Origin of the sequence: Tepidimonas charontis (assembly GCF_007556685.1) — a bacterium.
GTDB classification, from domain to species: domain Bacteria; phylum Pseudomonadota; class Gammaproteobacteria; order Burkholderiales; family Burkholderiaceae_C; genus Tepidimonas; species Tepidimonas charontis.
On the sequence record NZ_VJON01000006.1, the window covers coordinates 1 to 57032 of the forward strand.

The window sequence follows — 57032 nt, forward strand, 5'->3', positions numbered from 1 at the left end:
CGATCCTGCTCCAGCCACCCCCAGCGCCGTCGATGACAAGACGCTCAATGCGCGGGTGGATGACATCCTCAAAGCGCGCCAAGTCAAACAGCCATGGTGTCCCGGCCCTGAGCACCCCTGGCGTCGTCTCTTCAGCGCTCCGCCCTCATGGGCTGGCCCATGGGCCAGCCCATGAGGACATACCTTCGGCGTCAAACCGGACATTTCTAACTTGCTCAGAGGGCGGACATTTCTACTTTGCCTTGACACACCCGTCCTCTGCGCAGGGATCGTGTCCATACCCCCAGCGCAGGGCACACGCGGCGCCGTCTGGCTATCCCGGTGTCGTGGCGAGCGTCACGGACGGGGACGCGAACGCACACGCCGGCAGCAATCACCCGCAAAGCCCAGGTACGGCGCCGTGCACCCGGCGAAAACCCGCTTCTGCACGGGTAGACGGACACCTGCCCCCGGATCGCACGTGGCGGCGCGGCTCTCTAGAATCGGCGGTGGCCATGCGCACCCCAACGCCGCCCACCGCGAACCCGACAACCGATGCCGCGCCGCGCACCGCCAGCGCCGACGGCGTCGAGCCGCGCGTCAGCGGACCGCAGCGCGCGCTGCGCCGGCTCGGACTGGTGCGGCCAATCGATTTGGCCCTGCACCTGCCGCTGCGTTACGAAGACCTCACGCGCGTGCGACCGCTCGCACAGGCACGCGATGGCGACGAGGCGCTGATCGAAGGCGAAGTACTGGTGCGCGAAGTGCAGCAGCGGCCACGGCGCCAGCTGGTGGCCACACTGGCGGTGGCTGACGGCGGCCGCTGCACGCTGCGGTTTTTCACGTTTTATCCGTCGCACCTGCAGGCGCTCGCGCCGGGAGCGCGCGTGCGCGCCCATGGCGAGCTGCGCGGGAGCTGGGCCGGCTGGACCATGGTGCACCCGCGGCTGCTCAAGGCGGACGCCCCCCTGCCGGCCGGGTTGACGCCGGTGTACCCCAGTACGGCCGGCTTACCACAGGCCTATTTGCGCGCCGCCGTGGCACGCGCCTTGGCCCAAGCCGACCTGAGCGAGACCATCCCGCCGGCGGCCTTGGCCGAATTGCCCGGGACCGCCGCGCCGCCGTGGACCTTGCAGGCGGCGCTGGCGTTTTTGCATCAGCCCCCTGCGGGAACCGATCCGGCACAGCCCCAGGATCGCACCCATCCGGCCTGGGTGCGTTTGAAGGCCGAAGAGCTGCTGGCGCAACAGCTGGCGCAGGAGCAAGCCCGGCGCGCGCGCGGCACCCGCCGGGCGCCAGTGCTACACGCCGCCACCCATGGCTTGCCGGCGCGCCTGTGTGCGGCCTTGCCATTTGCCTTGACGGGCGCGCAGCAGCGCGCGGCCGCCGAAATCGCCGCCGACCTGGCCCGCCCAACGCCGATGCACCGCTTGTTGCAGGGGGACGTCGGCAGCGGCAAGACCGTGGTGGCGGCGCTGGCGGCAGCGCACGTCATCGACGCCGGTTGGCAGTGCGCACTGATGGCGCCGACCGAGATTTTGGCCGAGCAGCACTTTGGCAAGCTGGTGCAATGGCTGGAGCCGCTGCTGGCGCCACTGGGCCGGCGCGTGGTGTGGTTGACGGGCAGCCAGCGGCGGGCCGAGCGTGCAGCGGCGTTGCAGGCGATTGCCAGTGGAGCCGCCGCGCTGGTGGTGGGCACCCACGCCGTCATCCAGGAGGAGGTGGCGTTTGCGCGCCTTGGGCTGGCCATCGTCGACGAGCAACACCGCTTTGGGGTGGCACAGCGGCTGGCGCTGCGCCGCAAGGCCGGCGACGACACGGTGGAGCCGCACCTGTTGATGATGAGCGCCACCCCCATTCCCCGCACCCTGGCGATGACGCTGTACGCCGACCTGGACATCTCGACGCTGGATGAGTTGCCGCCCGGGCGCAGCCCCATCGTCACCAAGCTGATCAACGCCCAGCGCCGCGACGAGGTGATCGCACGCATTCGCACGCAAGTGATGCAGGGACGGCAGGTTTACTGGGTGTGCCCGTTGATCGAGGACAGCGAAGCGCTGGACCTGCGCGCCGCCACCGCCACCCATGCCGAGCTGCAGGCGGCCTTGGCCGATGCCTGCGATGCCCAGGGGCGGCCGGTGCGCGTCGGGCTGCTGCACGCGCGGCTGCCCGCAGCGGACAAGCAAGCCATCATGGCGGCGTTCGCACGCGGTGAGCTGGCGGTGCTGGTCAGCACCACCGTCATCGAGGTGGGGGTGGACGTGCCCAACGCCTCGCTGATGGTGATCGAGCACGCCGAGCGCTTCGGCCTGAGTCAGCTGCACCAGCTGCGCGGGCGCGTCGGACGCGGCTCGGTGGCCTCGGTATGCCTGCTGCTGTACAGCCCCGGTGACGGCGGACGCGTGAGCGAGAGCGCGCGCGCACGGCTGCGCGCGATGGTCGAGACCACCGACGGCTTTGAGATTGCGCGCCGCGACCTGGCGTTGCGCGGCCCCGGCGAGTTTTTGGGGGCGCGCCAGTCGGGCACACCGCTGCTGCGCTTTGCCGACCTGGCCAGCGATGAGGCCCTGATCGACTGGGCGCGGCGTTGGGCGCCGTGGATGTGGCTGCATCAACCGCAGCAGGCACAGCGGCATCTGCAGCGCTGGTTGGGTGGAAAATTGGACTATCTGAAAGCTTGAGCCGATAATGCACGGCGCGGAAAGCCTTGGTCCGTGCGGCTGCCCTCCGAGTCGGTCCCAACGGTTCGAGCCACGATCACCATGACCCTGACCGAACTGAAATACGTCGTCGCCGTGGCACGCGAGCGTCACTTCGGCCGTGCTGCCGAAGCCTGCTTCGTCTCGCAGCCGACGCTGTCGGTGGCGATCAAAAAGCTCGAAGAAGAGCTCGACGTCAAGATCTTCGAGCGCAGCGCCAGCGAAGTCACCGTCACCCCGCTGGGGCAGGAAATCGTGCGCCAGGCGCAGGTGGTGCTGGAGCAGGCCGCGGCGATCAAGGAAATCGCCAAGCGCGGCAAGGACCCGCTGGCCGCACCGCTGCGCTTGGGCCTGATCTACACCATCGCGCCCTACCTGCTGCCCGATCTGGTCAAGCAGGTGATCGAACGCGCGCGCCAGATGCCGTTGATTTTGCAGGAGAACTTCACCGCTCGGCTGCTGGAGCAGCTGCGCGTGGGCGAACTCGACGCCGCCATCCTGGCCGAGCCCTTCCCCGATACCAATCTGGCGGTGGCGCCGCTGTACGACGAACCCTTCGTTGCCGTGGTGCCCGCGGATCACCCCTTGGCGACGCGTGAAGCCGTCAGCATCGACGAGCTCAAGCGCGAGACCATGCTGCTGCTCGGCGCTGGGCACTGTTTTCGCGATCACGTGCTGCAGGTGTGCCCGGAGTTTGCGCGCCTGTCGGACAATGCCGAGGGCATTCAAAAAAGCTTCGAGGGCTCGTCGCTGGAAACCATCAAGCACATGGTGGCCGCCGGCATGGGGGTGACACTGGTGCCGCGGCTGTCGGTGCCACGCGGCGCACTCGACCCCGCCACCCGCGAGGCCACGGCGGCCAGCCTGGGGGGCGACGCCCACCACCTGCGCTATCTGCCCATCGCGGGCGAGCCGCCGTCGCGGCGCGTGGTGCTGGTGTGGCGGCGCAGCTTCACCCGCTACGAAGCGATTGCCGCCCTGCGCAATGCCGTCTACACCTGCGAGCTGCCGGGCTGCCAGCGCCTGACCTGACCCCCTTGGTACCGATGACCACATGACCGGACCCACCATGGCCTCCCCGCTGCCTGCGGCGCCGCCGCCGCAGCCCTCGCCCTGGCGCGAGCGGCTGCGTCTGTACCTGGACCTGATCCGCTGGGACCGCCCGGCCGGCTGGCTGCTGCTGCTGTGGCCCACACTGTCGGCCCTGTGGCTGGCCGCTGGGGGCTGGCCCGGCTGGCATCTGCTGGCGGTGTTCGTGCTCGGCACCATCCTGATGCGCAGCGCCGGCTGCTGCGTCAACGACGTGGCCGACCGCGAATTCGACCGCCATGTCGAGCGCACCGCGCAACGCCCGGTCACCTGTGGGCGTATCGCGCCGCGCGAGGCGTTGGCGGTGGGTGCGGCGCTGGCGCTGCTGGCCTTTGTCTTGGTCTTGACGACGCGGCGCGAGGCGGTGCTGTGGTCGTTTGCGGCGCTGGCGGTGGCGGTGTTCTACCCCTACACCAAGCGTTTTTTCGCCATGCCGCAGGCGGTGCTGGGGGTGGCGTTCAGCTTCGGCATTCCGATGGCGTTCGCGGCGGTGCGCGGCGACGTGCCCCCTCTGGCCTGGGGGCTGCTGCTGGCCAACGCCTTCTGGGTGCTGGCCTACGACACCGAATACGCGATGGTGGACCGCAACGACGACCTGCGCATCGGCATACGCACCTCGGCCATCACGCTGGGAAGGTGGGACGTAGCGGCGGTGCTGGCCTTCTATGGGTTGCACCTGCTGCTGTGGACCGGGTTGCTGTGGCCGCACGCGGGTGGCCCTTGGTTCGCCGCCGGGGTGTTGGGCGCCGCGGCACAGGTGCCGTGGCACGCGCGCCTGATTCGCGAGCGCTCACGCGCCGGCTGTTTTCGCGCCTTTCGGCTCAACCACTGGCTGGGCGCCAGCTTGTTTGCGGGCTTGGCGCTGCAGCTGACGCTGGGATGACCGCCCGCCGCGATACGCAGCGGCGCGGCTGGGGTGAAGGGCGCTCGCGGCGCAATCGCGAGCGGCACGGCGACGCCGTCACGGCAGACCTGGCCAGACCAACCGGCGCGGTCGGGCCGGCGGAGCCCCCCACCGACGGCGGCGTGCCGCGGGCTGGCTCAAGCCGATGAACCGGCTTCGGCGCCGAACGCCTCCCCGAGCTCTCGGGCCCGTTGATGGGCGGCCTGCAGCGCAGCGATGAAAGCCTCGCGCACGCCGCGTTCGTGCAGCACGGCCAGCGCCGCCGCCGTCGTGCCGCCTTTGGAGGTGACGCGCTCGCGCAGCACCTCGGGCGGCTCGGCGCTGCGCTCGGCCAGGTGCGCGGCGCCATCGAAGGTGGCGATGGCCAGCTGCAGGGCCACCGCCGGCGGCAGGCCCAGCGCGGCGCCCGCATCCCGCATCGCCTCCAACACGTAAAACACATAGGCCGGCCCGGAACCCGAGACGGCGGTGACGGCATCCAAGGCCGCTTCGTCGTCCACCCACACCCAACGCCCGGTGCCGGCGATGAGCGCCTGGGCACGCGCCCGATCGTCGGCACTGACGCTGGGTAGCGCGTACAGCGCCGTCATACCGCGGCCCACCAGCGCGGGGGTGTTGGGCATGGTGCGCACGATGCGCTCGGTACCCAACCACGCCCGCATGGCGGCACAGCGGATACCGGCTGCCACACTCAGCTGCAGGGCACCGCCGACGAAGGGCGCAGCGGCCAGCGCCGCCTCGCGAAACGTCTGCGGCTTGACCGCCCACACCACCAACGCCGCCTCGGCCAGCGTGGGGTCGGGTGCTGCCAGCGTGCGCACGCCCCACTGCTGCTGCAGGCGCTCGCGCACCGCCGGCTGCGGATCGAGCACACACACGTCGGCGGCACGCCCGCCGGCGGTCAACAGCGCCTCCAACAGCGCGCTGGCCATGTTGCCGCCACCCACGAAGGCCATGCGCACACCGGCGAGCAGGTGCGGCGCGATGGCCTGGGGCGATGGGGATACGGTGGGGCGCGCGGTCGGTTCCATGGCGTTATTGTGCGTCATCGCCGGGCTGTGCTGCCCCGCCGGCTACCTCCGCATGAAGCGCTATCGGGCTATCGGGTGTAGAGTGCGGCTTCGAGATACCACAATCGGCAGCCCGCACCCCATGCACACCGTCACGCTCCAGTCCGTCCTGACGTGCCCGTACTGTGGGCACGCGCAGTCGCAGACCATGCCCACCGACGCCTGCCAGTTCTTCTACGAGTGCCCGGCCTGTCACGCCCTGTTGCGGCCGAAGGCGGGTGACTGCTGCGTATTCTGTTCCTACGGCTCGATGCCGTGCCCGCCCGTGCAGCAGGGCCGGGCCGCGTAAATGCCGGGCGGCTGTTGTGGCTGAGCGCGCCGCGTATCCAACGGCGCGCGCCTGCGCGTCACTGGCGCGATGGCGGCTCTCCACTGTCGGCCCAGCAGACGCGGTCGCGCCCGGAACCCTTGGCGCGGTAAAGGGCTGCGTCGGCGCGTGCCAGACACGCTTGCCACGACTCCGCGGGTACGTGTGTTGCCACCCCCGCGGAAAAGGTCACGGGCGTCTGGCCCACGCGCACCTGCGCACGCACCGCCTGGCGCAAACGCTGCAGCACCGCGGTGGCCACCTCCGCATCGGCCGGTGACAGCCACAACACGAATTCCTCGCCGCCGAAGCGGTACACCCGATCGGTCTTGCGGACGGTGGCCTGCATCACCGCAGCCACGTCGCGCAACACCGCGTCACCGGCGTCGTGCCCGTGCTGGTCATTGATCGCTTTGAAGTAATCGAGATCGATCACCGCCAGCGTGCCGGCGCTTCGCGTGCCGGCAAAGCCCTGGGCAAACTCGACTTCGAGCAAACGCCGATTGCCCACACCCGTGAGTGGATCGAGCAGACTGAGCGTTTGCCAGCGACCAATGCGCCGCTGCGCCTGCTGCGACACCAGAAAACCGTACACGCCGGTGAGGACATTCGTGATGACGAAAAACGGCAGGCCCTCGGTGCCGCCCAGCTCCTGCCACGATAGCGCGGCCGCGCCCACCACTGCGGCCGCACCCAGCGTCGCCGCTGCCCACGGCGGGACCAGAAAAAACATCATCAGCACCCCCGGATAGGCCCAAAACAAGGCGGCGAACTGCGCCGCCACCCCAATGGCCCAGATGCCACCGACGATGCACACGGCCATGATCCAGCCCGGCACGCGGGTTTGGCGCGTGCGCCAGGCGTAGATGGCGGAGCCGCCCAGCAATACGGTGAGCACGGCATCGTTGGCCATGGCCAGCCAATTGCCTTGCAGCGCACGCCAGACGGCAAACGGCGCCAGCCACAGGGCGGCGACGACACCGCCCAGGGTGATGACCGCCAGCGTATAGTCTTCACGCAGCGTATCCCACCAGGGAAGATGGTGCGCATCGGCGGGGTCAATGGAACGGGGTGACAGCACGGACCTGGGTCTCCTGATCTGCGGTCTGCCTGCGCGGGCCGGGGGCATGGCCGGCGCAGCAGCTTCTCTCTGTTCTTGCTGTGTGCATTGTGCGTCAAAGCCCGGCCGTTGGCGCACGATCGTTCGCGCCCGCCGCACCGGCCCACGGTTTGGCACAATCGCCCCCATCATGTCGTCGCTCGACCCGGTCATCCTGTTTTTTCTGCTCGGTCTGGTGGCCGGCCTGTTGCGCTCGGAATTGAAATTACCCGGCGCGTTGTACGACTCGCTGTCGATTTTTCTGTTGCTGGCCATCGGCCTGAAGGGCGGGCAGGGGCTGGCCACGCAGCCGCTGGCACCGCTGTTGCCACAGGTGGCCGCGGCGGTGGCACTGGGGGTAGTGCAGACCTTACTGGCCTTCGGGGCCCTGCGTTGGTTGTTTGGCTTCGACCGGCCCGACGCCGCCGCCACCGCCGCGCACTATGGCTCGGTCAGCGTGGCCACCTACGCCGTGGCCACCGCGTGGCTGGCGGCACGCGCCATCGACGTCGAACCGCAGATGGCGGTGTTGCTGGCGGTGATGGAGGTGCCCGCTATTTTGGTGGGCATCATGCTGGCGCGTGGCATCGACCGGCGCACCGATTGGGCCGCCCTGAGCCACGAGGCGTTCCTGGGCAAGGGCGTGACGCTGTTGCTGGGCGGCATGGCCATCGGCTGGGCGGCCGGACCCGACGGGCTACAGCCCATCAGCCCACTGTTCGTCGATTTGTTCAAGGGTGTGCTGGCGTTGTTTCTGCTGGAAATGGGCCTGATCGTCAGCCGCCAAGTCGGTGAGCTGCGCCGGCGTGGGCTGGCCTTGGTGGTTTTTGGCGTGGCCATGCCGCTGCTGTCCGCACCGCTGGGCGCGGCCACCGGCGTCGCGCTGGGCTTGTCGGTGGGCGGCACCACGGTGTTGGCGACCTTGGCCGCGTCGGCGTCCTACATCGCGGTGCCGGCGGCCATGCGCATCGCCGTGCCGCAAGCCAACCCGGCGCTGTCGCTGGCCGGCGCGCTGGGCGTGACGTTTCCGTTCAATCTGCTCGTGGGCATCCCCCTGTACCACCGGCTGGCAGTGGCGCTGGTGGGCAGCTGACGCCGTGCTGATCCCGGCTGCCCTGGTTTTGCCCGAACAGTCCACCCCTCGACCCTGTCGGTGCTAGCATGAGAATCGTCTCTTGCCCACCATGAATCCGTTCTGCGTGGACCCCAACGACATCCACCCAGTGACGATCCCATCGACGCCCATGACCACTGCCGTGACCACCGAAAAACGCACCCTGCTGACCGTGTTTACCGAAGCGGCCCTGGAGCCGTTGCTGGTGGCCGACATGAACCGCTTGGGCATCCGCGGCTACACCTTTTCGGATGCGCGCGGCAAGGGCAGCCGCGGCGTGCGCGACGCCACCTGGGATGAGTCACGCAACCTGCGCCTGGAAATCATCTGCGCGCGCGCCCAGGCCGAGGCTTTTTTACAGCATTTGCAAACGCGCTACTACGCGCACTACGCGATGGTGGCGTTTCTGTCCGAGGTCGAAGTGCTGCGCCCGGACAAATTTTGACGACGACAGCGGCCGGGTCCCGGACCCACTGGGCCGACCCGCGCTCGCATCGCGGCGCCCGCACGGCCATGCGGTCTCGGCCGCCTCGCGGGTTGAGCATCGGTCGGGCCTCCAGCGTGAAGATCCGCGCGCTTAGCCGACGCCGTTTGGGCGTGGTCAGCAACCGGGTCAAAATGGCCAAAACCACGGGATCAGCACGCTCGCCAGCGCGCACACCAGCAGATTCAGCGGCACACCCAGCCGAGCGAAATCGCTGAAGCGGTAGTTACCGGCACCGTAGACCAGGGTATTGGTCTGATAACCGATGGGCGTGGCAAAACTGGCGCTGGCGGCAAACATCACCCCGACCACGAAGGGTCGGGCGTCCACGCCCAAGGCATGCGCCACCTCGATGGCCACCGGCGTCAACAGCGCCGCCACCGCGTTGTTGCTCAAAAATTCGGTGGCCACCGAAGTCGCCAACACGACCAGCCCCAACACCAGCCAGGGCGATGCACCATGGGCCCAGCCAACCAGTGCGTGCGCTGCCAACCCGGCCAGGCCCGATGCGCGCATGGCCTCGCTCAGGGCCAACATGGCGTAGATCAGTATCAACAGCGGCCACTCGACGGCTTTATAGGCTTCATCGGGCTTGAGGCACCCCGTCAGTACCACGGTGACGGCACCGATCAGCGCCGAACCCTCGATTGGCATCACATCCAAAGCCGCCAAACCGATCACGGCCACCAAGGTACCCAGCGCCAGCGCCGCCTTCTCACGCCGCTGCCCACCCGCTTTGACGTCGGTGATCGCCAACAGATCGCCGTTGTCGCAAAAACGCTGAAGCTGGCGCGGCGTGCCCTCGACCAGCAGCACATCGCCTACCTGCAACTGAAAGTCATCGCCAATGTCGGCGATCGAGGCATTCTTGCGGTGCACCGCGATCAGGTGGATGCCGTAGCGGGCAGCCAAGTCGAGGTCGCGGATCGGGCGCTGCACGTACCGCGAGGTCTGCCCCACCAGCGCCTCGACGATCACCACGTCCGGCCGGCGTAGCGTTTCCAGATCGGTGAGACCGCTGGCGGCGGCCGGCGCCGCGGACAGCCCCACGCCATCGCGCTGGTGCAGTGCCACCACGGTCGTGCTGCGTGAGTGCACCACCAGTCGGTCGCCGGCCTGCAGACGAACCTCCGGGTCCGGCGCGCTCCACTCATCGTCGCCGCGGTATAGCTTGAGCACGCGCACATCGCCGTTGCTCAGGTGTGCTTCGCTCAGCGAGCGCCCCACCAGGCGCGACCCCTCGGGCACGAACAGCTCGGTCATGAACAGCCGCTCGGAACCGACGCCGAACTGTTGGGCCAGCGTCTCGCGCGCCGGCAGCCAAGCGCGCGCGCCCCAATAGACGAAAGCCGCGCCCGCCAGCGCGATGATGGCACCGGGCACGGTGATCTCGAACAAGCCAAACGGAGCCAACCCATGTTGGCGCGCCACCCCATCGACCAAGAGGTTGGTCGACGTACCCATCAGGGTGACCATACCGCCCAGGATGGTGGCATACGACAGCGGTATGAGCAGGCGCGACGGCACCACGGCAGCACGTGCTGCCAGCGTCGTCACCACCGGGATCATCACCATCACCAGCGGCGTGTTGTTCATGAACGGCGACACCAGCAAACACAGCAGCAGTAGGCCGCCCAGTAGCCGCCTTTCACTGTGTGCCGCCCACATCGACAGATAGTCGCCGATGCGGTCCACGGCACCGGTTCTGCTCAGTGCAGCGGTGATAACGAAAAGGCAGGCGATGGTGAACGGCGCGCTGTTGCTCAACACACCAAGCATCTGTGCCGGAGTCAACACCCCCAATATCAGCAGCAGGGCGACTGCAGCCAGTGCTGCCACGTCCGGCTTGAGCCGTTCGTGGACGAACGCCCCGAACAGCCCGACCAGAACCACCCCGACAACCCACGCATGCAATGAAATCGGCACCATGGGTCGGACGATAGCGCCGACTCGTCAAAACACCAACGAATAAAAAGTGATCTGCTTATTCCCTGCAGATCCAAAGACGCTCAGCGCCCCATGGCGACGATTGCGAACCCCTTCCATGTCGTGTGCCCCGCCCCCCGCAGCCGGGGACAACACCCACCATCCTATGCGCCGGCGTGCAAGCGATCGTGCAGCGCCACGAAGGCCTGGGTCAGCTTGTGCCGCGGCTCCAAGTGAATCATCGGGCGCGCTCGCTGGTGCGATTCGCGTACCTTCACCGACGCCGGCAGATAGGGCTCCAGCACCGGCAGGCCTTCGTCGCGCAACTCTTGCACCAGCCGCTGCGGCAACTGGGCGCGCACCTGGTACTGGTTGACGACGATGCCGCGCAACGCCAGCGCCGGGTTGTGATCGGCGCGGATTTCCTGCACGTGTGCCAGCAAGCCGTACAGGGCCTGGCGCGAAAAATCGTCGCAATCGAACGGGATGAGGCAACCGCTGGCACCCATCAGCGCCGAGCGGGTGTAGAAATTGAGCGCCGGCGGCGTATCGATGTAGATGCGCGAGTACTCTGGCGCCAGCTGCGCCAGCGCTTCGCGCAATTTGTATATCTTGTGGCGCGACTCCAGCTTGGGCAACAGCTCGTCGAGCGCGGGGCTGGCGGCCATCAGATCCAGTCCCGCAAAGGGCGTGCGCACCACGAACGCCGTGGGTGGCTGCGGGTGGAAGGTGAAGCTGAGCGTCTGCTCGAAAAACTGGGCCACGGTGGGCTGCGCGTCGCCCACAGGTGCTCCCAACAGATAGCGGGTGGCGTTGCCCTGCGAATCGAGATCGATCAGCAGCGTGCGCTGCCCTTGCGCCGCGCTGATGGCGGCCAGATTGCAGGCAATGGTGGACTTGCCCACCCCGCCTTTTTGGTTGAAGACGACCAGCGCCATCGGCTCGCTCCTGCTGCAGTGCAGCACATGATACCTTCTGCGACAATGTACTTTCTGCGACAATGGCGTGCGCGCCGCCCGACCCACCGCAGGCACACGCGGCGGTGCCTTGCGCTTGGGCGCGTGATCGTTTTTGCATCCTTGGCACGGGCCCGTCCGGCCCTCAAGCACCATGACTGCCTCCTCTTCGCACCCCAGCGCCCCTGCACCGGCGCAAACCAGGCGCAGCTACACCGTCGATGATTTCGACTTCGCGCTGCCGCCCGAGCTGATTGCGCAACACCCCGCGCCCGAGCGCAGCGCCTCGCGCCTGCTCGACGGGCGCCAGTGCCCCCCCACCGACCGTGTCTTTCGTGAACTGCCCAACCTGCTGCAAGCCGGCGACCTGCTGGTGTTCAACGACACCCAGGTCATCAAGGCGCGCTTGTTCGGCGTCAAACCCAGCGGCGGCCGGCTGGAGCTGCTGGTGGAGCGCGTGCTGGCCGACGGCGAGGTGGTGGCGCACATGAAGGTGAGCAAAAAGCCCGCTGCCGGCACCGTGCTGCACATGGCCCTCGACGACGGAGGCCAGCCCGCCTTCACCGCCACCCTGCTGGGCCGTTGGCCCGACGCCGACGGCCCACTGTTTCGCCTGCGCTTCTCCGACGACCCCTACGCGCTGATGGCGCGCCATGGACACGTGCCCCTGCCGCCCTATATCGCGCACGCCGACACCGCCGAGGACGAACGGCGCTACCAGACGGTGTTTGCCAAGCACCCGGGGGCGGTGGCGGCACCGACGGCCGCGCTGCACTTCGACGAAGGGATACTGGCGGCGCTGCAGGCGCGTGGCGTGCACCGCGCCAGCGTGACGCTGCACGTAGGCGCGGGCACCTTCCAGCCTGTCAAGGTGCGCGATCTGCACGCGCACCGCATGCACAGCGAGTGGTACCGCATACCACCCGAGACCTTGGCCGCCGTGGAGCGCACGCGCCGCAGCGGCGGACGCATCGTTGCGGTTGGCACCACCACCGTGCGCACACTGGAGAGCTGGGCCACGAGCGGCCGCACCGAAGGCGACACCACGCTCTTCATCACCCCGGGCTTTGCCTTTCGGGTGGTGGACCTGCTCATCACCAACTTTCACCTGCCGCGCAGCACCCTGCTGATGCTGGTCAGCGCCTTTGCGGGGTACGATCACATCCGCGCGCTGTACCAGCACGCCATCGCGCAACGCTACCGCTTCTTCAGCTACGGTGACGCGATGTTGTTGCAACGCGCCGCGCGGTAGTTGGTCGAGGCGCGGCGCCGGTTTTTCTCGTACGTGCTCCCCGGCCGCTTGGCCAAGCGTATCCACCTTCCACGGAGACCACCCATGCCCACCGTGAACCCGGAAACTCCCAGCCGCGACGACGTCGTCTTCGACACCGAAGACCTGCTGCTGAGCCTGTGCCAGTCGGTGGCGCGCGTGCTCAACGCCGCCAGCGGCAGCGGCATCACTTACTCCGGCATGGTGCAGCGCATCCACAAAACCTGCCTCAAGCCCGACATTGGCTGCTTCGTGCTGTTCGACGGCGGTTTTTCCGGGCTGGTGATCCTGAACTTTTCCGGATCGGCGGCGATGGAGCTGTACCGCGGTGCCATGCACCAGATGGGGCTGCCGGAACAGGAGCTGGCCACCGCCTACACCTCCGACGAAGTGGCCAATATGATGGGCGAACTGCTCAACCAGGCCCTGGGCGACTTCACCAGCAAGATCCGGCGCGAGCTGCAGACCCACATCTCGCACAGCCAGCCGAAGATGGTGGTGCTCAACCGGCAGGTGGTGCTCAGCGTCGATGCCCACCTGGACCAGCCCGAGGCGCGCCGCGTCACCTTCTACACCGCGCGCAACCACATCTTCTACCTGGAACTGGCCATCGACCGCACCGAATTCGTGCGCCTGCTGGACTTCGAGCCGCAAGCCGCGCCCGACCCCGACGCGCTGATGGCGCAGGCACGCTCGGCGGCCCCAACCCCGGCCGCGCCAGCCCCCGCGCCGGGCAGCAGCGGCGACGACGACACCGCCGAGCTGCTGCGCTCGCTGGGCATGTGAGCCGCACGGCGGCGGTAGATATGATAGGGCAGCGCAATCGACTCCCAGCACCGGAGGCCAGGAACATGGCACTGTCCTGGAACGAGATCAAAAATCGGGCGCTGGCGTTTTCCAAGCAGTGGGCGAACGCCGCGCGCGAAGACGCCGAGGCCAAACCGTTCTGGCTGGATTTCTTCACAATCTTCGGCATCACCGACAAGCGCGTCGCCAGCTTCGAGCACGCCGTCAGACGGCTTCCGCATGCCCACGGGCGCACAGACGGTTTCGTGGACTTGTTTTGGCCCGGCGTCCTGCTGGTGGAGCACAAGTCTCGTGGCAAAGACCTCGACCGCGCCATGGACCAGGCGATGGGCTACCTAGCCGGCATTGCCGAGCGCGACTTACCCGAACTGGTGGTGGTGTGCGACTTTGCATGCTTTCGCGTGCGCCACCTGGCCAGCGGTGAAACGCGCGAATTTGCGCTGGCCGACCTGCACAAACACATCCGGCTTTTCGGCTTGCTGGCGGGTTATAAAACGCAGACCATCACCCCGCAAGACCCCGTCAATATCAAAGCCGCCGAGCGCATGGGGCGGCTGCACGACACACTCAAGGCCAGCGGCTACGTCGGGCACCCGCTCGAGGTCATGCTGGTGCGGCTGCTATTTTGCCTGTTTGCCGACGACACCGGCATTTTTCAGCCTGCGCAAGCGCTGCGCACCTTCATCGAAGAGCGCACGGCCCCTGACGGCGCCGATCTCGGGCCATGGCTGGCACGGCTGTTTGAAGTGCTCAACACGCCCGAGCACCAGCGCTCCCCGCATCTCGACGCCCAATTGGCCGCCTTTCCCTACATCAACGGGCGACTGTTCGAGGAGCGCCTGCCCATCGCCGACTTCGACACCGCCATGCGCGAAGCGCTTCTGGACGCCTGCGCGCTGGACTGGTCGGCCATCAGCCCTGCCATTTTCGGCAGCCTGTTTCAAAGCATCATGGACGAGCAGGCGCGCCGCAATCTGGGCGCGCACTACACCTCGGAAGAAAACATCCTCAAGCTCATCCGGCCGCTGTTTTTGGACGCCCTGTGGGCGGAATTCCGCAAGGTCAAGGGCCACCGCAACCGCCTGTTCGAATTCCACAAGAAACTGCGACAGCTCACGTTTCTGGACCCGGCCTGCGGCTGCGGCAATTTTCTCGTCATCAGCTACCGGGAGCTGCGTCAACTGGAGCTGGAGGTGCTGCGCGCCAGCTACCAAGATGGGCAGCAGATGCTGGATGTGCACCAGCTCATCCGCGTTGACGTGGACCAGTTCTACGGAATCGAGATCGAAGAATTCCCGGCCCAGATTGCGCAAGTAGCGTTGTGGCTGGTGGACCACCAGATGAACCTGCGCGTCAGCGAGGAGTTCGGTCAGTACTTCGCACGCATCCCGCTCAAGAGCGCGCCGCATATCGTGCACGGCAACGCACTGCGGCTGGACTGGAACGACGTGCTGCCTGCCCAACGTTGCAGCTACGTGCTGGGCAACCCGCCCTTCGTGGGCGCCAAGTATATGAGCGCTGCGCACCGCGACGACACCCGCGCCGTGTTCGCGGGCATCGACAACGCTGGGCTGCTGGACCTGGTAGCGGCCTGGTATGTGAAGGCCACCCGCTACCTGCAAACCGCAGTCGGCGGCCACGCACCCGTGCGCCAGGCCACCGCAGTACCCGCTGGCGTGGCATCACGCCCGCCCGCAGACCTCGACGGCACGGTCGGCCTCGCGCCTGCCCCGCCCCGTGCCGCCTTCGTCTCCACCAACAGCATCACACAAGGCGAGCAGGTCGGCGTGCTGTGGGGCTGGCTGCTGGCGCAGGGCGTGCACATCCACTTCGCCCACCGCACCTTTGCCTGGAGCAACGAGGCCAGGGGGAAGGCCGCCGTGCATTGTGTCATCGTCGGCTTTGGGCTGGACGACTGCGCCGACAAAACCCTCTTCGAATACGCCGAGCCGCGCGGCGAGCCGCTGGCCCTGCCCGCGCGCCACATCAACCCCTATCTGGTGGATGGACCGGACGTGCTGCTGCCCCGGCGCAGCCAGCCGCTGTGCGCGGTGCCGCCCATCGGCATCGGCAACAAGCCCATCGACGGCGGCCACTACCTATTCACCCGAGCTGAGCGCGACGCATTCATCGCCCAAGAGCCCGGCAGCGCCAAATGGTTTCGGCGCTGGTTGGGGTCAGACGAATTTCTCAACGGGGGCGAGCGTTGGGTGTTGTGGCTAGGCGACTGCCCGCCCAGCGAATTGCGCGCCATGCCGCGTGTGATGCAGCGCGTGCAGGCAGTACGCGCCTTCCGCCTGGCCAGCAGCAGCGCGCCCACTCGCAAACTGGCCGACACGCCCACGCGCTTTCATGTCGAAAACATTCCGGATCAGCCGTATCTGATCATTCCGAAAACGTCATCCGAAAAGCGGGCTTACATACCGATGGGATTCGAACAGCCGGACGTTTTATGCGGTGACGCGGTCTTCGTTTGTGTGGGTGCCACCCTGTACCACTTCGGCGTGCTGTCCAGCGCCATGCACAACGCCTGGGTGCGTGCAGTCTGCGGGCGACTCAAGAGCGATTTTCGCTACTCCGCCGCCATCGTGTACAACAATTTCCCCTGGCCCGACCTGCCGGCGGAGGCCGCACCGGGTAGCGCGGCGCACCGGGCGCGCGCGGCCATCGAAGGCGCCGCCCAAGCCGTCTTGGAGGCACGCGCCCGGTTTCAACAGGGCGATCGGCCCGCCACGCTGGCAGACTTGTATGACCCGCTGAGTATGCCACCTGTGCTGCGCAAGGCCCACCAAGGGCTGGATGCCGCAGTGGATGCCGCCTATACGCTTGGGGGTGCACCCAAAGCATGGCGCACGGAAGCCGAGCGCGTGGCCTATCTGTTCACCCGCTACCGGCAGCTCACCCAGCCGCTGCCCGCCACCGTGCCCCGGCCCGCCGCTCGGCGACGCCGGTCGGCCAGTGCGTAGGCCACCGGCCCTGGGGATCGGGGCCTGGATGATCGCCCGCGGCTCGCCGTCGCCGACGACGCAAGAAACCCCCACCGAGCCGGTGCAGGGCGCAACCCCGCGCCCGCGAACGATCGGCCTGACCGCGCCCGTAGAATCGCGCGATGCTGCAGTTCCAGATTCTGGCCACCGACCCCGACTCACACGCACGCCGCGCGCGGCTGACGCTGAACCACGGCGTGGTCGAGACCCCGATCTTCATGCCCGTGGGCACCTACGGCACCGTCAAGGGCGTGATGCCGCGCAACCTGCACGAGATGGGCGCACAGATCATCCTGGGCAATACCTTTCATTTGTGGTTGCGCCCGGGGCTGGAGGTGATTCGCGCCTTCGGCGGTCTGCACGGCTTCGAGCAGTGGCCCAAACCGATCCTCACCGATTCCGGCGGCTTCCAAGTCTGGAGCCTGGGCGCGATGCGCAAAATCAGCGAAGAGGGGGTGCACTTCGCCTCGCCCGTCAACGGTGACAAACTCTTCATGTCGCCCGAGGTCAGCATCCAGATCCAGACCGTGCTCAACAGCGACATCGTGATGCAGCTGGACGAGTGCACGCCGTACTGGCAAGGCGACAAGGCCAGCGGCCACGTCACCACCGAAGCCGAGGCGCGCGCCAGCATGGAGCTGAGCCTGCGCTGGGCGCGCCGCTGCCAGGCCGAGTTCGAGCGTCTGGGCAACCGCAATGCCCTGTTCGGCATCGTACAGGGCGGCATGTACGAACACCTGCGGCAAGAGTCGCTGGAGGCGCTGGCGGCGCTGGACCTGCCTGGCTATGCCATCGGCGGCGTCAGCGTGGGCGAGCCCAAGGAGGACATGCGCCGCATCATGGCGCACACCCCGCACCGGCTGCCCGCGCACAAGCCGCGCTACCTGATGGGCGTGGGCACGCCCGAGGACTTGGTCGAAGGCGTGGCCTGCGGCGTGGACATGTTCGATTGCGTGATGCCCACGCGCAATGCGCGCAACGGCACCTACTTCACGCGCACCGGCGACCTGAAAATCCGCAACGCCCGCTATAAAACCGACCCGCTGCCGATCGACCCGAGCTGCACCTGCTACGCCTGCGCCGGCGCCGAGGGCGTGAGCTGGGAAGACGGCGGGCGCGGCGGTTTTTCGCGCGCCTACCTGCACCACCTGGATCGCTGCGGCGAAATGCTGGGGCCGATGCTGGCCACCATCCACAACCTGCACTTTTACCTGCATCTGATGCAGGAAGTGCGTGCGGCGCTGGAGACCGGCCGCTTCAGCGCGTTTCGCCAGCGCTTTGCCAGCGAGCGGGCGCGCGGCGTCTGAGACGGCCCGCCGCAGCGCGCCCCAACGCAGGCCCCGAGGGCGCGGGCAGCGGCGCCCCCAGCGGCGGGATCAATCGGCGACGAACACGGTCAGCACCCCGGTGTAGCCGTACACGCGGTGGTGGGCGATTTCGCCCGCAGCGAAAAAGCCCACCAGCGGCACCTCGCCCAGCGCCTGGCGGATGATCTGCAGCTCGGCACTGGGCGCGCCGAAGTGGCCGCCGCCGCGGCCGTTGCAGCTGACGTACACCGCCCCGGCCACGCGCGCGCTCGCCTCCACCGGCGCCCGCAGGGCCTCCTCGTCTGCGCCCAAGGCGTCGCGAATCTCGGCGCAGATGCGCACCAGATCGGCACGCGCGGCCTGCACGTGGCGCTCGCACAGGGTCAGGAGCGTACCCGGCGCCACGTGGTCGGCCACCAAAAAGGCGCGCTGCGCGGGGTCCAGGCCAACGATATGGCGCACCAAGACGTCGTCACCCAGGCGCAGCGGTACGCGGCCCGGGCGTGGCGTCGCAGCGGCGGCGGGCGGCGCCTGCAAACCCACCAACACCTGGCGCAGACGGGCGACGATGGCCGGCAGATCGTGGCTCGGCAACGCCAGATCGTGCAGCAGCACGTCCAGCGCCGGCTCACCGTCGAGCGCCAGCACGAGCGGGCCGTCGGCGGCGGTGACACGGCGCGCGCTGCCCACCGGGCGCACCCCTTGCGTGACGCGCGAGACGATGCCAACGTCCGGGCCGAACGCCACGCCGCTGAGCCCACCCTGAAACAAGCCTTCGGCAGCGCAGCGGCCCTGGCCCGCCACCGCCCCGCGGCTGGAACGCGCCACCTGCAGCGAGCCGGCGCGGCTGGCCACCAGGCCGCCGAACAGATAGTGGCCCAGGGTGCGCTCGGCCAATTCGCGCACCAGCTCGTCCAGGTCCGGAATGGCAGGGTCGGCATGCACCAGCGCGGTTTGCGCCTCGAAACCGTCCGCGCTCTGGGTGGCGCTCAACGGCGCCACGCCGTTGAAAACGCGAAAGCGCTCGGGCGCCACATCGCACAGCATCACCGTCAGCGCTGGCTCGTCCCAATATTCGACCCCGCTGGCGCAGATGCCCACCCCCACCGCCCCCACCCAGTCGGTCACCTGCGGCAGCTCCGCGCCCAAGTGGTCCAGTATTGCCTGGGCGTGCTCGGCGTAGTGATCGGTCAGGTACACCAACCCCAGCGGCGGCACGGTATCCGCATCGGTGGCCTGCGCGCGCAGCTGCGCCAGCACCAGGGCCGCTGCCATCGGCCAGTGCGGGTGGGTGGCGTGGGCACTGAGGAAACGTTTCACGGCGTGGGCTTGCGGTGGCGTGCAGCGCCGCCGCCGGGCGATGGGGAGATCGGTGGTGCGGGGCGCGCGCCGCGCGGCGCAGCGCCCTTTGGCGCCTGCGGGCTCTGCTGGGCCAACGGGCCCGCGCCGCTGCCTGTCGCCGCCACTCGCGCTGCCGGGGCAGCACGCGATGCGCGCGGACGTGCCGCGCCTTGGGCGGCGCCGGCTGCCTCGGTCGAGGGCGCTGCTGGCGCCGGCGACGCCGCACTGGGCGCGGCCGCCGTCACGCCGTGGGCGGCGGCGCGCGCCGCCTGCACCGTCATATCCTGCAGCGCCTGCGCGGCAATGGTCTGAAATTGCTGTGTCAGCGCGCGCCAGAAGCGCACCGGATCGATCTCGCTCGCGCCCGCCCCTGCGACGGGCGCCGAGCCCGACTGGTCGCCTTCGGACGACGTGGTATCGCGGTCGGACGGGGGGGCGGCATCGTCGGGCGACGCCGCCGTACTGGCCGCTGCCCCATCATCCGCCGTATCCGCCAAACCCTGCGCCCAGCGCTGCGCCACGCGCCCCAGGCTGACGTTCATCCCCTGCAGTGTCGCCAGGGTGAGTTTTTGCACCTCCAGCGCCTGCATCGTCGCTTGCACGGCGCGCGCGTTCTGTTCCAGCCAAAAGTGCACGGCCTTCAAGTCCCGAATACGGCGCTCCAGCTCCTCGACGTCGAACACCGGCGCCACCCACTGCGCCGCCGCCGGGGCGGCCGTCCCCGCGCCCAGCCCCTGCAAAAACGCAAAACCTGGCACATAGCGTGCGTAAGGGGCCCATGCGGCCTGCCAAAGGTTCGGATCGGGAGATGTCATGACGCCATCCTTCTTCCGGGCGCGCCCCCGCGCCCACGCCCTTAGCATGCCACAAGCGCGCCGCCGCGCCCACCCGGTGCCATCGGGGGCATGCGCTTGATCGAGGTCAAACCGGCGCCGATCGTGCGCCGCGGCACGTTGGCAAAGCCGCGCTTTGGCCTGACAATCGGCCTCGATTGACCGTCACGGATCCACCATGAGCGACGCCATTTCCGATACTTTCGCCCAACAACTGCAACAGATGCGCAGCGAGCTGCTGGCGCGCATCCGTGCCCAGCGCGGCGGGCGCCTGGGCCGCGCTGAGGTCGCCGAAGACCCCCATACCCTGCAAAGCGGCGACTTGAATCAGGCCTACGGCGAGCGGGACTTGGAGCAGGCGCTCAGCGAGCGCGAGACGGCCGAGCTGCGCGCCATCGACGAGGCGCTGGCGCGCATCGCCGCCGGCACCTTCGGTTTGTGCGTGGATTGCGGGGCCGAGATTCCCGCGGCACGGCTGCACGCCGCCCCCACCACCTTGCGCTGCCTGGCCTGCCAAGCGCGCTATGAGCGCGAGCACCCGTCGGCCACGCCGTCGCTGTAGGGCTGTGCCGGCCCCAGGGTGTCGACGCGGTCGCTGATGATGCCCTCCACCCCCCACGCGCGCAGGTTCGCAGCGCGCGCCGCGTCATTGACGGTGTAGGTCAGGCGGCGCCAGCCGCGCGCCTGGCATTGGCCCACGAGCGCTGGCGTCCACAGCGTGTGTTCGAGCACCACCGCCGCGCATTGCAGTTGCTGCGCCACCTCCCAGCAACCCGGCCACAGACGATCCAACAACAAACCGCGCGGCAGATGCGGGCACGTGCGTTGCGCTGCCTGCAGGGCCTGGGGTTGAAACGAAGTCAGCAGGGGCCAGGACGGCCCGCCGGGCCGGCCTGCCCCATGCGCGCGCCACAGCGCATCCACCGCGCGCGCCACCCCTTCGCCGGTTGGCTCTTCGCTGCCCGGGGTGGGCTTGATTTCCAGGTTCAGCCAGGCCCCGCGCGGCAGCGCCCACTGCGCCAGTCGCTCCAGGCTCAGCAGCGACTCACCGGCATACGCCGGGCTGTGCCAGCGGCCGGCATCCAGTGCCTTTAACTCGGCCCAGGTGAGGTCAGCCGCGCGTCCGCGCCCATTGGTGGTGCGTTCCAGCGTGGCGTCATGCAGCAAAAACGGCACCCCATCGGCCGCGAGCTTGACGTCGCATTCAAAGGCGCGCCAACCGTAGCGCCACCCTAATTCGAACGCCGCCAAGGTGTTTTCGGGCGCCAGTTGGCCGGCGCCGCGGTGCGCGATCCAGGTCGGCAGGTCGTCCAGAGTCGAAGTCATGGTCGCGCTCCTCAGTCACCCATGCGCCGACCGCTTTCGGGATCGAAACTGTGCACGCGGTCGGACAGCGGGCGCACGTGCAGCGTGGCGCCCAGCCCCGGGTGGCAGTCATCGCTTTCGGCCACCCGCACGGTGATCGGCTGCCCGTGGGTGCGACCGTGTATCAGCCGCTCGGCGCCGAGCAGCTCCACCGCTTCCACCGTGACCGGCCAACCATCGCCGTCGGGCACCACACGCAGATGCTCGGGGCGGACGCCCAGCACCACACCAGTGCGCGCCCCGGGTACCTCACGCAGCAGGTTCATCGCTGGCGAGCCGATGAAGGTGGCGACGAAGGTCGTGGCCGGGCGATGGTAGACCTCCTCGGGGGTGCCGAACTGCTCCATGCGGCCGGCATTCATCACCAGCACGCGCTGCGCCAGTGTCATCGCCTCGACCTGATCGTGGGTGACGAACAGACTCGTGATACCGAGCTCTCGGTGCAGCTTTTGGATTTCCAGCCGGGTATGCACACGCAGTTTGGCGTCGAGATTGGACAGCGGCTCGTCGAACAAAAACACCTGGGGCTGGCGCACGATGGCACGGCCCATGGCCACGCGCTGACGCTGACCACCCGAGAGTTGCCGTGGCTTGCGCTGCAACAGCGTGCTCAGCTCCAGGATCCGCGCGGCATGCTCGACACGGCGCCGGATTTCCTCCCTCGGCACACCACGCAGTTTCAGTCCATAGGCCATGTTGTCGTATACCGTCATGTGCGGGTACAGCGCGTAGTTCTGAAACACCATGGCGATGTCACGCGCCGCGGGCTCCAGGTCGTTGACGACGCGGTCGCCGATGCGAATGGTGCCGGCACTGATGGCCTCCAAACCCGCCACCATGCGCAGCAAGGTGCTTTTGCCACAGCCCGAGGGGCCGACGATGACGACGAATTCGCCGTCATCGATATTGGCGCTCAGGCCGTGGATGGCGGTGACGTGTTGGCGACCGTGTTCGTAACGTTTGACGACATCGTCGAAATGGAGAGAAGCCATGATGGTGTTTATTTTTCGCTGTCCACCAGCCCTTTGACGAACCACCGCTGCATTGCCAGCACGACGATGGCCGGCGGCAGCATGGCCAACATGGCGGTGGCCATGACGATGTTCCACTCGGTGTAGGCTTCGCCGGCGATCAGCCGCTTGATGCCCAGCACGATTGGGTACATCGATTCGTCGGTGGTGATCAGCAGCGGCCACAGGTATTGGTTCCAGCCGTAGATGAACTGAATGACGAACAAGGCGGCGATACTGGTACGCGACATCGGCAGCAGCACGTCCCAGAAAAAACGCAGCGGGCCCGCGCCATCGACACGCGCAGCCTCCACCAGCTCATCGGGCACGGTCAAGAAAAATTGACGGAACAAAAAGGTTGCCGTCGCCGACGCGATCAACGGCACCGTCAGGCCGGCATAGGTGTTGAGCAGACCCAAGCTGGCAATCACTTCGTAGGTGGGGCCGATGCGCACCTCCACCGGCAGCATCAATGTCACGAAAATGGTCCAAAACACCCACTGGCGCAGTGGAAACCGAAAATACACGATGGCAAACGCCGACAACAGCGAGATGACGATCTTGCCTATGGCAATCGTCAACGCCATCACCAGGCTGACGCCCAGCATGGGCAGACCCGGCGCGAACCGGCTGCCAGTCGATGTTTGGCCGCCCAACAGCGCCAGACGGTAATTATCCCAGGCGTGGCCGCCGGGCAACAGCGACAGCGGTGCGCTGCTGGCGATATCTTGCGCGCTTTGCGTGGACGCCACGAAGGTCAAATAGACCGGAAAGGCGACCACGGCGACGCCAAGGATCAAAATGGCATGCGCCAAGGCATCGAGCCAAGGACGTCGCTCCACCATCGTTGTACGCCTCGTTCAGTATTGCACCCTGCGCTCGACGTAGCGAAACTGCACCACCGTCAGCGCGATGACGATCACCATCAAAATCACCGACTGAGCCGCCGAGCCGCCCATATCCAGCGCCTTGAAGCCGTCGTAGTACACCTTGTAGACGAGAATCGCCGTGTCCTTGCCCGGCCCGCCCTGGGTCGTGGCGTCGATGATGGCAAAGGTGTCGAAGAACGCGTAGACGACGTTGATGACGAGCAGGAAAAACGTGGTCGGCGACAGCAACGGAAAGACGATGGTCCAGAAACGCCGCCAGGGACTGGCCCCGTCGATGGTGGCCGCCTCGATGAGCGAGCGCGGAATGGCCTGCAAGCCCGCCAGGAAGAATAAAAAGTTGTAGGAAATCTGCTTCCACACGGCAGCCAACACCACCAGTGCGAGCGCGTGCCTCCCATCGAGCCGGTGGTTCCAGTCGATCCCGACGTACTGCAACGCCCACGCCACCACCCCCACGGGCGACGCAAACATGAACATCCACAGCACCCCGGCGACGGCCGGCGCCACTGCATAGGGCCAAATCAACAATGTCTTGTACCAGCGCGCACCACGCACCACACGGTCGGCCATCACCGCCAACAGCAGTGATACCGACAGACCCACCGCGGCCACCAGCAACGAAAACACCGCCGTCACGCGAAAGGACTGCAGATAGGACTCGTCATCGAACAGGCGGCGAAAATGCTGGGCACCAACGAAGTGCAGGTCGCCGCCGAAGACGTCTTGCTCCATGACGCTTTGCAACAGGGCCTGCGCTGCGGGCCAAAAAAAGAAAACACCCACGATGCCCAGCTGCGGTGCCACCAGCACCCAGGGCAGCCAGCGCGAGGTGAAGCGAACGCGTTTTTCCATCAGCGGTGAAAGGATGGGTGCCGGAGGCAGACAGCGACCAGCCGAGCAGGACGCCGCCCGGTGTGCAGCGACGTCAGGACCTCACCCGCCGTCGCCCCGAGCCGCACGCACCCCCCGTTTACAAGCGCCCTTGATGGGCGCGTTGGAAGCGCTCGAGCTGCTCATTGCCGCGCCGCACGGCGTCATTCAAACCTTGCTTGGCGCTCTTGCGGCCCGCCCACACTTGCTCCAGCTCTTCATCCACAATGGTGCGGATCTGCACGAAATTGCCCAGGCGAATGCCACGCGACTTGTCGGTGGTTTTACGGATCATCTGCTCGACCGACACGTCGGTGCCCGGGTTTTCCTTGTAAAAACCGGATTTTTCCGTCAACTCGTAGGCCGCCTTGGTCACCGGCAGATAGCCCGTGCGCTGGTGGCTGCGCGCGGCCACATCGGGCTTGGACAGGTAGGCGAAGAACTGTGCGACGCCCTTGTAGTCGGCGTCTTTTTTACCCGCCATCACCCACAGACTGGCACCGCCGATGATGCTGTTTTGCGGTGCGCCGGGCACATCGGCGTAGTAGGGCAACGTGGCAATGCCGAAGTCGAACTTGGCGTTGCGCTTGACGTTGCCGTACAGGGCCGAACTGCCGGTGAGCATGGCGCACTCGCCCGAAACATAGGCGGCGTCGGCCGCATTGCCGCGCCCCTTGTAGACGAACAGCCCCTGCTCGGCCATGTTGGCCAGGTTTTCGATGTGACGCACATGCAGCGGCGAGTTGAAGGTCAGCCGCGCGTCCAAGCCACCGAAGCCGTTGTTGCGGCTGGCGAACTCCACGTTGTGCCAAGCCGAAAAGTTTTCCAGCTGCGTCCAGCCTTGCCAGCTGGTGGTAAACGGGCACTTGTGACCAGCGGACTTGAGCTTGGCGGCGACCAAGGTCACGTCGGACCAGGTTTTGGGCGGCTTGTTCGGATCGAGCCCCGCCGCTTTGAACGCATCCTTGTTGTAATGCAGTACCGCCGTCGAGCTGTTGAACGGAAAGCTCAACATCTGCCCGTTGGGCGCGGTGTAGTAGCCCTTGACGGCATCGACGTAGGCATTGGGGTCGAAGGCCACGCCGGCTTTTTTCATCACGTCGGCCACCGGCACGATGGCGTTGCGGCTGGCCATCATGGTGGCAGTGCCAACCTCGAACACCTGCAGGATGTGCGGCGCATTGCCGGCGCGGAAAGCCGCAATCGCCGCCGTCATCGATTCGTCGTAACTGCCCTTGAAGACGGGCACCACCTTGTAGTCTTTCTGGCTGGCGTTGAATTCGTTGGCCAAGTCGTTGACCCACTCCCCCAGGGCCCCGCCCATGGAGTGCCACCAAACGATCTCGGTTTGTGCCTGCGCACTCATTGCACCGGTGGCAAGCAAGGCGGTGGCAAGCAGGCGTTTCAGGGTAGGCTTCATTTCGACTCCTTCACGGGTGACGGAACGGTTTGTGTGCACGGCTGGTAGTGGCGAACGCGAACGAATGCACACAGTCACGATCGAACCACTTGTTACATTGTCCGAATCATTCGTGACAGTGTAGTGACAAAATGCCCAACTGCCTATCGGCCCCTAGGGTTTGTCCGGGGTGCCACACCCCAAGCCCATGTGGCGCTGCAGCCACGCTGCCACCCGCTGCTGCTCGGCCGCGCCCAGCGCCAGCCCCAGTTTGCTACGCCGCCACAGCACGTCGTCAGCACTACACGCCCACTCGCACTCGACCCAGTGTCGTAACTCGGCCTCGAAGAGCCCAGGCGCGATGGGCTCGCCCAGATCGGCCAGCCGGCGCGCCGGCTCCAGCCACGACAGCATGCGCGTGCCGTATGCCCGCGGCCAACGGCGGGCGCATGACTCGGGCAGCCACGGCCAGCGCTGGCCCACATAGGCCTCGAAGCGTTGCATTGCTTGCACGGGGTCGGCACACGACCCCACCACCGCCTCCAGATCGCCCCCGGGCAAGGGGCAACGAGCGGTCCAATCCGCCGCCGATAGAGGCAACACCGCGCGCAGGCATCGCGCCGCCTCTTGCGCCAAGGTACGGTACGTGGTGATCTTGCCGCCCCACACCGTCAACACAGGGGCCCCGCCCGCGGTGTCGAGGTCCAGCAGATAGTCGCGCGTGACCGCTGATGGGTCGTTGCTGGCGTCTTCCAGCAACGGCCGCACGCCGCTGTAGTGCCACACCACGTCGCTGCGCCGCAACGGCCGCCGAAAATAACGTGCGGCCTCGCGACACAGATAGTCGATTTCGTCGGCATCGATCCGCGCCGTGGCCGGATCGCCGCGGTGCTCGACATCGGTGGTGCCGATCAGCGTATATCGATCGAGATAGGGTATCGCAAACACCACCCGCCGGTCGCTGGCCTGCAGCAAATAGGCATCGTCGTGCCGGAACAGGCGCGGCACCACGATGTGGCTGCCGCGCACCAGACGCAGGTGGCGACGTGGGGACAGTCCACACTGTTGCTGCAACACCGACTCCGCCCACGGACCGGTGGCATTGACCACTACCCGGGCGCGCAGGGTCCATGAGGGTGCGCCCAGGGGTTGCAAGGTCGCGCTCCATCCATCGGCGGCGCGCCGCAGCGCGGCGCACCGGGTGCGCGTGTACACCTGCGCACCGCGCGCGGCCGCATCCACCGCATTGAGCACGACCAGGCGTGCATCGTCCACCCAGGCGTCCGCGTAGTGGAAGGCCCGGCGCCAGTGGGGCTGCAGCGGTGCGCCGGCCGGATGGCGGCGCAGGTCGATCGTCCCCGAGGCCGGCAACCAATCCCGCCGTGCCAGATGATCGTACAGCCACAGCCCGGCCCGCATCATCCACGCCGGGCGCATGCTCGGGTCGTGCGGGATGACGAAGCGCATCGGCCGGATCAGGTGCGGCGCCAGGCGCAGCAGCACTTCGCGCTCTGCCAGCGCCTTGCGCACCAGGGCGAACTCGCCGTACTCCAAATAGCGCAGGCCGCCATGGATGAGCTTGGTGGAAGCCGACGATGTGTGGGCGGCCAGGTCATGCTGCTCGCACAAGACGACGCGCAAGCCCCGACCGGCCAAGTCGCGCGCGATACCACAGCCGTTGATGCCGCCACCGATGATCAAGACATCGGCGGCGGCCCCGGTAGACGAGGAGGATCGGGTTTCGAGCATTGGGCGCCCCTTGGCGCTGCGCTGTGAGGCAGTCGCTGCGCATCTGTGTACAGCGCCATTTTATTCGTATTTGTTCGTTTTCGTTCGCTTGGATGAACTCTTGATCGCTATCGCGTGCGGTACCGCGCGGGGACGCCGGCGCGCCGCCCACGGTATTTCCCCTGCTCGCCCCCGAGGGCCGTTCGCTTCGTCGCGCCACTGCGGCACAATGGGGCGCATGGTCTCCAACCCCGCCCCGACGCGCACACGGCGCACGCTCAACCCAAGGCAGAGCGAACTGCTGGCCGCCGTTCGTGCTGCCGGCGCGCTCAGCATCGAGGCATTGGCGCAGCGCTTCGGCGTGACCCTGCAAACCGTACGCCGCGACGTGCGCCAGCTGGAGGCGATGGGGCTGCTGGCGCGCTTTCACGGCGGCGCGCGCACCCCGGTGTCCACGGTGGAAAATCTCGGCTACTCGCAGCGGCAATCGCTCAACGCAGCGGCCAAGGCGCTCATCGCACGCGCGGTGGCGCGCGATATTCCCGCCGATTGCTCGCTGATCTTGAATATCGGCACCACCACCGAAGCGGTGGCACGGGCACTGCTGCACCACCGGGGCCTGCGCGTCATCACCAACAATCTGAATGTGGCCGCCATCCTGTCGGACAATCCGGAGTGTGAAGTCATTGTCACCGGCGGCGTGGTGCGCGCGCGTGACCGCGGCATCGTCGGCGAGGCGACGATCGATTTTTTGCGCCAGTTCCGGGTCGACATCGCGGTGATCGGCATCTCGGGCATCGAGAGCGACGGCACCCTGCGCGACTACGATGTGCGGGAGGTGCGCGCCGCGCGCACCATCATCGAGCACGCGCGCCAGGTGTGGTTGTGCGCCGATCACAGCAAATTCGGTCGCCCAGCGATGGTGGAGGTGGGCCACATCGGAGACGTCACGCGCGTCTACACCGACCGGCCGCCGCCGGCGCCGTTCGACCGCCTGTTGCGGGAAGCCGACGTGGCCTGCGTGGTGGCATCGGCGGCGACGCCGGCCCCCGCCCCCTGAACCCGGGTCGGGCCCGCTCATCGGCTGGCCGGATGGTGGGATCGCCGCATCTTCACGTGGACGGCCAGTCGACGTCGATGCTGCCAAACGGCATCTCGCCATCGGGCAGGCGGGCCTCGATGTACACCCGGCTGCCGGGCATCAGCCACGGGGTGCTGGGCGCGCCCAGCGTTGCACACTCGGCGGCACGGCGTTGAGCCAGGGTAGCAAAGCCGCGCGGCCACTGCGTTGGAGCGCCCTCGATGCGCGGCATCGACCACGCGCCCAGCGCCACCCAAACGCCGGCGCGCACGCCGCGTGCCAGCGCTGCTTGCGCGATCGACGGCCCCAGCCCGAGCACCGGCTCGGCGGCATCGATCAGCCCGAGCTTGCGACCGTCGCAGGTCGTACTCAGGGTCGCGTGCAGGCGCCCGTTTTGCCATGCCGGCCCCAACGCATCGGGCGTGAGCGCGCACGGCGCCAGCGTGATGCCCCACGGCCGCTCGGGTGCATCACCCGCTGCGCCGCTGCCCCAGCGCCACAAGGCGGCCAACGCCAGCAGGCGCACACCCTCCAGCGCGTTCGCCGCCTCGGCCTGGGCGCCGATGTCGCCACAGATCGCCACGATCGCCGGCACCACGTCGGCTACGCCGGGCATCGGCGGCAGCGCCCGCTGCGGTCCCCACAGGGCGTCGCTGGGCCAGGGCACGACGGTATCTGCTGCCACGGCCACCCAGCCGCCATACGCGCGCGGCAAGGGCGCTGCGCACTGCGCGGGATCGAAGGCAAACGCGTGCCGGGCATGGCCATGATCGAGCTGCGCGGCCAAATCACGCAGCTGCGGGCCGATGAAGTTCCAGTCGTCGAGTGCGTGCTGCAACGTCTCGGCGATGCCGGTGGCGTAGTGGGCGCGCGTGCCATCGCGCGATACGACCACCAGCTGTCCGTCGCGGCTGCCGTCTCGGTAGGTGGCAAGTTTCATGGTGGACTCGTGAAAGCGGAGCGCCTCGACCAGCGCCAGCGCAGAACCAACCTTGGCCGGGGCACACAGCCCCGATTGTGCGACGCAAACGCAGAGCATCGGCACACGCAGCACCGAGCTCCGTTAGCATTGGTGCCCATGAACCGGTGGTCTTTGGGTGGGTGGCAGACGCTGACGTGGCTGGTGGTGGCTGCCGTACACGCCGCTGCCGTGGCCTGGCTGTGGCCGGGCCGCGAGCCCGCCAGGGCCCGGGCGCCTGCCTCCGTGTTCGACGCCCAGCTCGTCGCTGGCTCAACCGCCCCCCCAGCCCCCGTGCGCGCCGTATCAACAACAACGAGGGGCCAGCGCGCGCCAAAGAACGCTGCCCCCTCGGCACCGGCGGTCACGCCCCCGGCCGCCGACGTCACCCCCGAGGCGGCGCATGCCACCGCGCTGGAGGATCTGCCGGATGATTGGCCGGATGCGGCCCCGGGCGGCACCACGCCCGCCGCCGCGCCGGCGGTGCCGCTGGGCACTCTGGACAGCGCTGCCGCCCCCCTGGTGCAGACCTCCGACGCGCCCGATGGACTGGCCACCGCCGAACCACCCGCAGCGCCCGCCCGCCCCGACGACGCGTTGGCGACCGCCAGCGCCGCAGCCCCCTTCGCTCCGACCGACTACGCTGCTGCCGCGCCGCGGGCCGGCGCGCCGGGCGGCGCGGCGCCTTCACCAGCGCCCATTTGGCACGCGCCGCCACCGGGCCGCTGGGAGTATGAGGTCACCGGCGACACCCGTGGGCTGCGCTACCACGCCAGCGGCACCCTGCTGTGGCAGCCCGGCGCGGGCCACTATCGCGCCGAGCTGGCGCTGAGCGCCTTTTTGGTGGGCAGTCGCACGCAGATCAGCACCGGCGCGATCGAACCCGACGGCTTGCGCCCGCAGCGCTACGAGGAGCGCGCGCGGCGCACGCGCTGGTTGGCGTTCGAGTGGAGCGGCGACGGTGCGCGCGCCGACGCATTGGCCGATGGCGGACAGCGGCAGCGCGATCTGCCCGCCGGTACCCAAGACCGGTTGAGTGTGTTCGTCCAGATCGGCGGAGCGCTGCCCACCCTCGGCCTGCAAGCGGGACAAACGCTGCGCTGGCCGGTCAGCGGCTACTCGCGCTGGGAGCATTGGACGTTTGCAGTGCAGCCCCCCGGCGTACTGACGATTGACGGGGTCGACGTCGCGGCGTGGCACTTGGTGCGCGTGCGGGAACGCGCCGACGACGTCGGGATCGAACTGTGGTACCCGATGGAGGGACCCGCGTTGCCGTTGCGCATCGTGCTGACCCAGGGCAACGGCGACCGCGTGGACCAGCGCCTGCGGCGCCTTCCGGTTTCGGCGCCCCCCTCTTGACAATGGGCGGCGCGCCCTAATATGCAGAAACCGAAGGGGCCGTGGGCGCATCGGTGTGCGATGCACACACCCCTGACAGGGACTCGTTTTTTGAAGGACAGTCAAGGCCATGCACATGCTCTACAACTCCGACAGTTTCGCGGTGGTCCACCTGGTGGCCAACGCCCAGGAGCTGGCGAGCGCGGCCGAGGGCGACCATCCGCGACCGGTCATGCCGCGCCACGGCTTCGAGATCGTGGACAAGCGCTCCGGCAAGGAGGTCTATCTCGACGGCTCTTGGGCTGAGTTGTTCCAGCAGCAAATCGAAGCCTGGCAGCACAACACGCCCACCCAGGAAGAGGTCGAAGAAACGCTGGAGCGCTATGCCTCGCTGGCGCAAACGCCGGTGGTGGTTCACTGACGCTGCCCGCCCAGTCGGCGCGGACCAGGCGGGGGGCCAGCAGCGTGTGGACGTTCAGTCGAACGGCCGCGGCCGCAGCGTCTTCTCGTTGGACGGCGGCAGGATTGGCAGGCGGAACACCGGCTGCTCACCGGTCAGCGTCTTCAGGAAAGCGACGATCTGCGCGTTTTCCTGCTCGGTGAACTTGCGGCCGAGCTGCAGCCGGCCCATGATGTCCACCGCCTCGGCCAGCGTCCAGGCCGCGCCGTCGTGGAAGTACGGGTAGGTCAGCTCGACGTTGCGCAGCGTCGGCACCTTGTAGCTGAAGCGGTCGGCATCCTTGCCGGTGACGGCGGCGCGGCCGTCGCCGGCGCCCTTGTACGGCTCGACGATGCCCATTTTCTGGAACGAGTTGCCGCCCAGGTTCGGGCCGTTGTGGCAGGCCACGCAGCCGCTCTCGTTGAACAGCTTGTAGCCGGCCAGCTCGTCCTTGGTCAGCGCATCCTTCTTGCCCAGCAGGTACTGATCGAAGCGCGAGTTGGGCGTCACCAGCGTCTTCTCGAACTCGGCGATGGCGTCGGTCACCATGTCGATGTCGATCTTGTCCTTGCCGTAGATCAGCTTGAACTCGCGCGCGTACGCCGGGATCGACTGCAGCACGTCCACCGCCAGCGTGTGCTGGAACGCCATCTCGCCGGGGTTGGCGATCGGCCCGCCGGCCTGCTCCTTCAGATCAGCGGCGCGACCGTCCCAGAACTGCGCCAGGTTCAGCGCCGAGTTCAGCACCGTCGGCGCGTTGATCGGCCCTTTTTGCCACTTGTGCCCGATGGAGGTGCTCAGGTTGTCCGAGCCGCCCATGCTCAGGTTGTGGCACGAGTTGCACGAGATGAAGCCCGACTGAGACAGGCGCGGGTCGAAGAACAGCTTCTTGCCCAGCTCGACCTTGCCGAGGTCGACCGACTTGGGCGGCTGGATCGGGGCGTAGAGTTGGTCGAATGAACGCTCTTGCGCCACCACGGCCAGCGCGGCGGCGGCCACCGCGCCGGCCACCAGGGTCACGCGGGCGAGACGACGTTTGCGGGAGTTCATGATGAGCCCTTTCTTGGTCTTCGGATTGCCAGCCGGTGCCCATCCGGCAATGGCAAAGACCATTCTGGGCTCATGGTTTTCGGGTGCGATTGACCTCGATCAAAAAGTCGCCCGAACTTGATAGGACTCGACAATCGCAATCATTGCTCGCACCTACCGAGCACACCCGCGTTCGCAGCGCTCACTCCTCCAGCAGGCTGCGCAGCATCCACGCCGTCTGCTCGTGCACCGACAGGCGCTGCGTCAGCAGGTCGGCGGTCGGCTCGTCGTGCGCCTCGTCCACCAGCGGGAACAGGCCGCGCGCGGTGCGCGCCACCGCCTCGTGGCCCAGCGCCAGGATGCGCACCATCTCCATCGCCTTCGGCGGCTCGGCGGGCGCATCCGGCAGCGAGCTCAGGCGCGCGTACTGCGCGTACGAGGCCGGCGCCACGTGGCCGAGCGCGCGGATGCGCTCGGCGATCGGGTCGATGGCGTTCCACAGCTCGGTGTACTGCTGCATGAACATGTCGTGCAGACTGTTGAACATCGGCCCGGTGACGTTCCAGTGGAAGTTGTGCGTCGTCAGGTACAGCGTGAAGGTGTCGGCCAGCAGCCGCTCCAGCCCCTGCGCGATGGCGGCGCGCTGGGCCGGCGCGATGCCGATGTCCACCGGGGTGGCGGCGCGGCTGGCGGTCTTGGTGGCGTTTTTCTTGGCCATGGTCGTCAAGCTCCTCGAGAGGGTTGGGGGTACGAAACGGGGTTCATGCCCCATCTTAGCGGCTAGTGGCGCCGCGCCGATAATGGGCGCATGACAACCGATCCGCTACGGCGACACTGGCTGCGCTACGGGGCCGCCGCCACGCTGGCGGCGCTGGCCCGGTGGGCGGGTGCGGCCGCCAGCACGGCGGCGGGCGACGACGCGCGCGCCGTGGTGGCCGACGAGCCGGCGCGGCTGGCCTGGGTGCGCGCGCGGCTGGCGGCGCTGCCGGGCACGGCCGACTGGCTGCTGCTGGGCGAGCAGCACGACGCCGACGCCCACCAGTGGCTGGAGGCCGCCGCGGTGCAGGCGCTGGCGCGCGAGGGGCGTCTGGCCGCGCTGGTGCTGGAGATGGCCGAGCGCGGCCGCGACACCGCGGCGCTGGCCCCCGACGCCGACGAGGCCGCGGTGCGCGCGGCGCTGGCCTGGCACGACGCCGGCTGGCCGTGGCGGCGCTACGGCCCGGTGGTGATGGCCGCGGTGCGCGCCGGCGTGCCGGTGGCGGGCGGCAACCTGCCGCGGCGCCAGCACGGCGAGGTGATGCGCGACGCCGCCTGGGACGATACGCTGCCGGATGCGCAGCAGCGCGCCGCGCTGCACCGCGCGCTGGACGAAGGCCACTGCGGCCTGCTGCCGGCGGCGCAGCTGCCGGCGATGGTGCGCATCCAGCTGGCGCGCGACGACGCGATGGCCGCCACGCTGCTGGAGCGGCGCAGCCCGGACCGCACGGTGCTGCTGGTGACCGGCGCGCAGCACGCGCGGCGCGACCGCGGCGTGCCGCACCACCTGGCGCGCCGCGCCGGCACGGACGCCGCGCGCTCCTGCCTCAGCATCGAGCTGCGCGCCACCGACGCCGCGCGCGCCGAGCCGGACCCGGCGTTCGACGCGCTGTGGCTGACGCCGGCGGTGGCAGCCGTCGATCACTGCGCCGGGCTGCGCGGCCGCGGCTGACGGCACCCCTGCCGGCCCCGCGCGCCGTCAGGCCCACGCCACGAGCGGCTCCGGCTCCGCGGGCCCGGCGGCCTGCAGCGCCTGCGCGACGACGCGCAGCACCTCGGCGCCGTAGGCGGCGCGCTTCTTCTCGCCCAGGCCCGGGATGCCCTCCAGATCGCCGTCGCAGGCCGGCAGGCGCTGCGCCAGCGCCACGAGCGTGGCGTCGTGGAAGATCACGTAGGCCGGCAGGTCGTGCGCGCGCGCCACCTCGGCGCGCCAGCGCTTCAGCGCCGCCAGCACCTCGCGTTCGCGCAGCGGCAGCCGGGCCTCCGTGGCCAGCGCGCGCGCCTGCCGCGGCGCCCGCTCGGCGCGGCGGCCCTCGGTGGCCACGCGCAGGTGCAGCGGCTGCTCGCCGCGCAGGATCGGCCGCGCCGCCGGCGTCAGGTGCAGCGTGTGGAACTCCCCGGCCACCTGCACCGCGCCACGCGCCACCAGCTGGCGCAGCACGCGCCGCCAGGTCGCCTCGTCGAGTTCGCGCCCGATGGCCCAGGTGGACAGCCGCTCGTGGCCGTGCGCGCGCACCTTGTCGGTGGCCTGGCCGCGCAGCACGTCGATCACGTGCCCGGCGCCGAACGCCGCGCCGCTTTGCTGCAGGCGGTAGATGCACGACAGGAGCTTGCGCGCCGCCTCGGTGGCGTCCCAGGTCTGCGGCGGCTGCAGGCAGTTGTCGCAGTTGCCGCACGGCGCGCTGGCTTCACCAAAATAGGCCAGCCATTGCTGGCGGCGACAGTTGGTGGACTCGGCCAGCGCCAACAGCGCGTCGAGCTTGCCGCGCAATATGCGCTTGAACGCTTCGCCCGCCGGGCTTTCGTCGATGAGCCGGCGCTGCTGCACCACATCCTGCAGCCCGTAAGCCATCCAGGCATTGGCCGGCTCGCCATCACGCCCGGCGCGCCCGGTCTCCTGGACGTAGGCCTCGATATTTTTCGGCAGGTCCAGGTGCGCAACGAAGCGCACATCCGGCTTGTCGATGCCCATGCCAAAGGCCACCGTGGCCACCATGATCAGGCCCTCCTCACGCAGGAAGCGGTCCTGATGGCGCCGGCGCGTGGCGGCATCGAGCCCGGCGTGGTAGGGCAGCGCGCGCCAGCCGGCGGCGGCCAGCCGCGCGGCCACCTCCTCCACCTTGCGGCGCGACTGGCAATAGACGATGCCGCTGTCATGAGCACCCGGGCCGCCGTGCTCGCGCTGCAAAAAGCGCTGCAGCTGGCGCAGGCTGTCGCGCTTTTCAACGATGGTGTAGCGGATGTTGGGGCGGTCGAAGCTGGCCACGAAGGTGCGCGCCTGCTGCAGCCGCAGGTGCTCGGCGATGTCGGCGCGCGTGAGCGCATCGGCCGTGGCGGTGAGGGCGATACGTGGCACACCGGCAAAGCGCTCGGGCAGGATAGCGAGCTCGCGGTATTCGGGGCGAAAGTCGTGTCCCCACTGGCTGACACAGTGTGCCTCGTCGATGGCCAGCAGCGCCAGTCGCCCGGCGGCGTGCAGGGCCTGCAGACGGGCCAGAAAGCGCGGCGTGACGATACGCTCGGGCGCGGCGTACAGCAGGGTCAGCTCGCCGCGCATCAGGCGTTGCTCCACCGCCGCGGCCTCCTCGGTGCTCAAGCTGGAGTCGAGGGTGGCGGCCGGCACGCCCGCTTCGCGCAGCGCGCCCACTTGATCGTGCATCAGCGCAATGAGCGGCGAGACCACCAGCGTGGTGCCGTAGCCAGCGCGCTGGCGCACGATGGCCGGGATTTGATAGCACAGCGACTTGCCGCCGCCGGTGGGCATCAACACCAGCGCATCGCCACCGGCGGCCACGTGTGTGACGACGTCGCGCTGCAGGCCACGGAACTGCGCATAGCCAAAGACATCGCGCAGCACGGCCTGACACGCCGCGGCGGTGGCGTCGATCGCATCCCCGCTGCCGCCGGTACCCGTGCGGTGTGTGCGATCCGTCATGACGGCGGCAGGCGGGGGCAATGCACTGGCGTCGATCGCTTCATCGCCCAAGACGGCCGCCTTCCTCATCGCCGACACCGCCGCACTGGCACACGCATCGACGGCCCTTTCCTTGCCTGCCGGCGGACGCGCCGCTCACATCTGCTCCCACGGCAGCCCCTCGAAGCGCCAGCCGTTGCGGCTGGAGCGGTGGAAGTGCTCGTCCAGCTCGCCCTCAAAGCCGTGCACCACGTGCGCCACGTCGGTAAAGCCGGCCGCCTCCAGCGCCGCGCCGGCGTCCAGCGTGCGCTTGCCGCTGCGGCAGATCAGCAGCACCGGGCGGTCCAGCCGGCCGGCCTCCTGCAGCACCTTGCGCGCGAAGCCCTCTGGGTCCGGCGTCAGGTCCGGGTACTCGTACCACGGGATATTGATCACCCCGGGCGGCCGGCCGACATAGAGAGATTCGATCTCCATGCGCACGTCGATGAACAGGGGCGCGCGTTCGGGCGGATCGCCGGCGCGCTCCTGCAACCAAGCCCAGGCGTCACGGGGCAATAGGTGTTTCATGGGATGGCGATGGTAGCGCAGCGCGGGCCCCCCACGTGGCTCAGGCTTGGCGCAGCAGGCGCGCGGCTTCGCGGGCAAAGTAGGTCAGCACGCCGTCGGCGCCAGCGCGTTTGAAAGCCAGCAGGCTCTCCATCATCACGGCATCGTGGTCGAGCCAGCCGTTGGCGGCCGCCGCCTTCAGCATCGCGTATTCGCCGCTGACCTGGTAGGCAAAGGTGGGCACCTTGAACGCCTCTTTGACACGGCGCACCACGTCCAGATAAGGCATGCCCGGCTTGACCATCACCATATCGGCGCCTTCGGCCAAGTCCAAGGCCACCTCACGCAGGGCCTCGTCGGTATTGGCGGGGTCCATCTGATACACCTTTTTGTCGGCCTTGCCCAGGTTGGCGGCGCTGCCCACCGCGTCACGAAACGGCCCGTAGAACGCACTGGCGTACTTGGCGCTGTAGGCCATGATGCGGGTGTGCACGTAGCCGCGCGCTTCCAGCGCCTGGCGGATGGCGCCGATACGCCCGTCCATCATGTCGCTGGGCGCGACGATGTCCACGCCGGCGGCCGCCTGCACCAGTGCCTGCTTGACCAGCACCTCGACGGTGGCGTCGTTGACGATGTAGCCGGTTTCATCCAGCAAGCCATCTTGTCCGTGGCTGGTGTAGGGGTCCAGCGCCACGTCGGTCATGATGCCCAGATTGGGCACGCGCGCCTTGAGCTGCGCCGCCACGCGCGGGATCAATCCATCGGGATTCCACGCCTCGCGGCCGTCGGGGGTCTTCAGCGCCGGGTCGATGACCGGAAACAGCGCCATCACCGGGATCCCCAGCGCCACGCATTCCTCGGCCACCGGCAGCAGCTGGTCCAGGCTCAGCCGCTCCACGCCGGGCATCGAGGCCACCGGCTCGCGCCGACCCTGGCCATCGAGCACGAACACCGGGTAGATCAGGTCGTGCACCGTCAGGTGGTGCTCGCGCACCAGGTTACGGGTGAAGACGTCGCGGCGCAGGCGGCGCGGCCGCGACAGGGGATAGGGGGCGGGATGGGTGGATACGGAAGTGGGTGCGTTCATGACCGTTATTGTGACGGGTTGGCGCGTGGGCTGGCACTGCTGCGTCGCCGGCCCCCGGTGGCGCCGGAGACGGCGGATTGAGAGCCGTTGCTCAGCTGGCAGCCGGATCGTCACCAGCGGCACAGCGCGCGCACACGCAGGCGCGACCACGCGCGGGCGCCGGAACACGCGCCAACACGGCGGGCGCAAAGCGCACCTGCGTGCACCAGCACGGCGGCTGCCCGGCTCCCGTGCGGCGCTGCCGCTCCAGGGCGCAGTCGTTGGGGCCACCGCACAGGGGGCAGAGGGCCGGATCGACGGCTCCCATGGCTTCCAATCCCGGCAACGGCTGGGCGGTGCTCATGCCGTCTGCCCCCCTCACACCGACATGACGTCGCGCAAAAAGCGCTCCATCGCCGTCACCAGCGCAATGGGCGTCTCGTCCATCGGGTAGTGCCCGGCGTTGGTCATCACTTCCAGCCGGGCGTTGGGGTAGTGCTGCAGCCAGGTGGCGCGACAGGTGGCCTCGCCCAGCGCGGGGTCGTGCTCCCCAGCCACCACCAGCACCGGCACCGTTTGCCCCTGGATACGCTCGACGAAGGCGGTCTTGGCCCACGCGTTCAGATACGCGGCGAAAGCCTCGACGTCCGAGTGCGCCAGCGACGATCGCACCATCGCATCCAGCCAGGTGCCCGTCAGCCGCCGTCCGGTGGTCAAATCGATGATCGCGCGGCGTGTGGCTGCGTCTTGTGCCGCCGCCGAAAAGAACGCCCAACCCTCGGGGTCGAAGGGCACGCCACTGGCCGGCACTGGGGTGATGCCCACCAGCGCCTGTACACGCTGCGCGGCCTCGGCCAGCACGTACTGGATGGCGCTGCCGCCCATCGAATGCCCCACCAGCGCAAAACGCTCCCAGCCCAGTTGATCGGCCAGCGCCAGCGCATCGTGCGCAATCTGCGCGATGGTGTAAGGGCCCCCGCTGCCCTTGCGGTGCCCATAACCGCGGTAATCCATGAAGGCATAGCTGAAGGCGTCGGTGTCGAGATGCTGCACCATCGGCCCCCAGCCGCGCGCATGGCCAAACCAGCCGTGCAGCATCAACACCTTGCGCCGACCCTGCCCGATGACGTGGGCGTCGTGGCGGATGTTCATCGTCGTCTCCTCGATTGCGGGTGGTCAACCGCCATGGTAGCGCCCCCGCGCGGGCGCGCCAAGCCAACCCCCGGCGCCTCGAGCGCACGTGTCATCCCCACCGAGGCCGACCTCGACCATCGGTCGGCATACTGGCGCCTCACGCGCCGGTGTTATCGATTACCGGCTGCGCCAGTGGGTCGGTCACCGGCACGATCTCTGCGCAGTTGCGTCCATTGTGCTTGGCGTGGTACAGCGCCCTGTCGGCACACTTGAGCAGCTGCCGCAGCGCTTCCGCGGCAAAGCCATCTTCGCGGCGCGCGCGCTCGGCCGGCGGCGTCCACACGCACACACCGACGCTGACCGTCACCGGCAGCCCGGCCAGTGGAGCTGCCGCCACCGCGGTGCGTAGACGTTCGGCCTGCGCGGCAACGTCGTCCATGCCCAACCGAGGCATCAGCAACGCAAACTCCTCGCCGCCAAAGCGCACCAGCAAATCATCCGGCCGCACCTGCTGCTGCAGGCGCTGCGCAGCCGCACGCAGCACCTCGTCACCGCGGTCGTGGCCGTATTGATCGTTGATGTTCTTGAAGTAGTCCAGGTCCAGCATCATCACCGTCAACGGCTCGCCCGTGCGCCAGGCCCGGTGGACATAGCGCTGACCCAGGTCATCCAGCATGTGGCGGTTGTACAGGCCAGTGAGTGCATCCGTCACCGCCACCCGCGCCAGCTCGGCGTATTGGCGCCGTACCTGTTGTAGCAGCCGCCAGTAGCGCACCAAATTGCCCGCGCGGGCGCGCAGCTCATCGGCGTCGATCGGCTTGCTCAGGTAGTCGTTGGCGCCGCGGCGCAGCATCTCGATACGGCGGGCGCGCTCGTCATAGCCAGAATAGGCCAGCACCGGCAGCTCGGCCAGCTCGTCACGCCGGCTGCGCAGCGCCGACAGCAGCCCCAGCCCGGTCAACGGCCCGGGCAGCACGACGTCGATGATGACGAGGTCGAACGGCTCGGCTTCCAGCCGAGCCAGTGCCGTCGCCGCCTCGCCCACCGCCACCACCTCCACCCCCAGCGGGGCGAGCGCCTCGGTGGTGGTAGCGGCCACGGTGGCCGAGTCCTCCACCAGCAAGATGCGCGCGCGCTGCTGGGTGCCGAAGCGCTGCAACAACGCGCGCAGGTATGGCTGCAAGCGATCGGGCCGGTCGCGCAGCAGCACGTCGGTAAAGCCGCCTTCCAGCGCGTGCATGCGGCGCAGCTCATCGGCATCCCCGGTGATGAGGATGACCGGCACCACCGCCCGGCCAGGCAGCGCGCGCAGGCGGCGCAGCACCCCCACCGCCCCCATGTCGGGCAAGTGGCGCGATACCAGCACGAGGTCGATCGGCCGCCCGTCGGCCAGCGCCTGCAAGGCATCCGCCCCGTCGGCGAACGACTGCACCTGCACCCCCTCGTCGGCCAACAACCGCTCCAGCACCAGCCGCGCCGCGTGGTTGGCATCGATCAATACGACCGAGGGCGAGGTGGAGGCAGCGTCTGTCGTCATGGCCAACGGCGTCAGGGAGCGGGGACGGGCCTTCGACCGACCAGGCGCCGCCGGTGCCTGCACGGCACCATCAACACCGCCGCACCGTGGCGCGGATGGGCCACGGTACAGGGCGACGGGCTCGGAACGGGATCGTTTATGGCCCCTGTTGGCACTGATCGTAGCACGCCTCCTGCGCCGCGCGGCGCTGGCCACGGATTGCGTCCACCACCCGCGCGGGGCACGCTTGGCGACCAGGCGACCCGAACGGGTGCAGCGCAGGCTCAGATCCGAGACGCAGCCGCCTTGACCTTTTGGCGCCAGGCGTGCAGCAGCGGCTCGGTGTAGCCGCTGGGCTGCTCCTTGCCCTTGAACACCAAGTCCAGCGCTGCCTGGAAGGCAAAGCTGGCGTCGAAGTTGGGCGCCATCGGGCGGTAGTGGGGGTCGCCGGCATTTTGCTGGTCCACCTTGGCCGCCATGCGCTCGAAGGTGGCGCGCACCTGCTCGGCGCTGACCACGCCGTGGTGCAGCCAGTTGGCCACGTGCTGGCTGGAAATCCGCAGCGTGGCGCGGTCTTCCATCAGACCGACGTCGTTGATGTCGGGCACCTTCGAGCAGCCGATGCCTTGGTCCACCCAGCGCACCACGTAGCCCAAGATGCCCTGGATGTTGTTGTCGAGCTCGGCCTGTTTGTCGGCTTCGCTCCACTGCGGCTGCGGGCTGACCGGCACCGTCAACAGGCCGGCCAGCAGCGTGTCGCGCTCGGCGTCGGCGTCGATTCTCTCCAGCTCCTGCTGGATCGCGGCCACGTCCACCTGGTGGTAGTGCAGCGCGTGCAGCGTCGCGGCGGTGGGGCTGGGCACCCAGGCGGTGTTGGCGCCGGCCTTCGGGTGCGCGATCTTCTGCTCCAGCATCGCCTTCATCAGGTCCGGCATCGCCCACATGCCCTTGCCGATCTGGGCGCGGCCGCGCAGCCCGCACGACAGACCCACCAGCACATTGTTGCGCTCGTAGGCCTGGATCCAGGCGCTGCTCTTCATATCGTTTTTGCGGATCATCGGCCCCGCCAGCATGGCCGTGTGGATCTCATCGCCCGTGCGGTCGAGGAAGCCCGTGTTGATGAACGCCACCCGGCTGGCCGCCGCCGCGATGCACGCCTTCAGATTGACGCTGGTGCGGCGCTCCTCGTCCATGATGCCGAGCTTGACCGTGCTGTCCGCCAGACCCAGCATCTGCTCCACGCGGCCAAACAGCTCCGCCGCAAACGCCACCTCGCGCGGGCCGTGCATCTTGGGCTTGACGATGTAGATACTGCCGGTGCGGCTGTTGCGGATCGGCTCGCCGCTGGGCAGCTTGCCATGGCCCTTCAAGTCATGCAGCGCAATGGTGGTCGTCACCACCGCGTCCATGATGCCCTCCGGAATCTCGCGCACCGTGCCCTCGGCGTCGGTGTACAGGATGGCCGGGTTGGTCATCAGGTGGCCGACGTTGCGCACGAACAGCAACGAGCGGCCCGGCAGCACGACCTCCCCGCGCCCGTCGGGCGCCGTGTAGCGGCGGTCGCCGTGCAGGCCGCGCGTCAGCGTCCGCCCGCCCTTGTCGAACGATTCGGTCAGCCAGCCCTGCATCATGCCGAGCCAGTTGCGGTAGCCCAGCACCTTGTCTTCGGCGTCCACCGCGGCCACCGAATCCTCCAAGTCCAGGATGGTGGACAGCGCGGCCTCCACCACCACGTCACACACCCCGGCGGCGTCGGTCGCTCCGATCGGGTGCGTGCGGTCGATGCGGATGTCCAGATGCAACCCATGGTGGCGCAGCAGCACCGCCGACGGCGCCGTCGCCGGCCCCTGGTAGCCGACGAACTGCGCCGGATCCTTCAGACCCGTGACCGCCCCGCCCTGGAGGGTGACGCGCAAGGCACCGTCCACCACCGCGTAACCGCTGGCCTGGGCATGCGAGCCCTGGGCCAAGGGCGCCGCCTGATCCAGCACCCCGCGCGCGTACGCAATCACTTTGGCGCCACGCTTTTCGTTGTAGCCCGGCCCTTTGGCGCAGCCGTCGTCCTCGGCAATGACGTCGGTGCCATAGAGCGCGTCGTACAGACTGCCCCAGCGGGCATTGGCGGCGTTGAGCGCATAACGCGCATTCAGAATCGGCACCACCAACTGCGGACCCGCCTGGGCGGCGAGCTCGGTATCCACATTGGCCGTCGTCACCTGCACCGGGCCGGGCGGCGGCACCAGGTACCCGATCGTCTCCAGAAATTGCCGGTACGCCACCGGGTTTTGAATCGGCCCCGGATTGGCGCTGTGCCACTTGTCCAGCTCGGCCTGCAAGCGGTCGCGCTCGGCCAACAAGGCGCGGTTCTTCGGCGCCAAATCGGCCACGATGGCGTCGAACCCCGCCCAAAAACGCGCGGAGTCGATGCCCGTGCCGGGCAGCACCTGGTCCTCAATGAAACGGTACAACACCTCGGCCACCTGCAGGCGGCCCACCGTGATGCGCGGGGTGGTCATGATCGATCGTGCTCCTGTCGTGTTTGGGCGCGGCCGAGCCGGGCTCGGCCCCAATGGAGAAGCGGGCAATATACGGCAATCGGGCGTCATGATCGAGCCCATCAAAGCCGACTCAGTGATGACTTTTTATTTCATAATGAGCCCATGGATCGCCTCAAAGCGATGGAGACCTTCGTCGCCGTGGCCACGCGCGGCAGTCTGGCCGCCGCCGCGCGCGCCGAAGGGGTGGTGCCGGCCATCATCGGGCGCCGGCTCGACGCCCTGGAAGAGCACCTGGGCGTGAAATTGCTGGTGCGCACCACGCGCCGCCTCACCCTCACACCCGAAGGCAGCACCTATCTGGAAGACTGCCAGCGCCTGCTGGCCGAACTGGCCCAAGCCGAAGCCAACATCAGCGCCGGCGGGCACAGCGTGCGCGGACATCTGCGCATCACGGCGCCGGCCGGCTTCGGGCGCCAACACGTCGCCCCCCTGGTGCCCGCTTTTCGCGCCCGCCACCCCGACGTCACCATCTCACTCAACCTGAGCGACCGCGTGGTGGACCTGGTGGCCGAAGGCTACGACTGTGCCGTGCGCGTGGGCGACCTGCCCGACTCCAGCCTGGTGAGCGTGCGGCTGGCCGACAACCGGCGCTTGGTCGTGGCCATCCCCGCCTACTTACAACGCCGCGGCACCCCGCGGCACCCGCGCGATCTGCTGCAACACGACTGCCTGGTGCTGTCGTCGGACGCCTCGCAAACGCGCGGCTGGGCCTTCAGCGTACCCAGCGGCAACGGCCGCCGCGAACCGATGTTCGTGCGCCCGCGCGGCCCACTGGACTGCAGCGACGGACAGGTGCTGTACCAGTGGTGCCTGGCCGGGCTGGGCCTGGCCTGGCGCAGTACCTGGGAGGTACAGGCCGACATCGACGCCGGGCGCCTGGTGAGCGTCTTGGACGACTACGCCGCCCCACCCAACGGCATCTACGCCGTCTTCCCCAGCGCGCGCCACCTGCCGCAGCGCGTGCGCGCTTGGATCGACTTTTTGAAGGAACACTATGGGCAGGCAGCGTTCTGGGGGCGTGCGTCGGTCGCATCCGAACACACACGGCGGAACGTGCTTGCGCCCGCCGGCTCCGCACACGCCTGAAACGGCACACCCTTGGCTCTCACACCGTTGGATCTAACTCACAGACCCGGTATCAGGGTCACATTGCCGGCACGGGTCCGATGCCGCTATCATTGAATCAGGAAACGCTGAACCGCGCGTGCGTCGCGTCTGCATGGCCCCCAGGATGCGTGATGTTTATGTCCTCTTTATCCCGCCGACACATGCTTTTTGCGGCCGTCTGCGGCGCCTGGGCGCCCGGGCTACACGCGCAGACGCGCCCGGTCTTCGGGGTGGTGCCGTACTTGCCCGCGCGTCGGCTGGCCCATCTCTACAGCCCGCTGCTGCCCGTGTTGGGGCGCGTATTGGGTAGCGAACCGGAATTCGCGTCGGCACCTGGCTACGCGCAACATTTGGGACGTCTGCGCGCAGGCTCGTACGACATCGTTGCCGATTCGCTGTTTCTGGCCCGGTTGGCGCAACGCGAGCTGGGCCACGTACCGCTGGTGCGTACGCGCGCTGCCCTGCAACCCCTGTTGGTGGTGGCGGCCGATGCGCCGGACACCGATGTGGTGCGGGCAGTGCGTGGCCGCACCTTGGCGGTGACGGATCGCCTGGCAGCCCTGTCCGTGCTGGGCTTGCGCGCGCTGCGCGACCTGGGGTTGACGCCAGACAGCGATTTTCGTGTCGTCGAGAGCGGCACCCACGCCAACTCCCTGCATTGGCTGGCAACGGGGCAGGCACAGGTTGCGATCGTGTCGGTGACCACGCTCAAACAGGTCGACGAGCTGTTGCGTCGCCAGGTGCGCGTGCTGGCGCAATTGCCCGAGGGCTTGTCGGCGGTGGTCTATCACGCTGCGCCGCGCTGGGCGCATCGGGCGTCGGCGCTGACGCAAGCCTTGCTGAGCTTCGCCGACGAGCCCGCCGGACGCGCGTTCATCGATGCCTTGGGCCACGGCGGCCTGGTACCGGCACGCAAGGCCGAGTTGGAGGCGCTGGATCCTTTGGTGGTGGAGATGTACCGCCAGCTCGGCCGGGGGTCGTGATCGTGGCGCAGCGCCCCCTTTGGCTGTTTCGGTCACCGATTCGCCAGCAGCTGTTCCTGCTCGTCGGGGCCACGTTTTGCGCCGGCGTGTTGCTGTTGAGCGTGTGGCTGCTGGTGCTGATGCGCTGGGCCGAAACGGAAAACCAGAAGCGCCTACTGGCCGTCTTGCAGCCTTTGCTCACGGGGGCTCTGGTGGCGCCCATGATCGAGCGTGATTACGCCTCGGTGCGGGAGACGGCGCAAGCGCTCGTCGAAAGCGCAGCCATCCAAGGCTTGACCATCTACACCACTGACGGCAATGCAGTGGTGGAAGCGGGGTCGCTTGCCTCAGGGACTGCAGACCCGTCGCACGGGTTTGCGCTGCAGGCCAGTGGCGCCGTGGTCGGTCGGGTCGAGGTGCGTTTTTCCGCGCTGCCGCTGCAGGAGCTGTGGCAGCGCACCGCCTATGCCATGTTGGGTGGCGCCATCGTGGTGCTGCTCAGTGGCCTGTGGGTGTTGCGTGCCTATGCGCAGGCGCTGGCCGCGCGACTGGCGCGCTTGCGCCACACCGCCGACGCGATCGCCGCCGGACAGCTCGATGCGCGCTGTGACGACCGCGGCAACGACGAGATCGGACGCCTGGCGGCCGACTTCAACCACATGGCGCGCCGCGTCGAGCACGAAGTACGAGCCCTGTCGGCCAGCCGCGGCGAAGTCCAAGCCATCTTGCAGTCGATCGGCGATGGCTTGATCGCCACCGACCGCGTCATGCGGATCACCTACCTGAACCCAGTGGCCGAGGCACTGACGGGTTGGAGCGCCGCTGAAGCCACTGGGCAAAGCATTGCCAATGTGCTGCGCTTGGAAAACGCGCTCACCGGCGAGCCGGCGGAAATCCCGGTCGGCCGTGTCATCGAAACGGGGAAGATCGTGGGGTTGGCCAACCACACGGTATTGATCGCGCGCGATGGCCGCCGCTTGCACATCGCCGACAGTGCCGCGCCGGTACGCGACGCCGAAGGCGAATTGTTTGGCGTGGTGATGGTGTTTCGGGATGTCAGCGAAGCCTATCAGCTGCGCGCCGATCTGGAAGCCGAGCGCACCCGCCTGGCGCTGGCGCTCAAGGGCGCGGATCTGGGTCTATGGGACCGCGACCTGACCACCGATCGCCTGGTGGTGGACCAGCGTTGGGCGGCAATACTGGGCTACGCGCTCGACGAAATCCCCACCCGCGACACCCAAGCCTGGGAGCAATTGGTCCATCCCGACGATCTGCCGATCGCGCAGCGCGCGCTGCAGGCGCACCTGCGCGGTGACAGCGAGCAGTACGAGGCCGAATTTCGCATGCGGTCCAAGCGCGGGGGCTGGCGCTGGATTCTGTCGCGCGGGCGGGTGACGGCACGCGCTGCCGACGGACGCCCACTGCGCATCACGGGCACCCATCTCGACGTCACGGAGCGGCGCGAGGCCCTGCGTGAAATCGAGCAACTGGCCTTCTACGACCCACTCACCGGGTTGGCCAATCGCCGCTTGCTGCTGGACCGGCTGGGGCGCGCCCTGGCCAGTGCCCAACGCGACGGCTGCCACGGCGGATTGCTGTTCGTCGATCTCGACCACTTCAAAAAGATCAACGACGGCTTGGGCCATGGTGCAGGGGACGCCGTACTGCGCGAAGTGGCCCAACGCCTGCAGCAAAATGTGCGCGAAACCGATACCGCGGCGCGCATGGGGGGTGACGAATTTTTGGTCTTGCTACCCGAGCTGGACCGTGACCTCAGCGTTGCCGCCAGCGCAGCGCGTCGGGTGGCCGACAAGCTTGCGGCGGTGTTGGCGCAGCCGTATGCGCTGCCACAATCGGAGCGCTTGGTGACGGTGACCACCAGCATCGGTATCGCGCTGTTCCCCGACCGCGAGGCCGATGCCGAAACCCTGCTGCGGCGCGCCGACACCGCCATGTACCGGGCCAAAGCCGAGGGACGCAGCACCGTGCGCTTTTTCGAACCTTCGATGCAGGCGGAAAGCGAGGCGCGCTTGGCGTTGGAGGCCGACTTGCGCGAAGCCCTGCAAACGGGCCAGTTTCGACTGTACCTGCAACCGCAGTGCGATCCCCTGGGTCGTGTGGTCGGGGCCGAAGCCTTGCTGCGCTGGCAGCACCCCAAACGCGGCTGGGTGCCGCCGGCGGCCTTCATCTGGCTGGCCGAAAGTTCCGGCCTCATCGATGACATCGGTCAATGGGTGCTGGGTGAAGCCACCCAGTGGCTCGCGCGCTGTGACGAGCTTGGTGTGCCGTTGCGTATCGCCGTCAACATCAGCCCACGGCAATTCATGCAACCGGATTTTCCTCAGCGCGTCCGCCAGACCTTGGCGCACAGCGGCGCCGACGCCGGCCGGCTGGTGCTGGAAATCACCGAAAATGTGCTGCTGCATGACCCCGCCCAAGCCGCCGCCCGCATGATCGAGCTCAAGGCGCTGGGTGTGCGTTTTTCGATCGACGATTTCGGCACAGGCTACTCATCCCTGGCCTATTTGAAACGGCTGCCGCTGTCCGAAATCAAGATCGACCGCAGCTTCATCGCTGGGCTGCCCGACGACAGCAACGACGCGGCGCTGACCAAAGCGATTTTGCTTTTGGCGCAAGAAATGGAGCTCGAGGTGGTAGCCGAAGGGGTGGAGACTGAGTCACAACTCGAGTGGCTGCGCACACATGGCTGCCGGACGATCCAGGGCTACCTGCTGGGTCGCCCGGAGCCTGCTGGCGACCTCATCGAGCGGCTGCAGCGGGCGTCGACCGATCCGGCCCCAGCCCGCGCGCCGGCAGCGTCGCCATGAGCAACGCCTCACCCCGCCCGGCGCGCGCCACGATCTCGCCGCCTGGGCCGCATATCGTGCTCAAGCCGCCATACACGGTGGCGCCTTCCGCGCCACAGGCGTTGGCGTAGGCGATGGCCACGCCGTTTTCCGCCGCCAGCCGCGGCACCGTCAGCAGCGGCGCATCATCGTAGGGCAGCATATTGGCGGTGGGCGCGAATATCACGTGCGCGCCCTGTTGCGCCAGCGCGCGCACGACCGCCGGCTGCTCGACGTCGTAGCAAATGAGCAAGCCGATGCACCAGCCGTTGAACGGAAACGGTGGCGCCACGGCTTCGGCCGCGCTGAAGCGCTCGGCGTCACCGCGCCCGAACAGATGGACTTTGCGATGCCGCCCCACGCGCGCACCGTCTGGGGCGATGGCCTGCACCGCGTTGTAGGGCGCGGCACCACCCGGGTGCCACTCGGGCCAACCATAGGCGATGCCGATGCGATGCTGGCACGCCAGAGCCGCCACCGCCTGGGCCAAGGGCCCGTCGGCCGGCTCGGCCAGCGCGCGCACCTGGGCAGGGTCGATCAGGTAGCCGGTCAGCGCCATCTCGGGCGTGATGAGCCAGTGCGCGCCGCGCGCGGCTGCCTCCTGCGCCGCGGCGGCCAGGCGTTGCAAGGCAGCGGCGGTGTCGCCGGCGGGCGCCAGGGCGGTTTGCCACAGCGCCACGCGCAACGGCGTCGTCGCCGATTCAGCGGGTGCCGATGTAGCCGAGACGATCGAATCCAACGCATTCATGGGCACATAGCTTAGCGCCAAGACCAGCGCGCCGGCCCGTGCGGGGCGGTGCCGACGGCGGGCCATGCGCGCGGCTGGGCACGAACGCGCATCGACACCAGCCGGCATCGCATACCGCCGCACCCTAGCGGCCGGGGCGGCACCCGGCGCACAGGCCGTCAATCCGGTAACGCCACCGGTCCGATATGGGGATACCATTCGCCCGGCCCGGGATTGTCGGGATGGCTGGCACCACCCAGGTGGCGCACGATGCCCCAAACGGCATTGAGCGCCGTCTGCACCGCCCCTTCCACCCACGCCGGGGTGAACGAAATATCGTCGCCCGCCAGAAAAATACCGCGCTCGCGCTCGGGCAGGGCGTCTTGCATGAAGTGGCCGTACATGCGGTGGTTGTAGCGGTAGTGGCCGGGCAGCGCGCCTTTGAACGCGCCCAGAAAGTGGGGGTCGGCCTCCCACGAGATGGTGATGGGGTCGCCGATGATGTGGCTGGCGATGTCCACGTCGGGATAAATCTTGCGCAGGGCATCGAGCGCCAGCTGCACGCGCTTGGCGCTGTCGTAGGGCAGCATTTTCAGCGCGTCGCTCATCCAGGCGTAAGACAGGCAGATCACCCCGGGCTGGTCCGGCCCGTTGTCGAACAGATAGGTGCCGCGCGTCAGGCGGTCGGTCAGCGTCATGCCCATGACCGGCCAGCCGTTGGCGCGCAGGTCGTTCCAGAACGGGCGATCGACCATCACGAAGGTCTTGGACGACTGCATGTAGCGCGTGCGGTCCAACGCCATCCAGAGTTTTTGCGAAAACAGCGACTCTTCGCAGGCAATCTGGGTGGTCAGCAGCCAGCTCTGGCAGGTGACGAGGACGGCGTCGTAGCGGCGTGTGCTGCCCCAGGCGTCGGTCACCTCGATCTGGCCGTTGCTGGCGCGCTGCAGGGCGCGCACCCCCGGGCGCGGCGCACCGTGGTGGAGTTTGGCCAGCGTAGTGCCGCGCGGCCAGTGGACGACATTCTGCGGCGCGTGTTGCCACAGCCCCAGCGGCACCTGCTGCACGCCGCCGACGATGTAGTGCTGGTTCTCATCGCAGCCGGTCAACACCACACGCAGGATTTCCAGCATCGAGTTGGGGAAGTCCGAGTCCCAGCCGCCGGTGCCAAACCCGACTTGCCCGAAGACCTCGCGGTGGTGAAAGCTCAGGCGTTTGAAGGCGCTGGACTGGGCGACGAAGTCGTAGAAGGTGCGGTCGTCCCAGCGCGGCACCAGCGCGTTCCACAGCGCCTTGACGCGCTCGACATCGCGCTGGCGCATGGCCGTTCGTAGCGCGGTAAAACCCGCCCCCTCCTCCAAGGCATCGGCCCAGGCGTCGGCCACCTCTTGGAACAGCGGCGGCAGGTCGTCGATCGTGCGCGCCCAGTGGGTTTGGCCTTCCAGGTCGATGACGGTACAGTTGGCCGCCGGCGTCAGCGGATTGGGAAACGGGCGGCTTGGCAGGCCCAGCAGCCGCACATAGTGGTAAAAGCCCGTCGAAGACAGTGGAAAACGCATGCCGCCCAGCTCGGCGATCGCACCGCTGCCGCCTTCGAATGGCTGCGAGCGCAGCCGCCCGCCCATGCGCGAGGCCTCGTAGACCACGGGCTTCAGACCCAGCTTCATCAGCTCGTAAGCCGCGGTCAGCCCGGCCATGCCAGCGCCGACGATGGCCACCTCGGTGCCGTAGCGGCTGGCGGGCAGCTGACCCAACCCAGCGGGGTGGGCCAGCCAGTCGTCGTAGGCGAACGGGAAGTCCGGGCCGAAGACGGTGATGGGGGCGTCGGCCGGACGCAGAGGGCGTCGATGCGACAGGGGATCGAACCGGAAAGCCAACATCACGGATTCTCCTTTCTCAGCCAAACAGCGATGCGATCAACCCCGCCGCGGTGCCCCACATCATCAGCGCCACCAGGCCGTCGAGTGCGCGCCACACCGCCACCGATTGCAAGCGCCGCCCCAGCCAAAACGCCACGGCGCCCAGAGCGAGGAACCACAGCACCGAGCCTGTAGCCGCGCCCAGGCCGAACAGCGGCTGCTGCGCCCCCCAGGCCAGCGAAGCGGTGCCGATCAGTACCGCCGTATCCAGCCAGGCGTGCGGGTTCAACCAGGAAAAGGCCAGCGCTGCCAGCACGGCCTGGCGGCGCGTTGCCGGCGCGGCGGCGTCGCCTGCGCTGGGGCTGGTCGCCAGCGCGGGTGGCACGCCGGCGGCCGCCGGACGCCAGCAGCGGCGCGCGGCCTGCCAGCCATACAGCAGCAAAAACAGCACTCCCGCGCCAATCAAGGCTCCATGCAGCTTGTCCGACAGGCCGCCCAAGCGCGCCAGGCCCGCCACGCCCAGCGCGATGAGCACGATGTCGGCCAAGGCACAGGTCAGCACCGTCAGCCACAGGTGGCGGCGCTGCAGGCCGGTGCGGATGACATGGGCGTTTTGCGGGCCGATGGCCATGATGAGCGACAGGCTCATCACCATCCCCGCCACGAAGCTCGGTGCGGCCATGCCAGGCAATCCGGCGCTCCAGGCCAAGGTGCTCATGGTCAACCTCCTCGATCAGGGTGCGAACGAATATCTTCGAAACGATGGCAGCGAGTGTGCCCCGGGGCACCATTCTTGTTTAACGTTTTTCATGTTATTTTCTTGATGTCAATTTTTTTTTAAACTGCAAGCACAACATGCTCGACGCCCGTCAACTCGAAGCCCTGAGCGCCGTGGTCGAACACGGCCGGTTTTCTGCTGCGGCGCAGGCCCTGTCGCTGACGGTGGCGGCGGTGTCGCTGCGCGTAAAGGCGCTGGAAGCGCAGCTGGGCCAGCGCCTGCTGGTGCGCGGTAAAACGGTGCGCGCCACGCCCGCCGGGCAGGCGCTGCTGGCGCACATCAAGCAGGTGCGGCTGATGGAGGCCGATTTGCTGGAGCGCCTCGCCGGCAGCGCCGGCCAGCGCTGGCAGAGCGTGCCGGTGGCGATCAACGCCGACTCGGCCGCCGCCTGGTTTTTGCCGGGCGTGGCCGCCTTGTTGCAGCGCCAGCGCCTGCTGCTGGACTTGACCATCGACGACCAGGACCACACCCACGAACTGCTGAAAAATGGCACCGTGGTTGGCTGTGTGACCACGCGCGCCGACGCCATGCGCGGCTGCGTGGCCGAGCCGCTGGGGGTGATGCGCTATCGCTGCGTGGCCACCGCTGAGCTGGCCGCGCGCGCGCGCACTCCCCAAGGGCGGGTGACGCCGCATCGGCTGCTGGCACTGCCCGCCGTCATCTTCAACCGCAAAGACGCGCTGCAAGACCGTTGGCTGGAACAACATTTCGGGCTGCGGCAGGCGCGCTACCCACGCCACTTCACGCCGGCGGTGGACGCTTTCGAGCGGGCCATCGAGCTGGGGCTGGGCTGGGGCATGGTGCCGGAGCTGCATCTGGCCCATCGGCATGGCCGCCCGCCACTGCACGAAGTGGTGCCCGACGCCGTGGTGGATGTGGCTCTGTACTGGCAACACTGGGAGCGCGAACCGCTGACGGCCCAGCGTTTGACGCGCGCGATTCGCGATGCGGCACGTGCCTGCCTGGCGCCGTTGGACTGAGTTCGCAGCCGCGTGCAACGCCCCTGCTGCGGCGCTGGAATTGGCGCTCCCCCTAGGATTGGGGGTGCGGTGCGCAGACCACGCGGCCGCGCCCGAATTCGTTCCCGTTTGCGTTGCTGCCCGACCATGACCCTGTCTTTTGCCCGTAATGTGCTGGGGGGGCCGCTGCGTGCCTGCTCCTACGACCCGTTGACGGGATATTTCCGCGACGGCTGCTGCCACACGGCGGCGCACGACGTGGGCTCACACGTCATCTGCGCCAAGGTGACGGCGGCGTTTTTGGCTTTTTCGCTGCAGCGCGGCAACGATTTGGTCACGCCGCGGCCCGAGTGGCGCTTCCCGGGCCTGAAGCCCGGCGACCGCTGGTGCCTGTGCGCGTTGCGCTGGAAAGAAGCCCTGGAGGCGGGCGTGGCACCGCCCGTCATTCTGGAGAGTTGCCACGAGCGCGCGCTGGCTTACGTGAGCCTCGACGACCTGAAGGCCCACGCCTGGATGCCGGCTGGCACCTGAGCGCGCTCGCGGCCCGCGCGAGCCCGGCGTCACGCGGCCGGGGACCCTGGCGCAGTCGCCCCCGCTGGCGCGCCGCGGACGTGGTCATCGCCAGCCCGACCACGCGCGCCGCGCGGCTGCGACAATCGCGACATGACACCCACTCTTCTTCCTGACGCCCCGCCGGCGGGCGACGGCGCGATCCGCCGCCCCAGCGTATACGGCTCCTGGCCCGAGATGACCTACGCCGGCGTGCTGAGCTTTTTGCGCCGCACTTACACGCGCGACATCGGCGGCGCCGACGTCGTGGTCAGCGGCATTCCGCTCGATCTGGCCACCACCTACCGCCCCGGGGCGCGGCTGGGCCCAGCGGCCATTCGTGCCGCCAGCGTGCAACTGGCCGAACTCAAGCCCTTCCCGTGGGGCTTCGACCCGTCTGAGACGCTCGCGGTGGTGGACGCCGGCGACTGCTGGCTCGATCCGCACCACCCGCACACGATCCCGGGGGCCATCCGCGACCATGCCCGGCGCATCCTGGCCAGCGGCGCGCGCATGCTCACCCTGGGCGGTGACCACTACATCACCTATCCGCTGCTGCAGGCGCACGCCGAACGGTTCGGTGCGCCGCTGGCGCTCATCCACTTCGACGCCCACTGCGACACCTGGCCCGACGACAGTCCCGACTCGCTCAACCACGGCACCATGTTCTACAAAGCGGTGCGCGAGGGCCTGATCGACCCCGCGCACTCGGTGCAGATCGGCATCCGCACCTGGAACGACGACTTCATGGGGCTGCACGTGCTCGACGCACCGAGCGTGCACGCGCGCGGGGCCGAGTGGGCGTTGCAGCAGGTGCTGTCCATCGTTGGCGACCGTGCGGCCTACGTGACGTTCGACATCGACTGCCTGGATCCGGCGCACGCCCCAGGCACCGGCACGCCCGTCGCCGGTGGCCTGAGCAGCGCGCAGGCGCTGCACATCGTGCGCGGCCTGGTGCCCCTGCACCTGGTGGGCATGGACGTGGTGGAGGTGGCACCACCCTACGACCACGCCGACATCACGGCGCTGGCCGCGGCCCACGTGGCCTGCGACCTGCTGTGCGTGCTGGCCGCGCAGCGCCGCGCGCGGCGCTGAAGGGGCGACTGCGCCGTGACTTGACCGCCCGCGGGCGTCGCGCACGCGCACACCGGCCCGAGTGCGCACCGACACGGCCGGCGTGGCCGGGGTGGCGGCGACCGCCGCCTACAATTGCCGCCATGCAATCCGTCAAACATGATTTGCTGGAGGCGCTGGCCACCGAGCTGCAAGCGCTGCACCCCGGCGCGGGGGCGCGCGCCGCCTTCGAGCAACCCAAGGTAGCGGCGCACGGCGACCTGGCCATCACCGCCGCGCTGCAACTGGCCAAGCCGCTGGGCAAGCCACCGCGCGACGTGGCACAGACGCTGCTGCAGCGGCTGCAGGCCCAACCGGCGTTTCAGCGCTGGGTGGCGGCGCTGGAGATCGCCGGGCCCGGCTTCATCAACCTGCGCCTGCACCCGCGCGCCAAGCAGCAGGTGGTGCGCGAGGTGCTGGCCGCGGGCGACCGCTACGGCCACCGCCCCGCCAACGGCCAGCGCCTGATGGTGGAGTTCGTCTCGGCCAACCCCACCGGGCCACTGCACGTGGGACACGGCCGCCAGGCGGCGCTGGGCGACGCGCTGTGCAACCTGTTCGAGACCCAGGGCTGGCAGGTGCACCGCGAGTTCTACTACAACGACGCCGGCGTGCAGATCGAGACGCTGGCGCGCTCGGTGCAGCTGCGTGCCAAAGGCATCAAGCCCGGTGATCCCGGCTGGCCCGAGGCCGCCTACAACGGCGACTACATCCAGGACATCGCGGACGATTTTCTGGCCCGCAAAACCGTGGTGGCCGACGACCGCAGCGTCACCGCCAGCGGCGACGTCGAGGACCTGGACGGCATTCGCGCCTTTGCCGTGGCCTATTTGCGCCACGAGCAAGACCTGGACCTGAAGGCGTTCGGCGTGCGCTTCGACCAGTTCTACCTGGAGTCGAGCCTCTACACCAGCGGCCGCGTGGCGCAGACCGTGCAGCGCCTCATCGACGCCGGCAAAACCTACGAAAAAGACGGTGCCCTTTGGCTGCGCACCACCGACTACGGTGACGACAAAGACCGCGTGATGCGCAAGTCCGACGGCAGCTACACCTACTTCGTGCCGGACGTGGCCTACCACATCACCAAGTGGGAGCGTGGTTTTACCAAGGTCATCAACATCCAGGGCACCGACCACCATGGCACGATTGCACGCGTGCGCGCCGGTTTGCAGGCGGTCGGGCTGGGCATCCCTGAAGGCTACCCCGACTACGTGCTGCACACCATGGTGCGCGTGATGCGCGGCAGGCAGGAGGTGAAGATCTCCAAACGCGCCGGCAGCTACGTGACGCTGCGCGACCTCATCGAGTGGACCAGCCGCGACGCGGTGCGCTTCTTTCTGCTGTCGCGCAAGCCCGACACCGAGTACACCTTCGACGTCGATCTGGCCGTCCAGCAAAACAACGACAACCCGGTGTACTACGTGCAGTACGCGCACGCACGCATCTGCTCGGTGCTGGCGCAGTGGCGCAGCCAGGGCGGCGACGTGGCCGCGCTGGCCCAAGCCGACCTGACCCCGCTGGACAGCCCGGCCGCGCAGGCGCTGATGCTGGTGTTGGCGCGCTACCCCGAGGTGCTGGCGGCCGCGGCGGCCGACTTCGCGCCGCACGACGTGACCTTTTACCTGCGCGAGCTGGCCGCCGCTTACCACAGCTACTACGACGCCGAGCGCATTTTGGTGGACGACGAGACCGTCAAGCGCGCCCGGCTGGCGCTGGTGGCCGCCACTGCCCAAGTGCTGCGCAACGGCTTGGCCGTGCTCGGTGTCAGCGCCCCCGAGTCGATGTGAGTGTGTCTGCCTCTCGCGTGGAGCCTGCCGCCATGATTGCCCCTGCGCCCCCCCGCTGGTCCCTGCCACATCGCCAGCATGGCAGCACCTGGCTGGGCTTTTTGCTCGGCTTGGTGGTGGGTATCGGCCTGTCGCTGGCGGTGGCCGTCTACGTCACCAAGGTGCCGATTCCACTGGTGGACCGCGGTGTACAGCGCAAGCCCGCGCAAGCCGACACCGAGGCGCAGCGCTTGCAGCAATGGAACCCGAACGCGGGCCTGTCGTCGGCGCGCCCGGCGGCCCCCGCGGCGTCCAGCGCGGACAACGCCGAGGGCGAACGCACCGAACCCGCCCCCGACCCCATCGCCGAGCTGATCCAACAGCGCGTCGGCGGCGGCCCGGCTGCGGCCCCCGCCCCCAGCGCAGCACCGGCCCCCGCGCAACCGAGCGTACCGACGCCGAGCGCTGCCCCCGCCGCCCCAGCCAAACCGGCTGTCCCATCCAGCGCGGGCGAGACCGTCGATCCGTTCCACTATTTCGTCCAAGTGGGCGCCTTTCGCAACGCCGACGAGGCCGAGGCGCAGCGCGCCCGGCTGGCGCTGCAGGGGTTCGACGCCCGGGTGAGTGAGCGCGAACAAAGCGGGCAACGTGTCTGGCGCGTGCGGCTCGGCCCGTTCGACAGTAAAGTACAGGCCGAGCTGATGCAGGAGCGTCTGCGCGGCGCCCAATTCGAGACCGCCTTGGTGCGCGTGCCGCGCTAGGGTCTGCGTCGCTCGTGCGGCGCCGCCGGCGGTGCAGTCGGAACCACTGCGGTCCCTCTCGTCTCCAAGGGTGAGTCGATCTGGCCGTTCCGCCCCGGCGGGACGAAGCGATATCTCCCTTCCCTTCTCTCGTACGCTCGACCATGCAACGCCGTCACGCCACGCTCGCCCTGCTTGCCATCGGCACCACCGCCGCCGCCCTGCCCAATGGCGCGCGCGCCCAAAACGGCCCGCGCGAAGGCACCGAATACCGCCGCTTGAGCAAACCCGTACCCGTGGAGGTTGGCCCCGGACAGGTCGAGGTTCTGGAGTTTTTCTCCTACAGCTGCATCCACTGCTACCGCTTCGAGCCCCTGATGAAAACCTGGATGCAGCGCCTGCCCAAAGAAATCGTGGTGCGGCGCGTGCACGTGGGCTTCAACGCGGCGTTCGAGCCGCTGCAGAGGCTGTTTTACGCACTGGAGGCGATGGGCAAGCTCGAAGCGCTGCACCTGAAGGCTTTTCAGGCCATCCACGACGAGCGGCGGCGCTTCAACGCGCTGGAGCCGATCGCCGACTGGGTGGCCGCGCAAGGGGTGGACCGAGCCGCCTTCGTGCAGACGTATCAATCGTTCGGCGTCAGCGGCAAGGTCAAGCGGGCGGTGCAACTGCAAGACGCCTACGAGGTGGACGCCACGCCCTCGCTGGGCATCGACGGACGCTTCATCGTCCCCGGCCAGGCCGAGCGTACCCTGAGTATCGCCGACGCCCTGATCGCGCGCGCGCGCCAGGCATGAGTCCCCCCTCCCGGGGCAGTGGGCAGCGAGGTCACGCGCCGGTCGGCAGCCGCCCACCGG

General features: G+C 68.4%; 49 protein-coding genes. 24 read left to right on the plus strand and 25 right to left on the minus strand.

Annotated elements, in window-relative coordinates; all coding sequences use genetic code 11:
• The first annotated feature begins 494 nt into the window (after window positions 1-494).
• From recG to ubiA, 3 genes are all read left to right on the plus strand, one after another.
• Window positions 495-2660, plus strand: a complete 2166-nt coding sequence (gene recG, locus Tchar_RS02925) for an ATP-dependent DNA helicase RecG (protein ID WP_144327603.1) — start codon at window positions 495-497, stop codon at window positions 2658-2660.
• An 81-nt stretch (window positions 2661-2741) separates the two neighbouring features.
• Window positions 2742-3710, plus strand: coding sequence for a hydrogen peroxide-inducible genes activator (locus tag Tchar_RS02930; protein WP_144327604.1), 969 nt, complete (start codon window positions 2742-2744; stop codon window positions 3708-3710).
• Window positions 3711-3747: 37 nt separating this feature from the next.
• Window positions 3748-4650 carry a 4-hydroxybenzoate octaprenyltransferase gene (ubiA, locus tag Tchar_RS02935; protein ID WP_144327670.1) on the plus strand — a complete coding sequence of 301 codons (903 nt, stop codon included), beginning with the start codon at window positions 3748-3750 and terminating at the stop codon, window positions 4648-4650.
• Window positions 4651-4808: 158 nt separating this feature from the next.
• Here ubiA and proC read toward each other — a convergent pair whose 3' ends face one another.
• On the minus strand, window positions 4809-5702 hold the full coding sequence (proC, locus tag Tchar_RS02940; RefSeq protein WP_328592026.1) for a pyrroline-5-carboxylate reductase: 894 nt from the start codon (window positions 5700-5702) through the stop codon (window positions 4809-4811).
• A 121-nt stretch (window positions 5703-5823) separates the two neighbouring features.
• Here proC and Tchar_RS13900 point away from each other — a divergent pair, with 121 nt between their 5' ends.
• Window positions 5824-6030, plus strand: coding sequence for a GDCCVxC domain-containing (seleno)protein (locus Tchar_RS13900; RefSeq protein ID WP_144327605.1), 207 nt, complete (start codon window positions 5824-5826; stop codon window positions 6028-6030).
• 58 nt (window positions 6031-6088) lie between these two features.
• Here Tchar_RS13900 and Tchar_RS02950 read toward each other — a convergent pair whose 3' ends face one another.
• Window positions 6089-7129 (minus strand): GGDEF domain-containing protein, encoded by a 1041-nt coding sequence (locus Tchar_RS02950; RefSeq protein WP_161595435.1) that lies wholly within the window; start codon window positions 7127-7129, stop codon window positions 6089-6091.
• Between the two features lie 169 nt (window positions 7130-7298).
• Here Tchar_RS02950 and Tchar_RS02955 point away from each other — a divergent pair, with 169 nt between their 5' ends.
• Together Tchar_RS02955 and Tchar_RS02960 are read left to right on the plus strand one after the other, a co-directional pair.
• The gene (locus tag Tchar_RS02955) at window positions 7299-8240 is read left to right on the plus strand and encodes a sodium-dependent bicarbonate transport family permease (RefSeq protein ID WP_201739284.1); all 942 of its coding nucleotides are present in this window, start codon (window positions 7299-7301) and stop codon (window positions 8238-8240) included.
• A 91-nt stretch (window positions 8241-8331) separates the two neighbouring features.
• Complete coding sequence (locus Tchar_RS02960) at window positions 8332-8706, plus strand: P-II family nitrogen regulator (protein WP_236640143.1); 375 nt, start codon at window positions 8332-8334, stop codon at window positions 8704-8706.
• Window positions 8707-8874: 168 nt separating this feature from the next.
• Here the strand turns inward: Tchar_RS02960 and Tchar_RS02965 are convergent, their stop codons facing one another.
• Together Tchar_RS02965 and Tchar_RS02970 are read right to left on the minus strand one after the other, a co-directional pair.
• Window positions 8875-10674, minus strand: coding sequence for an SLC13 family permease (locus tag Tchar_RS02965; protein ID WP_144327608.1), 1800 nt, complete (start codon window positions 10672-10674; stop codon window positions 8875-8877).
• Window positions 10675-10835: 161 nt separating this feature from the next.
• Window positions 10836-11609 carry a ParA family protein gene (locus Tchar_RS02970; protein ID WP_144327609.1) on the minus strand — a complete coding sequence of 258 codons (774 nt, stop codon included), beginning with the start codon at window positions 11607-11609 and terminating at the stop codon, window positions 10836-10838.
• A gap of 172 nt (window positions 11610-11781) precedes the next feature.
• Here Tchar_RS02970 and queA point away from each other — a divergent pair, with 172 nt between their 5' ends.
• From queA to tgt, 4 genes are all read left to right on the plus strand, one after another.
• Window positions 11782-12879 (plus strand): tRNA preQ1(34) S-adenosylmethionine ribosyltransferase-isomerase QueA, encoded by a 1098-nt coding sequence (gene queA, locus Tchar_RS02975; protein WP_144327610.1) that lies wholly within the window; start codon window positions 11782-11784, stop codon window positions 12877-12879.
• An 84-nt stretch (window positions 12880-12963) separates the two neighbouring features.
• Window positions 12964-13683, plus strand: a complete 720-nt coding sequence (locus tag Tchar_RS02980) for a DUF3334 family protein (RefSeq protein WP_144327611.1) — start codon at window positions 12964-12966, stop codon at window positions 13681-13683.
• 65 nt (window positions 13684-13748) lie between these two features.
• Complete coding sequence (locus tag Tchar_RS02985) at window positions 13749-16670, plus strand: DNA methyltransferase (protein WP_144327612.1); 2922 nt, start codon at window positions 13749-13751, stop codon at window positions 16668-16670.
• Between the two features lie 143 nt (window positions 16671-16813).
• Window positions 16814-17998, plus strand: coding sequence for a tRNA guanosine(34) transglycosylase Tgt (tgt, locus tag Tchar_RS02990; RefSeq protein ID WP_144327613.1), 1185 nt, complete (start codon window positions 16814-16816; stop codon window positions 17996-17998).
• Between the two features lie 69 nt (window positions 17999-18067).
• On the opposite strand, the gene Tchar_RS02995 is transcribed toward tgt, so the two are convergent.
• Both Tchar_RS02995 and Tchar_RS03000 read right to left on the minus strand, forming a co-directional pair.
• A complete protein-coding gene (locus tag Tchar_RS02995) occupies window positions 18068-19318 on the minus strand; it encodes an FIST signal transduction protein (protein WP_236640144.1) in 1251 nt (416 codons plus the stop codon).
• On the minus strand, window positions 19315-20154 hold the full coding sequence (locus tag Tchar_RS03000; RefSeq protein WP_144327614.1) for a PhaM family polyhydroxyalkanoate granule multifunctional regulatory protein: 840 nt from the start codon (window positions 20152-20154) through the stop codon (window positions 19315-19317). The genes Tchar_RS02995 and Tchar_RS03000 overlap by 4 nt, the downstream gene beginning before the upstream one ends.
• Window positions 20155-20350: 196 nt before the next feature.
• Between Tchar_RS03000 and Tchar_RS03005 the strand changes: the two genes are divergently transcribed.
• The gene (locus tag Tchar_RS03005; protein WP_144327615.1) at window positions 20351-20734 is read left to right on the plus strand and encodes a TraR/DksA family transcriptional regulator; all 384 of its coding nucleotides are present in this window, start codon (window positions 20351-20353) and stop codon (window positions 20732-20734) included.
• Here Tchar_RS03005 and ugpQ read toward each other — a convergent pair.
• From ugpQ to glpD, 6 genes are all read right to left on the minus strand, one after another.
• The gene (gene ugpQ, locus Tchar_RS03010; protein ID WP_144327616.1) at window positions 20695-21498 is read right to left on the minus strand and encodes a glycerophosphodiester phosphodiesterase; all 804 of its coding nucleotides are present in this window, start codon (window positions 21496-21498) and stop codon (window positions 20695-20697) included. The genes Tchar_RS03005 and ugpQ overlap by 40 nt on opposite strands.
• Window positions 21499-21509: 11 nt before the next feature.
• Window positions 21510-22529: a sn-glycerol-3-phosphate ABC transporter ATP-binding protein UgpC gene (gene ugpC, locus Tchar_RS03015; protein ID WP_144327617.1), complete on the minus strand. Its 1020-nt coding sequence runs from the start codon at window positions 22527-22529 to the stop codon at window positions 21510-21512.
• A gap of 8 nt (window positions 22530-22537) precedes the next feature.
• Window positions 22538-23392 (minus strand): sn-glycerol-3-phosphate ABC transporter permease UgpE, encoded by an 855-nt coding sequence (gene ugpE, locus Tchar_RS03020; protein ID WP_144327618.1) that lies wholly within the window; start codon window positions 23390-23392, stop codon window positions 22538-22540.
• Between the two features lie 15 nt (window positions 23393-23407).
• On the minus strand, window positions 23408-24289 hold the full coding sequence (ugpA, locus tag Tchar_RS03025; RefSeq protein WP_144327619.1) for a sn-glycerol-3-phosphate ABC transporter permease UgpA: 882 nt from the start codon (window positions 24287-24289) through the stop codon (window positions 23408-23410).
• A 118-nt stretch (window positions 24290-24407) separates the two neighbouring features.
• On the minus strand, window positions 24408-25727 hold the full coding sequence (gene ugpB / locus Tchar_RS03030) for a sn-glycerol-3-phosphate ABC transporter substrate-binding protein UgpB (RefSeq protein ID WP_144327620.1): 1320 nt from the start codon (window positions 25725-25727) through the stop codon (window positions 24408-24410).
• A 153-nt stretch (window positions 25728-25880) separates the two neighbouring features.
• Window positions 25881-27455: a glycerol-3-phosphate dehydrogenase gene (gene glpD, locus Tchar_RS03035; protein WP_144327621.1), complete on the minus strand. Its 1575-nt coding sequence runs from the start codon at window positions 27453-27455 to the stop codon at window positions 25881-25883.
• 217 nt (window positions 27456-27672) lie between these two features.
• Between glpD and Tchar_RS03040 the strand changes: the two genes are divergently transcribed.
• Window positions 27673-28494: a DeoR/GlpR family DNA-binding transcription regulator gene (locus Tchar_RS03040; RefSeq protein ID WP_144327622.1), complete on the plus strand. Its 822-nt coding sequence runs from the start codon at window positions 27673-27675 to the stop codon at window positions 28492-28494.
• A gap of 52 nt (window positions 28495-28546) precedes the next feature.
• Here the strand turns inward: Tchar_RS03040 and Tchar_RS03045 are convergent, their stop codons facing one another.
• A complete protein-coding gene (locus Tchar_RS03045) occupies window positions 28547-29455 on the minus strand; it encodes a fumarylacetoacetate hydrolase (protein WP_144327623.1) in 909 nt (302 codons plus the stop codon).
• Between the two features lie 138 nt (window positions 29456-29593).
• On the opposite strand from Tchar_RS03045, the gene Tchar_RS03050 reads away from it, so the two are divergent.
• Together Tchar_RS03050 and Tchar_RS03055 are read left to right on the plus strand one after the other, a co-directional pair.
• On the plus strand, window positions 29594-30832 hold the full coding sequence (locus tag Tchar_RS03050) for a DUF3108 domain-containing protein (protein ID WP_144327624.1): 1239 nt from the start codon (window positions 29594-29596) through the stop codon (window positions 30830-30832).
• Window positions 30833-30941: 109 nt separating this feature from the next.
• Window positions 30942-31232, plus strand: a complete 291-nt coding sequence (locus tag Tchar_RS03055) for a BTH_I0359 family protein (protein WP_144327625.1) — start codon at window positions 30942-30944, stop codon at window positions 31230-31232.
• A 54-nt stretch (window positions 31233-31286) separates the two neighbouring features.
• Here the strand turns inward: Tchar_RS03055 and Tchar_RS03060 are convergent, their stop codons facing one another.
• Both Tchar_RS03060 and Tchar_RS03065 read right to left on the minus strand, forming a co-directional pair.
• A complete protein-coding gene (locus Tchar_RS03060; protein WP_068608316.1) occupies window positions 31287-32300 on the minus strand; it encodes a cytochrome-c peroxidase in 1014 nt (337 codons plus the stop codon).
• Window positions 32301-32481: 181 nt separating this feature from the next.
• Entirely contained in the window at window positions 32482-32997 is a 516-nt protein-coding gene (locus Tchar_RS03065) for a Dps family protein (protein ID WP_143969344.1), read from the minus strand.
• A 90-nt stretch (window positions 32998-33087) separates the two neighbouring features.
• On the opposite strand from Tchar_RS03065, the gene Tchar_RS03070 reads away from it, so the two are divergent.
• Complete coding sequence (locus Tchar_RS03070; protein ID WP_144327626.1) at window positions 33088-33987, plus strand: ChaN family lipoprotein; 900 nt, start codon at window positions 33088-33090, stop codon at window positions 33985-33987.
• 27 nt (window positions 33988-34014) lie between these two features.
• Here the strand turns inward: Tchar_RS03070 and recQ are convergent, their stop codons facing one another.
• The 7 genes from recQ to Tchar_RS03105 form a co-directional block, all read right to left on the minus strand.
• The gene (gene recQ / locus Tchar_RS03075; RefSeq protein WP_408033531.1) at window positions 34015-36039 is read right to left on the minus strand and encodes a DNA helicase RecQ; all 2025 of its coding nucleotides are present in this window, start codon (window positions 36037-36039) and stop codon (window positions 34015-34017) included.
• Between the two features lie 66 nt (window positions 36040-36105).
• Window positions 36106-36516: a rhodanese-like domain-containing protein gene (locus tag Tchar_RS03080; RefSeq protein WP_144327628.1), complete on the minus strand. Its 411-nt coding sequence runs from the start codon at window positions 36514-36516 to the stop codon at window positions 36106-36108.
• Between the two features lie 40 nt (window positions 36517-36556).
• Window positions 36557-37582, minus strand: a complete 1026-nt coding sequence (hemB, locus tag Tchar_RS03085) for a porphobilinogen synthase (protein WP_144327629.1) — start codon at window positions 37580-37582, stop codon at window positions 36557-36559.
• Between the two features lie 91 nt (window positions 37583-37673).
• Window positions 37674-37925 (minus strand): cysteine-rich CWC family protein, encoded by a 252-nt coding sequence (locus Tchar_RS03090; RefSeq protein ID WP_236640145.1) that lies wholly within the window; start codon window positions 37923-37925, stop codon window positions 37674-37676.
• 14 nt (window positions 37926-37939) lie between these two features.
• Window positions 37940-38713 carry an alpha/beta fold hydrolase gene (locus tag Tchar_RS03095; RefSeq protein WP_144327630.1) on the minus strand — a complete coding sequence of 258 codons (774 nt, stop codon included), beginning with the start codon at window positions 38711-38713 and terminating at the stop codon, window positions 37940-37942.
• A 139-nt stretch (window positions 38714-38852) separates the two neighbouring features.
• On the minus strand, window positions 38853-40232 hold the full coding sequence (locus Tchar_RS03100; RefSeq protein ID WP_144327631.1) for a diguanylate cyclase: 1380 nt from the start codon (window positions 40230-40232) through the stop codon (window positions 38853-38855).
• Window positions 40233-40495: 263 nt separating this feature from the next.
• Window positions 40496-42727 carry a malate synthase G gene (locus Tchar_RS03105; protein ID WP_144327632.1) on the minus strand — a complete coding sequence of 744 codons (2232 nt, stop codon included), beginning with the start codon at window positions 42725-42727 and terminating at the stop codon, window positions 40496-40498.
• A 144-nt stretch (window positions 42728-42871) separates the two neighbouring features.
• Here Tchar_RS03105 and Tchar_RS03110 point away from each other — a divergent pair, with 144 nt between their 5' ends.
• The 3 genes from Tchar_RS03110 to Tchar_RS03120 all read left to right on the plus strand — a co-directional run bounded on the left by Tchar_RS03110 (window position 42872) and on the right by Tchar_RS03120 (window position 47666).
• Entirely contained in the window at window positions 42872-43855 is a 984-nt protein-coding gene (locus tag Tchar_RS03110) for a LysR family transcriptional regulator (protein ID WP_144327633.1), read from the plus strand.
• 182 nt (window positions 43856-44037) lie between these two features.
• Window positions 44038-44859, plus strand: coding sequence for a phosphate/phosphite/phosphonate ABC transporter substrate-binding protein (locus Tchar_RS03115; protein WP_161595436.1), 822 nt, complete (start codon window positions 44038-44040; stop codon window positions 44857-44859).
• Window positions 44860-44861: 2 nt separating this feature from the next.
• Complete coding sequence (locus Tchar_RS03120) at window positions 44862-47666, plus strand: bifunctional diguanylate cyclase/phosphodiesterase (protein WP_144327635.1); 2805 nt, start codon at window positions 44862-44864, stop codon at window positions 47664-47666.
• Here Tchar_RS03120 and Tchar_RS03125 read toward each other — a convergent pair.
• From Tchar_RS03125 to Tchar_RS03135, 3 genes are all read right to left on the minus strand, one after another.
• Window positions 47599-48432: a nitrilase-related carbon-nitrogen hydrolase gene (locus tag Tchar_RS03125; protein WP_161595437.1), complete on the minus strand. Its 834-nt coding sequence runs from the start codon at window positions 48430-48432 to the stop codon at window positions 47599-47601. The genes Tchar_RS03120 and Tchar_RS03125 overlap by 68 nt on opposite strands.
• Window positions 48433-48590: 158 nt before the next feature.
• Window positions 48591-50291: a flavin monoamine oxidase family protein gene (locus tag Tchar_RS03130; RefSeq protein WP_144327637.1), complete on the minus strand. Its 1701-nt coding sequence runs from the start codon at window positions 50289-50291 to the stop codon at window positions 48591-48593.
• A gap of 16 nt (window positions 50292-50307) precedes the next feature.
• Complete coding sequence (locus Tchar_RS03135; RefSeq protein ID WP_236640146.1) at window positions 50308-50988, minus strand: LysE/ArgO family amino acid transporter; 681 nt, start codon at window positions 50986-50988, stop codon at window positions 50308-50310.
• Between the two features lie 137 nt (window positions 50989-51125).
• Here Tchar_RS03135 and argP point away from each other — a divergent pair, with 137 nt between their 5' ends.
• The 6 genes from argP (at window position 51126) to Tchar_RS03165 (ending at window position 56972) form a co-directional block, all read left to right on the plus strand.
• Window positions 51126-52028 (plus strand): HTH-type transcriptional regulator ArgP, encoded by a 903-nt coding sequence (gene argP / locus Tchar_RS03140; protein ID WP_144327638.1) that lies wholly within the window; start codon window positions 51126-51128, stop codon window positions 52026-52028.
• A gap of 126 nt (window positions 52029-52154) precedes the next feature.
• Complete coding sequence (locus Tchar_RS03145; RefSeq protein ID WP_201739285.1) at window positions 52155-52538, plus strand: DUF2237 family protein; 384 nt, start codon at window positions 52155-52157, stop codon at window positions 52536-52538.
• A 132-nt stretch (window positions 52539-52670) separates the two neighbouring features.
• Window positions 52671-53651: an agmatinase gene (gene speB, locus Tchar_RS03150; protein ID WP_144327639.1), complete on the plus strand. Its 981-nt coding sequence runs from the start codon at window positions 52671-52673 to the stop codon at window positions 53649-53651.
• A gap of 122 nt (window positions 53652-53773) precedes the next feature.
• A complete protein-coding gene (gene argS, locus Tchar_RS03155) occupies window positions 53774-55456 on the plus strand; it encodes an arginine--tRNA ligase (RefSeq protein WP_144327640.1) in 1683 nt (560 codons plus the stop codon).
• A gap of 32 nt (window positions 55457-55488) precedes the next feature.
• Window positions 55489-56196, plus strand: coding sequence for an SPOR domain-containing protein (locus tag Tchar_RS03160; RefSeq protein ID WP_236640147.1), 708 nt, complete (start codon window positions 55489-55491; stop codon window positions 56194-56196).
• Window positions 56197-56339: 143 nt separating this feature from the next.
• Window positions 56340-56972, plus strand: a complete 633-nt coding sequence (locus Tchar_RS03165; RefSeq protein WP_144327641.1) for a thiol:disulfide interchange protein DsbA/DsbL — start codon at window positions 56340-56342, stop codon at window positions 56970-56972.
• The last annotated feature ends 60 nt before the right edge of the window (window positions 56973-57032 follow it).

Bases quoted from the DNA above. Each gene is read 5' to 3' on its own strand.
- Tchar_RS03070 (WP_144327626.1), top strand. From the start codon at position 33,088: ATGACAACCGATCCGCTACGGCGACACTGGCTGCGCTACGGGGCCGCC.
- Tchar_RS03055 (WP_144327625.1), top strand. From the start codon at position 30,942: ATGCACATGCTCTACAACTCCGACAGTTTCGCGGTGGTCCACCTGGTG.
- Tchar_RS03065 (WP_143969344.1), bottom strand. From the start codon at position 32,997: ATGGCCAAGAAAAACGCCACCAAGACCGCCAGCCGCGCCGCCACCCCG.
- recQ (WP_408033531.1), bottom strand. From the start codon at position 36,039: ATGAGGAAGGCGGCCGTCTTGGGCGATGAAGCGATCGACGCCAGTGCA.
- Tchar_RS03050 (WP_144327624.1), top strand. From the start codon at position 29,594: ATGAACCGGTGGTCTTTGGGTGGGTGGCAGACGCTGACGTGGCTGGTG.
- Tchar_RS02965 (WP_144327608.1), bottom strand. From the start codon at position 10,674: ATGGTGCCGATTTCATTGCATGCGTGGGTTGTCGGGGTGGTTCTGGTC.
- recG (WP_144327603.1), top strand. From the start codon at position 495: ATGCGCACCCCAACGCCGCCCACCGCGAACCCGACAACCGATGCCGCG.
- speB (WP_144327639.1), top strand. From the start codon at position 52,671: ATGACACCCACTCTTCTTCCTGACGCCCCGCCGGCGGGCGACGGCGCG.
- ugpA (WP_144327619.1), bottom strand. From the start codon at position 24,289: ATGGAAAAACGCGTTCGCTTCACCTCGCGCTGGCTGCCCTGGGTGCTG.
- tgt (WP_144327613.1), top strand. From the start codon at position 16,814: ATGCTGCAGTTCCAGATTCTGGCCACCGACCCCGACTCACACGCACGC.
- glpD (WP_144327621.1), bottom strand. From the start codon at position 27,455: ATGCTCGAAACCCGATCCTCCTCGTCTACCGGGGCCGCCGCCGATGTC.
- queA (WP_144327610.1), top strand. From the start codon at position 11,782: ATGACTGCCTCCTCTTCGCACCCCAGCGCCCCTGCACCGGCGCAAACC.
- Tchar_RS03040 (WP_144327622.1), top strand. From the start codon at position 27,673: ATGGTCTCCAACCCCGCCCCGACGCGCACACGGCGCACGCTCAACCCA.
- ugpB (WP_144327620.1), bottom strand. From the start codon at position 25,727: ATGAAGCCTACCCTGAAACGCCTGCTTGCCACCGCCTTGCTTGCCACC.
- Tchar_RS03000 (WP_144327614.1), bottom strand. From the start codon at position 20,154: ATGACATCTCCCGATCCGAACCTTTGGCAGGCCGCATGGGCCCCTTAC.
- proC (WP_328592026.1), bottom strand. From the start codon at position 5,702: ATGGAACCGACCGCGCGCCCCACCGTATCCCCATCGCCCCAGGCCATC.
- Tchar_RS02985 (WP_144327612.1), top strand. From the start codon at position 13,749: ATGGCACTGTCCTGGAACGAGATCAAAAATCGGGCGCTGGCGTTTTCC.
- ubiA (WP_144327670.1), top strand. From the start codon at position 3,748: ATGGCCTCCCCGCTGCCTGCGGCGCCGCCGCCGCAGCCCTCGCCCTGG.
- Tchar_RS03105 (WP_144327632.1), bottom strand. From the start codon at position 42,727: ATGACCACCCCGCGCATCACGGTGGGCCGCCTGCAGGTGGCCGAGGTG.
- Tchar_RS03005 (WP_144327615.1), top strand. From the start codon at position 20,351: ATGAGCGACGCCATTTCCGATACTTTCGCCCAACAACTGCAACAGATG.
- Tchar_RS13900 (WP_144327605.1), top strand. From the start codon at position 5,824: ATGCACACCGTCACGCTCCAGTCCGTCCTGACGTGCCCGTACTGTGGG.
- Tchar_RS03080 (WP_144327628.1), bottom strand. From the start codon at position 36,516: ATGAAACACCTATTGCCCCGTGACGCCTGGGCTTGGTTGCAGGAGCGC.
- argS (WP_144327640.1), top strand. From the start codon at position 53,774: ATGCAATCCGTCAAACATGATTTGCTGGAGGCGCTGGCCACCGAGCTG.
- ugpE (WP_144327618.1), bottom strand. From the start codon at position 23,392: ATGGTGGAGCGACGTCCTTGGCTCGATGCCTTGGCGCATGCCATTTTG.
- Tchar_RS03110 (WP_144327633.1), top strand. From the start codon at position 42,872: ATGGATCGCCTCAAAGCGATGGAGACCTTCGTCGCCGTGGCCACGCGC.
- Tchar_RS03060 (WP_068608316.1), bottom strand. From the start codon at position 32,300: ATGAACTCCCGCAAACGTCGTCTCGCCCGCGTGACCCTGGTGGCCGGC.
- Tchar_RS03100 (WP_144327631.1), bottom strand. From the start codon at position 40,232: ATGACGACAGACGCTGCCTCCACCTCGCCCTCGGTCGTATTGATCGAT.
- hemB (WP_144327629.1), bottom strand. From the start codon at position 37,582: ATGAACGCACCCACTTCCGTATCCACCCATCCCGCCCCCTATCCCCTG.
- Tchar_RS03115 (WP_161595436.1), top strand. From the start codon at position 44,038: ATGCTTTTTGCGGCCGTCTGCGGCGCCTGGGCGCCCGGGCTACACGCG.
- Tchar_RS03160 (WP_236640147.1), top strand. From the start codon at position 55,489: ATGATTGCCCCTGCGCCCCCCCGCTGGTCCCTGCCACATCGCCAGCAT.
- Tchar_RS03095 (WP_144327630.1), bottom strand. From the start codon at position 38,713: ATGAACATCCGCCACGACGCCCACGTCATCGGGCAGGGTCGGCGCAAG.
- Tchar_RS03165 (WP_144327641.1), top strand. From the start codon at position 56,340: ATGCAACGCCGTCACGCCACGCTCGCCCTGCTTGCCATCGGCACCACC.
- Tchar_RS03090 (WP_236640145.1), bottom strand. From the start codon at position 37,925: ATGAGCACCGCCCAGCCGTTGCCGGGATTGGAAGCCATGGGAGCCGTC.
- Tchar_RS03045 (WP_144327623.1), bottom strand. From the start codon at position 29,455: ATGAAACTTGCCACCTACCGAGACGGCAGCCGCGACGGACAGCTGGTG.
- argP (WP_144327638.1), top strand. From the start codon at position 51,126: ATGCTCGACGCCCGTCAACTCGAAGCCCTGAGCGCCGTGGTCGAACAC.
- Tchar_RS02980 (WP_144327611.1), top strand. From the start codon at position 12,964: ATGCCCACCGTGAACCCGGAAACTCCCAGCCGCGACGACGTCGTCTTC.
- Tchar_RS02930 (WP_144327604.1), top strand. From the start codon at position 2,742: ATGACCCTGACCGAACTGAAATACGTCGTCGCCGTGGCACGCGAGCGT.
- Tchar_RS03135 (WP_236640146.1), bottom strand. From the start codon at position 50,988: ATGAGCACCTTGGCCTGGAGCGCCGGATTGCCTGGCATGGCCGCACCG.
- Tchar_RS03130 (WP_144327637.1), bottom strand. From the start codon at position 50,291: ATGTTGGCTTTCCGGTTCGATCCCCTGTCGCATCGACGCCCTCTGCGT.
- ugpQ (WP_144327616.1), bottom strand. From the start codon at position 21,498: ATGACTTCGACTCTGGACGACCTGCCGACCTGGATCGCGCACCGCGGC.
- ugpC (WP_144327617.1), bottom strand. From the start codon at position 22,529: ATGGCTTCTCTCCATTTCGACGATGTCGTCAAACGTTACGAACACGGT.
- Tchar_RS03125 (WP_161595437.1), bottom strand. From the start codon at position 48,432: ATGAATGCGTTGGATTCGATCGTCTCGGCTACATCGGCACCCGCTGAA.
- Tchar_RS03145 (WP_201739285.1), top strand. From the start codon at position 52,155: ATGACCCTGTCTTTTGCCCGTAATGTGCTGGGGGGGCCGCTGCGTGCC.
- Tchar_RS02960 (WP_236640143.1), top strand. From the start codon at position 8,332: ATGAATCCGTTCTGCGTGGACCCCAACGACATCCACCCAGTGACGATC.
- Tchar_RS02970 (WP_144327609.1), bottom strand. From the start codon at position 11,609: ATGGCGCTGGTCGTCTTCAACCAAAAAGGCGGGGTGGGCAAGTCCACC.
- Tchar_RS02955 (WP_201739284.1), top strand. From the start codon at position 7,299: ATGTCGTCGCTCGACCCGGTCATCCTGTTTTTTCTGCTCGGTCTGGTG.